Raw genomic sequence first — 57671 nt, 5'->3', positions numbered from 1 at the left:
CCTGGCACTTCGATACCAACGAATTCATCGTCAGCATGATGACCCAGAAGCCCGAGGCCGGCGGCCTGTTCGAGTACGCGCCGATGATTCGCTCGCGCACCCAGGAGAACCTCGGCGCCGTCGGCAAGGTGGTGCGTGGCGAGGACCGTTCGCGGGTGCAGGAACTGGAGCTGAATCCCGGCGATTTGCAGATATTCAAAGGGCGTTTTTCGGTGCACCGGGTGACCCGCGTGGAAGGCGCCACCGAGCGCAACACGGCGATCTTCGCCTACTCCGAAAAGCCCGGAATCATTGGCCGTGCCCAGCGCACCAAGCAGCTTTACGGACGCCTGTCCGAAGCCCATCTGCAAGCCGAACGCAACCTGGTCCGCAGCGACCAGTTGCTCGACTGATTCACACCTAAGAAACCTTGAAACCGTATTTGCCCTGCGAGGAACACCCTATGAGTCTGTCCGGCCCCAACCGCAACCCCGCTGACTGCGAACCTACCCATGACGAGATCCAGCAGATCCAGTTGGACCGTCTGCAACGGGTACGCAACGAGCTGAAAAAACGCGACTACGCCGCCTGCGTACTGTTCGACCCTACCCACATGCGCTACGCCACCGGCTCACGCAACATGCAGGTGTACTCGGCGCGCAACCCGGCCCGCTATGCGTTTATCCCGGCAGAAGGCCCGGTGGTGGTGTTCGAGTTCGGCGGCTGCCTGCACCTGGCCGAAACCCTCAACACCGTCGATGAAGTGCGCCCGGCCAAAGCCATCTCCTATTACTTCTGCGAAAGTTTCCTGGGCAATGTCACCGCCGACTGGGCCGCGGAAATCGATGAGCTGGTGCGCAAATGCGGCGGCGGCAAACGCATCGCCATTGAAAGCGCCACCTCCGCCGCAGCCTTCGAACTGCAAAAGCTCGGCTACCAGATTTTCGACGCCCAGGAACCGCTGGAACGTGCGCGCTGCATCAAGGTGCCGAACGAACTCAAGATGATCCGCGCCAGCCTGCGCGCTACCGAGGCCGGGGTGCGCCTGATGGAAAGCAAACTCACCCCCGGCATCAGCGAGAACGAGCTGTGGTCGCACCTGCACCAGCATGTGATCGCCACCGACGGTGATTACGTCGAGACCCGCCTGCTGTCCTCCGGCCCACGCACCAACCCGTGGTTCCAGGAGTGCAGCACCCGGCCCATCGAAGCCGGCGACCTGGTAGCGCTGGACACTGACGTGGTCGGGCGTTTCGGCTACTACGCCGACTTCTCGCGGACCTTCCTGTGCGGGGAACAAGCCGCCACCGCCAAGCAGCAGGAGCTGTACAAACTGGCCTACGAGCAAGTGCAGACCAACATGGAAATGCTCAAGGCCGGGCGTAGTTTCAAGGAGTACGCGGAACTGGCCTGGAAGATTCCCGAGCATTACAAAAACAACCGTTACTTCGCCCTGGTGCACGGGGTTGGCATGACCGGTGAATACCCCTACGTGGTGCATCGCGAAGACATTGACGCCCTGGGCTACGACGGTGTGTTCGAAGCCGGCATGACCATCTGCGTGGAAAGCTACATCGGCCACGACGACGGCGGCGAAGGGGTCAAGCTCGAAGAGCAGATCTACATCCACGAACAGGGCATCGAGTTGCTCTCCGACTACCCGTTCGACCCGCGCTTGTTGAGGTACTGATCGTTCCTACGCTCTGCGTGGGAATGCATCCCGTGACGCTCTGCGTCACCGTTTCGCAGAGGGGACGCGGAACGTCCGGGGCGGCATTCCCACGCAGAGCGTGGGAACGATCGGTCGGTGGGGAGCGACATGTAACATGCGTTTATAGAACGTTCCAACGCAGAATTTGTCGTTTGTCGATCTTTGCGCAAATGACAAAACTGCGGGCATCTCTAATAAAAACAACATGAGAGCTGCCCTATGTCCTGTCCCATTGCCACCCTCCCGACTTCGTTGCGCCTTGTTCTTCTGCCGGCTTCACAGCGGTCACGGTCGCGCCTTCGCGGCGCTTGCCATTGACCCTTGCGGTTCAACAAAAAAACGCATATTCGCAAGTACCGGAGAGGCTTATGAAAGAGTTGACTACCCTGGACGGCGCCGCGCCGCATCCAGCCGTAAATGATCTGTGTGCCCAAGTGCAAAGCGGCGAAATCAACCGTCGCCAATTCCTGCGCACGGCCGCGCTGCTGGGCATCACCGTCGCCAGTGCCAGCACCTTTCTCGGTTCCGCACTGCTGGGCAATCACGCCCAGGCCGCCGAGCCACGCCAGGGCGGCAGCCTGCGGTTTGCCTGCGCGATCCAGGAAATCCAGGACCCGATGCTGATCACCTGGATCGAAGCCTCGAACCTGCTGCGCAACTCGGTGGAATACCTGACCTGGGTCGACGCCGACAACATCACCCACCCTTACCTCGCCGAGAGCTGGAGCCCGTCGGAAGACCTCGCTACCTGGACCTTCAACCTGCGCCAGAACGTGAAGTGGAGCAACGGCGACACCTTCAACGTCGACGACGTGCAGCACAATATCGAACGCTGGATCGCCGCCGATTCCAAGTCGGTGAACCGCACCGCGTTCCAGGACATCAAGGCCTTCGAAAAAGTCAGCGAGTTCCAGTTCCGCCTGGTGCTCAAGCGGCCGATCCTGGCGATCCCGGAGATGCTCAACGCCTTCACCTGCGCCATCGTGCACCGCAGCTTCAAGGCCGGTGACGACTGGGCGAAAAACCCGCTGGGCACCGGGCCGTTCAAGCTGGTTTCATTCGCCGTGAACAAGCAGGCGACCTTCGCCAAGCGCGCCGATTACTGGGGCAAACCAGCCAACCTTGACGAGTTGCGCTACATCGACATGGGCACCGACGTGTCCACCCACCTCGCCGCCCTGCAAGCCGGACAAGTCGACGTGCTGTACCGCGTGACGGTGGCTGAACTGGACCTGGCCAAGCGCTTGCCCGGGGCCCAGTTGCTGACCTGCAAGTCGGCGCAAACCGTGGTGATGCGCATGGCCTGCGACCAGAAGCCGTTCACCGACCTGCGGATCCGCAAGGCGGTGGTGCTGTGCGCCGATAACGCGCAGATGCTGAAGATCGCCTATCGCGGCATGGGCACCCTCGGCGAAGACCATCATGTGGCGCCTTCCCACCCCGAATATTTCCCGCTGCCCAAGCGCAACCGCGACGTGGCGGCGGCCAAGAAGCTGCTGGCCGAAGCCGGCTTACCCAACGGCATCGACATTGACCTGATCGTCGGCAACACCCAGGGCCGCTATGAACAGGACTGCGCGCAGATCCTGCAACAGAACTGCCTGGAAGCCGGGATCCGCATCAACCTCAAGGTGATCCCTGCTGCACAGTACTGGCCGATCTGGGACAAGGCTGCTTTCAGCCTGACCTACTGGGCCCACCGCCCGCTGGGCGTAATGTCCCTGGAACTGGCCTACCGTGGCGGTGGTGCCTGGAACGAAAGCCATTACAGCGACCCGGCGTTCGATGCCGCGCTGGACAAGGCCATGGGCATCATCGACCCGAAACAGCGCGCCGTGGCGATGGAAAATGTCGAACGCATCCTGCAGGACGCCTGCGTGATCGTGCAGCCGTTCTGGGGCGACAAGTTCACCGCCGTGAGCAAAAAGGTCCAGGGCTTCCAGGTGCACCCTTCCGACTTCTACCCGATGGACAGTGTGTGGATGAGCGCTTGATTTAGCGCACGCCCTCCTCCCTGCCCGCACACGGGCAGGCATCCCTTGAACAGTCGGAGCATGCACCCATGGCTCATTTTCTGATGCGCAAGTTATTGGCGCTGGTGGCGACCCTGCTGTCGGTGTCATTGATCGTGTTCCTGGCCCTGGAACTGAATATAGAAGACGTGGCGATCAACGTCCTCGGCCCCTACTCCGCGGCCGACCAGCGCGCCGCGTGGCTGGTGGAACATGGCTATAACCAACCCTTTGTGTGGCGCTACCTGGTGTGGCTCAAGGACTTTGTCAGCGGCGACTGGGGCACCTCGGTGTACTTTCGCGAATCAGTGATCAAGCTGCTGCTGCCGAACCTTGCGCAAACCCTGACCCTGGCCGGCCTGGCCTTGCTGGTGATGGTGCCGGTGGCGTTGACCCTCGGCATTCTGGCCGGGATTCGCCAGGGCTCGGCGCTGGACCGCCTGGTGTCGTTCCTGTCGATCGTCACCACCTCGATTCCCGACTTCGCCAGCGCGGTGTTCGTCTCCGCGATCTTTGTGTTCTGGCTTAACTGGCTGCCCGGTGTGAGCAGCATGAGCGAGGGCTTCAGCGTCGTGCAATTGGTGCTGCCACTGATGGTGCTGTGCCTGTTCGGCATCGGTTACCTGGCGCGCATCACCCGGGCCTCGATGATGGAAGTGATGCAGGCGCCGTACATCCGCACGGCGCGGCTCAAGGGGGCGTCGACCTCACGCATTGTGCTGCGGCATGCCCTGCGCAATGTGCTGATCGCGCCGGTCACGGTGATCATGCTGTACATCCCGTGGCTGCTGTCGAACGTGATCGTGGTGGAGGTGTTCTTCGCCTACAAGGGCTTCGGCTCGCTGCTGTACACCGCCTCGCTGAACCATGACGTGTACCTGATCGAAGCCTGCGCGATGGTCAGTGCCGTGGTGGTGGGCATCACCAAGATTTTCTCGGACCTGGCCTACACCTGGCTCAACCCGCGCATCACCCTGCGCAGCCTCGGCGGAGGTGCCCAATGAACCTCCTGCACTCGTTCAAACATCCCTTGGCATTGCTCGGCCTGCTGCTGGTGGGCGGCTGGGTGGTGATCGCGCTGTTCGCACCGTGGATCGCGCCCCATGATCCGCTGGAAAGCTTCACGCCCTTACTGACGCCAATGACCGTCGGCGACAACGGCCAGAGCTTCCTGCTGGGCACCGATATGATTGGCCGCGACATTCTCTCGCGGCTGATCTGGGGCACCCGTACCGTGCTGTTCTGGTCGATCCTCGCCACGCTCACCGCGTTTGCCGTGGGCATCGCCATGGGCCTGTGCGCCGGCTACTTCAACGGCTGGGTCGACAGCGTGCTGTCGTATGTGGCCGACACGGTGCTGTCGTTCCCGGTGCTGGTGCTGTACATCGTGATCATCATCGCCCTCGGTGCTTCGGCGCTGAATATCCTGATTGCGGTGACCTTCACCAGCGCGCCGGCGATCTTCCGGATCATGCGCGCCCTGACCATCGATATTCGCTCGCGAGACTACGTGCTCAGCGCCATCACCCAGGGCGAGGGCTCGCTGCGGATCATGCTGGTGGAAATCCTGCCCAACTGCGGCGGGCCGCTGATTGTCGATTTTTGCCTGCGCATCGGCTACACCGCGATCATGATCGGCGCCCTCGGCTTCCTGGGCCTCGGGCTGCCGCCGCCCACACCGGACTGGGGCGGCATGATCAATGACGGCCGCGCCATGGCCATCGCCTTCCCGCACCTGGTGATCTTCCCGTGCATCGCCATCTCCACCCTGATGCTGGGCCTGAGCCTGTTGGCGGACGGCCTGGATGAACACGCCCAGAAAGGCGCAAGGAGTTGAGCATGAACCACACGCAAGTACTGCGGGTGCAGAACCTGTCCATCGAATTGCCCGCCGGCGCCGACCGCAGCCACGCGGTGCAAGGCATCAGCCTGGAAGTGCGCAAGGGCGAAATCCTCTGCGTGATCGGCGAGTCCGGCTCCGGCAAGTCCGTGCTGTCGGCGGCGATCATGGGCGACTACGCCAAGGGTTTGCGGCATACCGAAGGCGTGATCGACTTCCTCGGCGATGACATTTGCACCCTCGACGAGGAGCGTTTGCGCCAGCTGCGGGGCAACCGTATTGCGATGATTTTCCAGGAGCCCATGGCGGCGCTGAACCCGGCGATTCGCATTGGCAAGCAAGTGGAAGAGATCTTCGATATTCACGCACCGCAGATGCCTGGCGCTGAACGCCGCGAGCGCATGCTGGCGCTGCTGGAGTCGACGCAACTGCCGGACCCGCCACGCATCGCCAACAGCTTTCCCCATCAACTGTCTGGCGGGCAATGCCAGCGGGTGGTGATTGCCATGGCGCTGGCGATGAACCCGGACCTGCTGATCGCCGACGAACCCACCACGGCGCTGGACGTGACCACCCAGGCGCAAGTGCTGAAGCTGGTGCGCGAGCTGCGCGGCCGCGGGCAACACGGCATTCTGTTTATCACCCATGACTTCGGCGTGGTGGCGCAGATTGCCGACCGTATCGCGGTGATGGAAGGCGGCCGGCTGGTGGAAATCGGCGAGCGCGACCAGGTGCTGAATGCCCCGGCCCACGCCTACACCCGCAAGCTGATTGCGGCCGTGCCGGCGCTGCACCCGGAGCTGCACAAGCCGAGTGCCGACGGCGAGCTGGCATTGCGCATCGAGCACCTGACCAAGACCTACACCGTCGGCGGCAGCTCGGTGGCGGCCTTGCGCAATGTCTCGCTGCAACTGCCACGGGGCAAGACCCTGGCGATTGTCGGCGAGTCCGGTTCGGGCAAAAGCACGTTGGTGAAAGCCGCGATCCGCCTGGTGGACAGCGACAGCGGCCACGTATGGGTCGGTGACACCGACTTCCTGGCCCTGCGCGGCTCGGCGCTGGCGGCGAATCGTCGGCGCATCCAGATGATTTTCCAGGACCCGTATGGCTCGCTCAATCCTCGGCACCGGGTGGGCGACATCATCGCCCGCGCCGCGCAATTGCGCGGGTTGTCGGCCAAGGATGCGTGGGCTGAAGCCGGAGATTTGCTGGAACAGGTGGGCCTCAAGCGCGACGCCCTCAAGCGCAAGCCCCGGCAGTTCTCCGGCGGCCAGCGCCAGCGCATCGGCATCGCCCGCGCCCTGGCGATGCGCCCGGAAGTGTTGATCGCCGATGAGAGCGTGTCAGCCCTGGATGTCTCGGTGCAGAAACAGGTGCTGGAACTGCTGGCCGAACTGCAGCAGCGCCTGAACCTGAGCATCCTGTTCATCACCCACGACCTGCGGGTGGCGGCGCAGATCAGCGACTACATCGCGGTGATGCGCCAGGGCGAAGTCGTGGAATACGGCACTGCCGAGCAAGTGTTGCTGCGACCTCAGAACACTTACACCCAGACCTTGCTCGCCGCCGCCCCCGGCGCCTCGGAGCTGCCCACGGCAGGCCCGCCGTTGCGGCTGATTCGCCCGCAAGCGCACTGAGTCAACCCTTTACCCCGCGTCGCAGCGTTCGTTGCGGCAAGGGGCTGCTGTTGCCAAAAAATAACCAATAACGAGAGCAAAACCATGCGACCAACCTTCCGTTACATCGCTCTGGTCCCTGTGCTTGGCGCCCTTGCGGCACCGGCCATGGCCATTCAAGTCACCGACAACCTCGACCTCGGCGGCGCCGTGCGCGCCCGTTGGGACTACGACCCGGATCGCGACATCCAGAAGTTCGGCCTCGACACCGCGTACCTCAGCGCCAAGTACAACTCCGACACCTGGATCGGCGAAGCGCAGTACCGCTTCTACGGGCGCTCCTACCCGTACCAGTACACCAAGAACTACGGCGATATCCAGTTCGCCAAGTTCGCCTGGGTGGGCTACAAGTTCAACCCCGACCAGCAGGTGCAAGTGGGTTTGAACACCGTGCCGTTTGGCTTGCAGCCGTACTTCGGCAGCACCTTCTACGAAACCCTGGGCAACGTGATCGGCCTGGAAGATGTGCAGCAGGTCGGCGCCAAGTACATCCAGCAAAGCGGTGACTGGAACATCCAGGCCGGTTACTACCTGCGCCCGGCGTGGCAGGGCAAAGGCACGAGCAAGGGCGTGACCTACTCCAGCGTGATCTCCGAGGCCGACAGCTACGTGGGCGACGGCAGCAACAACCAGGAACGCAATACCGTGGTGGTGCGGGTAGCCAAGGCCATGGACCTGGGCGGGTGGAAATCGGAAGTCGGGCTGTCCGGCCTGACCTCCACCCTGGAGAACAAGGACACCAATGACGATGGCCGACGCAACGCGGTGGCGATCCACTACCTGGGCAAGAACGGCCCGTGGGGCGTGCAATTGCAGGCGGCACGCCAGCAGATGTCGCCGCGCAACCCGGGCACCGACAGCGTGGTGACCCTGGGCGGGTATGACGGCACGTTCAACGTGGCCAGCCGCGGCAATCTTTATGTGGCGGATTTGAGCTACGACGTGGGTGGCAAGTACCTGTTTGACCAGGTCAGCGGCGTTAAGCTGTATGCCAACTACAGTGCGTTTGACAAGTCCGAGGATCAGTTCAAGACCTCGCAGCGGGTGATCCTGGGCACGTCGTTTTCGGTGAGTAAACTGTGGGTGGCCACGGAGTGGTTGATCGGCAAGAACGATCCGTATATTGGTGGGAGCAGCTATACCGAGAGCTTGGGAGCTGGGGGGAGTAACCAGTGGGAGAATCAGTTGTATATGAACATTGGCTACTACTTCTAAAATAGGCGGCGTCTTCACTGACGCCTTCGCGAGCAAGCCCGCTCCCACATTTTGACCGCGGCGCCGATCAAATGTGGGAGCGGGCTTGCTCGCGAAGAGGCCGCCAAAAACACCATAAAAACAACAGGTGTGGAATCCATTTCATGCGCCAACTGCCCTCCCTCAACATGCTCCGTGTCTTCGAAGAAGTCGCCCGCCACCGCAGCTTCAGCCAGGCCGCCGTGGGCCTCAACGTCACCCAGGGCGCCGTCAGCCGCCAGATCAAACAACTGGAAGACTACCTCGGCGTTGCCCTCTTCATCCGCACGCCCCAGGGCCTGTCCCTGACCGAAGCCGGCTTCGCCCTCTCCCCGCACCTGAGCGACGCCTTCGACCATATCGAGCGCGCCCTGCACGCCGTGCGCGTGCCCAACCTGCGCCAGCGCCTGCGCATCGTCGCGCCACCCACCTGGGCCACCCGCTGGCTGTCCGCCCACCTGCGCCGGTTTTGCGAGCGTTACCCGGACATCAACCTCAGCGTCACCCACCAGAACACCCACGCGAGCCTGGCGGAAATCGACTGCCAGGTCCGCTTCGGCCTGGAAGCGGCCACGCAGTGCAGCAGTGAACTGCTGGTGATGGAACGCCACATCGCCGTCGCCAGCCCGGAACTGTTCAGCGACGGTCAGCCACCCGACCTGCGGCGCTTTCCGCTGCTGCACATCCTGCACGACGGCAAGCGTTTGCAGGTCTGGGAGAACTGGCTGGCGGCCATGGGCCGGGAAGATATCGATGCAGGCCAGGGCCTGGAATTCAGCACCCTGGACCAGGTGATCCACACCGCCCTGGCCGGCGGTGGGCTGGCGGTGATCGACCGGCAGATGATCGAGCGCGAACTGGCGAATGGCAGCCTGCTGCCGATCACCCCGGTGGAGGTGATCGGCCCGTATGGCTATTGGCTGGATGTGGCAAGTGACAAGCAGGGTTTATCCAAGGTTCGGTTGTTTACGCAGTGGTTGAACCGGGTGAGCAATCCCTGACACCGCAGGCTCGGCCTTGCACGCCTGGCTCAAGGTCAACGCCTTGGTTTCCGGCGCCCAGGCCCAGGAGATGATCGCCCCCAGCACCAGGATCGCGGCGAGGATGCCCATGGTCGGGCTCAGGCCGATCCCCGCTACGCTCACCGGCAACAGGAAGGTACTCACCGCCGAACCCAGGCGGCTGACGGCTGTGGCAAGGCCGATGCCGCTGGCCCGCACTTCGGTCGGGAAGCTCTCCGCCGGGAATACGCCCACCAGGTTGCTCACCGCCGACAGCACCAGGGTGAAGACGCCGAACGTCAGCACCATCAACCACGCCATGCTGCCCGGCAATACCGCCAGCAGAAACAGCGCCGCCGCCAGGATGATGAACGAGTTGATCAGAAAGCCCCGCCGGGAGAATTTCACGGTGCACCAGATGCCGATCAAGGCGCCGATGATCAGCAGCAGGTTGAGCATCAGCTCGGTGCCAAAACCTTCGGCCAGGCCCATCTTCTGCAGGATCGACGGCAGGAAGGTGTAGATGGCGAAGTACGGCATCACGATGCACACGAAGAACAGGCAGTTGAACGCGGTGCGCTTGCGGTATTCACGGCTGAACAGCACGCCGTAGCCGGAACGGGTTTGCGTCGACGGTTCTTCATCGAGGACCACGTGTTCGCCGAGGTGTTTCTTGACGATGGCTCGGGCCTCGGCAATCCGGCCCTGGTTGATCAGCCAGCGCGGCGATTCGGGCGTGCCGATGCGCGCGATCAGGATCAGCCCGGCAGGAATTGCCGACGATGCGAGCATCCAGCGCCAGGCATCATCGCCGAGGCTGAGCATGGCGGTGCCGACGAAAGTCGCGGCCACGTAACCAACCGTCCACACCACGCTGAAGGAGCCCAGCAGTACCCCGCGATGTTTCCTGGGCGAGAACTCGGCGAGCATCGCGTGGCCGACGCTGAAGTCGCCGCCCAGGCCGATACCGATCAACACCCGGCAGAGGAACAGGCCCATGGCGGTTTCGGCGTAGAACTGCATCACCGAGGCAACGGTGATCAGGACGAAGCTGACCAGGAAGATTTTCTGCCGGCCGAGGGTGTCGGAGATCCAGCCAAAGAACAGGCTGCCCATAAACAGGCCGATCAGGGCCGAGGCGCCGATCAGGCCTTGCCAGAAGGCGTCCAGTTGCATCTGTGGGCTGAGCAAGGTGAAGGCAATGCCGATCAGGCCGAGGATGTAGCCGTCGGTGAAGTGGGCGCCGAAGGTCAGGCCGGCGATTTTAAGGTGGAAGCGACCGATGGGCAGGTCGTCGATTTTGATGGGTTGGGTGGACATGGTGTTCTCCATATTTTTGTTCTTGACGGAGTAACAGCGGGCAAGCCCATTTCCCTGTGGGAGCGGGCTTGCTCGCGAAGGCGGTGTGTCAGTCAATGCATGTGGTGGCAGGCCCACCGCTTTCGCGAGCAAGCCCGCTCCCACATTGGATCGGTGTTGTTTGGGAGAGTGGGGTCAGAGACCGCCCATCAACAGGTATTTGATCTCCAGGTAATCCTCCAGGCCGTACCTGGAACCTTCACGACCCAGGCCCGACTCCTTGATCCCGCCAAACGGTGCGACTTCGGTGGAGATGATCCCTTCGTTGATCCCGACCATGCCCGCTTCCAGGCCTTCGGCCATGCGCCATACGCGGCCGATGTCGCGGCTGTAGAAGTAGGCGGACAAGCCGAACGGCGTGTCATTCGCCCGTTGCAGCACTTCGGCTTCGTCCTTGAAGCGGAAGCAGGCCGCCACCGGGCCGAAGGTTTCTTCCTGGGCAATCAGCATCTCGCCGTGGGCTTCGGTGAGGATGGTCGGTTCGAAGAACGTCCCGCCCAAGGCATGGCGACGGCCGCCGCACAGCAGCTTGGCGCCTTTCTCCAGGGCGTCGCCGACGTGGGCTTCAACCTTGGCCAACGCGGCCGCATTGATCAGCGGGCCTTGTTCGGTTTCTCCCTCGAGGGCGCTGCCGACGCGCATCGCAGAGACCGCTTCGGCCAGCTTGCGGGTGAACGCATCGTACACAGCGTCCTGGATGAAGAAGCGGTTGACGCAGACGCAGGTCTGCCCGGTATTGCGAAACTTGGAAGCCATGGCGCCTTTGACGGCAGCGTCCAGGTCGGCATCGTCAAACACGATAAAGGGTGCGTTGCCGCCCAGTTCCAGGGAGACCTTTTTCAGGGTGTCGGCGGCCTGGCGCATCAGCAGCTTGCCGGTGCGGGTGGAGCCGGTGAAGGACAGCTTGCGCACAATGCTGGAGGCTTGCAGTGCGCCACCGATGGCCACGGCATCGCCGGACACGATGTTGAACACGCCCGCCGGAATCCCGGCCTGTTCTGCCAACACCGCCAGGGCGAAAGCCGACAGCGGGGTTTCTTCCGACGGTTTGAGAATCATCGTGCAACCCGCCGCCAGCGCCGGGCCGACCTTGCGGGTGACCATGGCCAGGGGGAAATTCCATGGGGTGATCGCTGCGACCACGCCGATGGCTTCCTTGGTCACGATGATCCGCGCGTCGGCCTTGTGGCTCGGGATCACGTCGCCATAGGCACGCTTGGCTTCTTCGGCAAACCATTCGAGGAAGCTCGCCGCGTAGACCACTTCGCCCATGGCTTCGGCCAGCGGCTTGCCCTGTTCCAGGCTGAGCAGGTGGGCCAGGTCCTTCTGGTTGCTCAGCATCAACTCGCTCCAGCGCTTGAGGCGCTGGCTGCGTTCCTTGGCGGTGAGCTTGCGCCAGGCTGGCAACGCGCGGTTGGCGGCGGCAATGGCCAGGTCGGTTTCTTCAGCCCCGGCGCGTTGTACTTCGGCGATCTGCGCACCATTGGCCGGGTTGAGCACCGGGTAGACCGGCCCACCGCTGGACCATTGGCCATCAATGAAATTGCCTGTGCGAATCAGCGGGTTCATGCCACGGCCTCTATCAGGTTAAAACGGTCCAGGCCCGGACGGGCGCTGCGCAGGATGCGTTTGCCGGCGGTGTAGTCGTTGATCACATCGCACGGCGTGTAGTTGCGTTCCAGCTCGTGCAGTTCTTCGGCATCCAGTTGGGTGTCGAGGGCTGCAAGCGCGCTATCAAATTGTGCGGTGGTGTCGGCGCCCACCAGCATCACGTCCACACCCGGATGGTTGGCCACCCAGGCCTGGGCGATCTGCGCGTTGGACACGCCACGGGCACGGGCCACACGTTGTACCGAGTGGGCGATGTCGAACGATGCCTGGTCGCTGTACATCTGCTGGGTGAAGAAGTCGGTCTGGTTGCGGGTCGACTGCACTTCGCCGGTGAGCAAGCCACGGGCCAGCGGGCTGAACACCGACACGCCCAGGCCCTGGTCGCGGCAGAACGGGATCATCTCGCGCTCTTCCTCGCGGTAGGCGCAGTTCAGTTGCAGCTGCATGTTGATCGGCTTGACCCAGCCATTGCGCTCGCAGGCCATGAGAATTTTTGCCAGTTGCCCGGTGAGCATGGTCGACACGCCGATGTAGCGCGCCTTGCCGGAACGCACGATGTCGTTGAGGGCGCCCATGGTTTCTTCCACCGGGGTGTTCACGTCGAAGTAATGCAGCATGAACACGTCGACGTAATCCATGCCAAGGCGGCTCAGGGAGGCGTCGATGCTGTCCATGATGTGCTTGCGCGAATGGCCGCTGGCATTGATGCCGCTGCGGGTGCCGTAGCCGACCTTGGTGGTGACCACGATGTCTTCACGGCGCGCAACGCGCTTGAGGATGCGCCCGACCACTTCCTCGCCGACGCCTGCGGAGTAGAAGTCCGCCAGGTCGATGAAGTTGACACCGTTGGCCAGGGCATGGGCAACGATGGGTTCGCTTTGTTTCTCGTCGAAGATCCACGGTTTCCAGTCCGGGGTACCCATGTTCATGGTGCCCAGGCACAGGCGCGAGACTTGCAGGCCGGAGTTGCCCAAACGGATGTATTGCATGGGAATGTCCTCAGGCTTTTGGCGTGTAGAAAGGGTTGCTGATGTGGTTGACCACATCCGCCAGTTGCGCGGTGTGCGGCAAGCCTGTGAGGGCGGCGCGGATCGCGGTGCGGCAGGCGTTGTAGTTGTTCAGGTAGACCGCATCCAGGTCATCGCAGGCCGGGTTGACCCAGTTGGCGGTGACAATCGCCCACTCGTCCTCGGCTTCCGGCGGCAGGGTGCCGTCGAGCAGGGCTTCGAGCACCGCCTTGGCGATCCCGGCCTGGGACGCGCCCCAGGTGGCATTGCCGTGCAGGTCGCTGCCGATGGCGGCCTTGTTGACGTAGAGGGTCATGGGTTTGACCGGGATGTTCGGCTGGGCAATCACCATGAACGGGCAATGGCCCTGGCTTGGCGACGCCAAACTGTTGGCAAACGCCTGGCCGGCCGGACCGTTGCGCGGGCCGATGAGGATGTTGATGTGGGCAGCATTGACGCCTGGGCCTTCGAAGCCTTCGCCGATGTACAGATCAAGTGCTTTCATTTCGCAAACGCTCTTTTTTGTTATGGGGAGCTGGTTGGCGAATTTTTAGCACTGGCCCGGGTAGCGGCCGTAACCATTAAAAGTCATGGGGCTGTGAGTTTTAGTCATGGCCCTGCGACCATCGGCCTGGTCTTGTGCGTTGACCATCGTTGCCACACCCCATATAGTGTGCCCACAAACACAGACAACCACTACATAGTGTGCAAGAACGCTGAACACCGACCACACTATGCGCCGTATTTCAATGCCTTGAAGCCTGCAAAACGCACATTTTTGAACACGCTGGGTGAATCGAAGCCCACGCCGTCAGACGGACCACGAAGGAGCAATTCAATGCTGAGTTGGGATGAAGCAGATCAACCAGACACCGGTGACATAGTCATCCGGGGCGCCAACGCCGGCCACGCCACCGAAGCCAACATGGACCGCCTCGACGGTGCCGGCGCTGCCGCCGCCCTTGAAGCCCGCAACGTGACCGCCAGCGACTCCGCCGCGATCATCCGGGCCAAGGCCGCCCTCGACAAACTCGACGTCGCCGAAGGCCTCGCCGAACTCGAAGGCTCCGCCGCCCGCGTCGCCGTTGACGAAAAGCGCATGATCAACTGCCGCGCCGACCTCAACCAACTCGTACCTTTCAAGTACGACTGGGCCTGGCAGAAGTACCTCGACGGCTGCGCCAACCACTGGATGCCGCAAGAGGTCAACATGACCGCCGACATCGCCCTGTGGAAAAATCCGGAAGGCCTGACCGACGACGAGCGTCGCATCGTGATGCGCAACCTCGGCTTCTTCTCCACTGCGGATTCGTTGGTCGCGAACAACCTGGTACTGGCTGTGTACCGCCTGATCACCAACCCGGAGTGCCGCCAGTACATCCTGCGCCAGGCCTTCGAAGAAGCGATCCACACCCACGCCTACCAGTACTGCATCGAATCGCTGGCCATGGATGAAGGCGAGATCTTCAACATGTACCACGAGATTCCATCGGTCGCGAAGAAAGCGGCTTGGGGCTTGAAGTACACCCGTTCGATCTCCGATCCGAAGTTCGAAACCGGCACCGTCGAGACCGACAAAGAACTGCTGCGCAACCTGGTGGCGTACTACTGCGTTCTGGAAGGCATCTTCTTCTACTGCGGCTTCACCCAGATTTTGTCCATGGGCCGTCGGAACAAGATGACCGGCGTGGCCGAGCAGTTCCAGTACATCCTGCGGGATGAGTCGATGCACCTGAACTTCGGTATCGATGTGATCAACCAGATCAAAATCGAAAACCCGCACTTGTGGGATGCCGAGATGAAGGAAGAAGCGACCCAGATGATCCTGCAAGGGACTCAGCTGGAGATTGAATACGCGCGTGACACCATGCCACGCGGTGTACTCGGCATGAACGCCGCGATGATGGAGGACTACCTCAAGTTCATCGCGAACCGTCGTCTGTCGCAGATTGGGTTGAAGGAAGAGTATCCAGGGACGACTAACCCATTCCCGTGGATGAGCGAGATCATGGACTTGAAGAAAGAGAAGAACTTCTTCGAGACCCGTGTGATCGAGTACCAGACTGGCGGCGCGCTGAGCTGGGATTGATTTAAAGCGGCCCCTTCGGGGGCCGTGTTGTTTCACCTGTCGATGTTTTTTTATGCCCAATCAAACCATCAAGACACCCTGCGTCGGCCTGTGCTCCACCGTCTACGGAGACCTGGTGTGCCGGGGTTGCAAGCGTTATCACCATGAAGTGATTCAGTGGAACGGCTACAACGCCGAGGAGAAACAGGCGGTGTGGCTGCGCCTGGAACAACTGCTGGTGCAGGTGATGACCAGCAAGCTGCAGGTGCTGGACCCGCAGCGCCTGCGCCAGCAACTGGAAGACCGCAAGATTCGCTTTGTGCCCCACCAGTCGCCGTATTGCTGGGCGTACCAGTTGATTGCCCGGGGCGCGCGGGTGATTTCGAAGCTGGATGCGTATGGGTTGGCGCTGTTGCCGGAGTTTCGCGAGCGCAATCTGGCAGATTTGCGGGATGCGATTGACCGGGAGTTTTTCCTGTTGTCCGAGGCACATTACGAGCGGTATATCGCGCCGGGGTTTCTGCGGGAATCGTTTGGGGCGCCGTTGATAGCCAGTATTTAGACAACCACACAGAACCAGTGTGGGAGCGGGCTTGCTCGCGAAAGCGGTGTATCAGTTGCCGGATATATTGACTGACACACCGCATTCGCAAGCAAGCCCGCTCCCACATTTAGATCTTTGTCGCTCAGGAGGTCCAGGACGGCTCGCGATCGGTCTGCACCCCATAACGCTCTATCGCCTGCTGGCAAATCTGCCTGTCCAGACTCCCCTGCTCTACTAACGCCGTCAGCGCAGCCAGCACGATGTGATGGCGGTCCACCTCAAAGAAATCCCGCAACGCCGCCCGGGTATCGCTGCGACCAAAGCCATCCGTCCCCAGCACGGTGTAAGCCGAATCCACGTACGACCCAAGCATCTGCGGCACCGCCCTTACATAGTCAGATACGGCCACCACCGGCGCGCCCTTGGGCAAACACTCCGCCAGGTGGCTGCGCCGCGCCGGCTGTTGCGGATGCAGGCGGTTCCAGCGTTCCACGTCACGGGCGTCCCGGGCCAGTTCGCTGAAGCTGGTGACACTGAACACTTCAGCGTCAACCTGCCAATCCTCCGCCAACAATTGCGCCGCTGCCTGGGCTTCGCGCACCAGCGTGCCGGAGCCGAGCAACCGGACCATGCCGCCAGGCTGCCCGCTCAGACGGTACATGCCTTTGATGATCGCCGCTTCGACGCCTTCCGGCAGGCTCGGCTGCGGGTAGTTTTCGTTCATCAGGGTCACGTAGTAGAACTCGTCCACATCGTGCTCCAGCATCTGGCGCATGCCATGGTCGAGGATCACCGCAAACTCGCCGGCAAACGCCGGGTCGTAGGCACGGCAATTGGGCACGGTGGCGGCCATCAGGTGGCTGCTGCCGTCCTGGTGCTGCAAGCCTTCGCCACCCAGGGTGGTGCGCCCGGCAGTGGCGCCCAGCAGGAAACCTCGGGCACGCTGGTCGGCGGCGGCCCAGATGAGGTCCCCCACGCGCTGGAAACCGAACATCGAGTAATAGATATAGAACGGCAGCATCCGCAGGCCATGCACCGAATAACTGGTGGCGGCCGCGACCCAGGAACTGATGGCGCTGGCTTCGCTGATGCCTTCTTCAAGGATCTGCCCGTCGGTGGCTTCGCGGTAGCTGAGGATCGAGCCGATGTCTTCGGGCTCGTAGCGCTGGCCGACGCTGGAATAGATGCCGATCTGCTTGAACAGGTTGGCCATGCCGAAGGTGCGCGCTTCGTCGGCGACGATGGGCACGATGCGCGGGCCGAGGGCCTTGTCCTTGAGCAGATTGGTCAGCATGCGCACAAAGGCCATGGTGGTGGACATTTCCTTGCCCTCCGCCAGGGTGGCAAACGCGCCGTAGCCCGACACCGGCGGCACGCTCACGGTGGGCGCCTGCTGGCCACGGCTCGGCACATACCCGCCGAGGGTGGCGCGGCGCTGGTGCAAGTAGCGCATTTCGAGGCTGTCTTCAGCCGGTTTGTAGAAGCTCAGGGATTCGGCCTGTTCATCCGACAGCGGCAACTGGAAGCGATTGCGGAAGGCGATCAAGGCCTCGCGGTCGAGCTTCTTCTGCTGGTGGGTGGTCATCTTGCCCTGCCCGGCCTCGCCCATGCCAAAGCCCTTTTTGGTCTGGGCCAGGATCACCGTGGGTTTGCCGGCTACCCGGCGCGCCGCGTGATAGGCCGCGTGGATCTTGACCATGTCATGGCCGCCACGCTTGAGCCGGTCGATCTGCTCGTCGCTCAGGCCCTCGACCAGTTTGGACAGCGCCTCGCTCTGGCCGAAGAAATGTTCGCGGTTATAGGCGCCGTCCTTGGCGGCGAAGGTCTGGAATTGTCCGTCCACCGTCTGCGACAGGGTGCGCGCCAGCTCGCCGTCGGTGTCCTTGGCCAGCAAGGCGTCCCAGTCCGAGCCCCAGACCAGCTTGATCACGTTCCAGCCGGCACCGGCGAACAACGCCTCCAGCTCGTCGATAATTCGCCCGTTGCCACGCACCGGGCCGTCGAGCCGTTGCAGGTTGCAGTTGACCACCCAGGTCAGGTTGTCCAGGCCTTCACGGGCGGCCAGGGTCAGGGCCGACATGCTTTCCGGTTCGTCCATCTCGCCGTCGCCGAATACGCCCCATACGTGGCGGTCGGTGGTGTCCTGCAAGCCGCGGTGTTGCAGGTAGCGCATGAACCGCGCCTGGAAAATCGAGCTGATGGGGCCAATGCCCATGGACCCGGTGGGAAATTGCCAGAAGTCCGGCATCAACCACGGATGGGGATAGCTGGACAAACCTCGGGCACCCGCCTTGCCGGCACCGATTTCCTGGCGATAGTGGGCCAGGTCGGCCTCCCTCAGGCGCCCTTCAAGGAAGGCGCGAGCATAGATGCCGGGGGCGGAATGCGGCTGGTAGAACACCAGGTCGCCGCCAAAACTGTCGCTTCGGGCCCGGAAAAAGTGGTTGAAGCCCACCTCGAACAAATCCGCCGCGCTGGCGTAGCTGGCGATATGCCCGCCCAGTTCGCCATAGGCCTGGTTGGCGCGCACTACCATGGCCAGGGCGTTCCAGCGCACCACTGAGGCCAAGCGTTCTTCGGTGGCCAGGTCGCCGGGAAACGGCGGTTGCTGCTCTACGGCGATGCTATTGATGTAGGGCGTGCCATGCCGGGGTTTCCAGGCGATGTGCGGCGCGCCGCCGGCATCCGCCAGCATGTCGAGGATCTCCCGTGCGCGCGCCGCGCCGGCGTTGGCCACCAGGGAGGCCAGGGCATCGCGCCATTCGGCCAGTTCTTCCTGGTCCATCGCTGTCTGACTCACTGCACTCGCGAAACCGTTCATGGGCACCTCCGGGCTTTTTTTCCAGTTTATGTCGGTGCCAAGGGATTTTTTGACTGTTGTGCGCCGCCTCTCGGGGTCTTTTGAGCATAAATCACTGCCAATCAGCAAATTCAGAGCACGTTGTGCTTCAACTCCCGAACACCCCGCAATTGTGTTTAAAATGCCGCCCGCTCAATGACCGACGTTGCCCGATGAACCCAGACGCACTCGCCACCCTGCACACCCATTTGCTGAACGCCCTGCAAACCGTCCCCGCCGAGACCCGGCGCCTGTTTCACGGGCGTGGCCGCTGCTGGCCGGGCCTGGAGCAACTGACAGTGGACTGGCTGCAAGGCGTGGTGCTGGTCTCGCTGTTCAAGGAGCCTGAAGCCGCGGAGCTTGAGGCCTTGAAGCAGATGCTGGTGCAGATCGACTGGCGGTCATTCGGCGCCCATACCGTGGCGCTGCAACACCGCTACCTGCCGCAAAGCACCACCGAATGGCTGCTGGGCGAGGTGGTCGACGAACTGACCATCACCGAAGGCGGCCTGCGCTACCTGATCGACCTGGGCAAAAAGCAGAACAGTGGGCTGTTCCTCGACATGCGTTACGGCCGCAACTGGGTACGCGAACAGGCTCATGGCCTGCGGGTGCTGAACCTGTTCGCCTACACCTGTGGTTTCTCCGTGGCGGCCATCGAAGGCGGCGCCGAGCATGTGGTGAACCTGGACATGGCCCGAGGCGCCCTGAGCCGTGGTCGTGACAATCACCGCCTGAACGGCCACGACCTGAGCAAGGTGACGTTCCTCGGCCACGACCTGTTCAAGTCGTGGGCCAAGGTCACCAACAGCGGCCCGTACGACCTGGTGATCATCGACCCGCCCTCGTTCCAGAAAGGCAGTTTCCTTTTGACCAAGGACTACCAGCGGGTGCTGCGTCGCCTGCCGGATTTGCTCACGGCCCAGGGTACGGTGCTGGCGTGCATGAACGACCCGGCGTTCGGCGAAGACTTCCTGATCGACGGCGTAACCCGCGAAGCGCCTGGCCTGCGCTTTGACCAGCGGCTGGAAAACCCGCCGGAATTCCCCGATATCGACCCGCAAAGCGGATTAAAGGCACTGGTGTTTCGCCAAGGCTGATGCCGAAACGTCCTGCGCTTGCTACGCTTAACCTACGCCGGGTGGTGAACCTTATCCCACCCTTCCCGGTCGATACCTGCACACTCTGGCCAGATTCGACGGTGCTACCCCGTCGGCTGCCCTGTTTCACCTTTTGGAGAACGCCCCTGTGATATCGACCCTGCATGTAGCCCGTCTCAAGGCCTGGGGCGCCCATGGTTTTACCGCCACCGGCGTGGTGCTGGCCTTCCTGGCCACCCTGGCACTGCTCGACAACCAGCCCAAGGCTTGCCTGCTGTGGCTGGGCCTGGCCTTGATCGTCGATGGGGTCGACGGCTCTCTCGCGCGACGGGTGAATGTGCAAACAGTGCTGCCAAGCTTCGATGGCTCGGTATTGGACCTGGTGATTGATTACCTGACGTACGTGTTTATTCCGGCGCTGTTTATCTATCGCTATATCGCCCTGCCGGACTTCACCCCGTTGTTTACGGTGTCGGTGATTCTGGTGTCGTCGCTGTTCTGCTTCTGCAACGTCAACATGAAGAGCAAGGACAACTACTTCGTCGGCTTCCCCGCCGCATGGAACGTGGTGGCGCTGTGCGTCTATATCATCCAGCCGGAAGCCTGGGTCACCTTGCTCACCGTGATCGGTCTGGCGTTGCTGACCGTGACGCCGATGAAGTTCCTGCACCCGTTCCGGGTCAAGCGCTTCATGCCGATCAATATTGCCGTGACCACCATCTGGTTGCTGTGCAGCCTGCTGCTGGTGATTGACTTCCCGTACACCAATCGCCTGACCCTGGGCCTGTGGTTGCTGATGTCGGCGTACTTCCTGGGGATCTGCATCTGGCGGACCGCACTGGAGTGGGTCGAAACACATAAATAGCCAAGCGGGCACGGTTGAAATGTGGGAGCGGGCTTGCTCGCGAAGGCGGTGGATCAGCCACTCTATCCAGTGACTGACACTGCGCATTCGCGAGCAAGCCCGCTCCCACATTGGGCATGCATCCCGTGACGCTCTGCGTCACCCTTGCGGCAGCAGGACGCGGAGCGTCCAAGGCGGCATTCCCACGCAGAGCGTGGGAACGATCATAGTCGCAGGCCCCCACGCTAATCGGTAAGATACCGGCCTTTCGCGCAGCCCTTGCTGCGCCCTGCCGACTAAGTCTTGCCCATGCCTTTCGAACTCAGCGTTGACCTCACCACCTTGGCGATCCTCGCCGTGGTTGCCTTTATCGCCGGTTTCATCGACGCCATCGCCGGCGGTGGCGGCCTGCTCACCACGCCCGCCCTGCTGACCGCCGGCATGCCGCCCCACCTGGTGCTGGGCACCAACAAGCTCAGTTCCACCTTCGGCTCGGCCACTGCCAGCTTTACCTTCTACCGGCGCAAGCTGTTTCATCCGCGCCAGTGGGTGCACGCCATCCTCGGCACCCTGGTCGGTGCACTCACCGGCGCGGTCGTGGCCCATTACCTGCCGGCAGAAACCCTGAACAAGATGCTCCCGGTGATTGTGTTCGGCTGCGGTTTGTATTTGCTGTTCGGCGGCACGCCCAAGGCGGCGCTGGACAACGACGCACCGATCAAGAAGAAATGGCAGTCCACCCAGGGCTTTGGCCTGGGTTTCTACGACGGCGTCGCCGGCCCGGGCACCGGGGCGTTCTGGACCGTGAGTACCATGCTGTTGCACCCCATCGACCTGGTAAAGGCCAGCGGCGTGGCGCGCAGCATGAACTTCGTCAGCAACGCGGCGGCGCTGACGGTGTTCATTTTCAATGGCTCGGTAGACTGGATTGTCGGCCTGTGCATGGGCGTGTCGGTGATGTGCGGCGCTTTTTTTGGCGCACGCAGCGCCATCAGCGGCGGCGCCAAGTTCATTCGCCCGGTGTTCATCACCGTGGTGCTCGGCCTGACGGTGCGCCTAGCCTGGCAGCACTGGTTCAGCGTGACCTAGGCGACGAGCCAGGTAGAGGTCGATCAGGTAGCGCGCAATCGAGCGCGACGCCGGCAACGGCGGCAGTTCATGGATGTTGAACCACTGCGCGTCTTCGATCTCGTCAGCCTGGGGCACAATGTCGCCGCCGGCGTACTCGGCGTGAAAGCCCAGCATCATCGAGTGCGGGAACGGCCAGCACTGGCTGCCCATGTACTGGATGTTCTTGACCTCCACCTGCACTTCTTCACGCACTTCGCGAATCAGGCAGTCCTCGGCCGACTCGCCCGGCTCGGCAAACCCCGCCAGGGTGCTGTAGACCCCCGTGACAAAGCGCGGCGAACGGGCCAGCAGGATCTCGTCGCCACGGGTCACCAACACGATCATGCTCGGCGAGATCCGCGGGTAGCTGCGCAGGTCACAGGCCTGGCAGAACATCGCCCGCTCCCGCGGCACCTGCACCATCGCCTGGCCGCAACTGCCGCAAAAACGATGCTCCCGGGCCCAGGTGCCGATTTGCGCGGCGTAGCCCAGGACTTTGTACAGCATGTGATCGCCCTGCAGCATGAATGCCCGCAGGCCCTGCCAGCCGCAGCCCGGCACGTCGGCGGGGCTATTGAGTTCCAGCAGGTACACCGGCTCGCCGTCCAGGTGGCCGATGCCATGCTCGGCGAACACCGAGAGGTCCTGGCGCTTGAGCCATTCCCGGGGAAACAGCGGGCCGTTCTGGTCGTGTAAAAAGCCTTCACGGCTGCGGGCCACGGCCCAGCCGCCCGGGGCGTCATTGTCCAGCAGCGTTGTGGTAATCCAGCCTGGGGTCATGTTCAGTCAATCCACGAAGTCGGGTTTCTGCTTGCTCATATGGGCCGCGATGGCCACGCGCAGGTCGTTGGATTGCAACATAGCTGAGTTCCAGGTGGCAACGTATTCCAAACCGTCATTGATCGTGTGGTCACGCATGTAGCTGATCATCGCCTTGGTGCCGGTGACCGCGATCGGCGATTTGGCGGCGATTTCCCGGGCGATTTCCAGCACGCCGGCCAGCAGGCTCTGGTGATCGCTGTACACCCGATTCACCAGGCCGATGCTGCGCGCCTCTTCGGCACCGAACTGGCGGCCGGTGTAGGCCAGCTCGCGCAGCATGCCGTCGCCGACGATGCGCGGCAGGCGTTGCAGGGTGCCGACGTCGGCGGCCATGCCGATGTCGATTTCCTTGATGGAGAATTGCGCATCTTCGGCGGCGTAGCGCATGTCACAGGCGCTGATCAGGTCGATGGCGCCGCCGATGCAGTAGCCATGGATCGCCGCGAGTACCGGCTTGCGGCAGTTGTCGACGGCGTTGAAGGAAGCTTGCAGTTCGAGGATCTTGCGCCGCAGCAGGCGCGCGTTGCGGCCCACGTCCTTGCCGAACTCGTTGGCGACCGAGGCCAGCATCATCAGGTCGATGCCGGAGGAGAAATGCTTGCCGGCGCCGCTGATGACTACGGCACGCACCGCGTCGGTGTCTTCGACCCATTGGAAGATGTCGATGATCTCGGTCCAGAACGCCGCGTTCATCGCGTTGATCTTTTCCGGGCGATTGAGCTGCACATGGGCGACGTTGCCGCTGAGTTCGACGACAAAGGCTTGGTATTCGGACATGGCAGTGATCCTTGACTGGCGGCTGGAATAGGGGCCGAACTATAACAAGGCACCGCGTGAGGTGGTAAGGCTGTGCAAATGCCAAATTCGGGACTGAAGAACGATGAAGATCAAATGTGGGAGCTGGCTTGCCTGCGATGGCGGTGTATCAGTTAGCAAAGATGCAAGCTGACCCACCGCCATCGCAGGCAAGCCAGCTCCCACAATGGTTTTGTGGTGTTCTTTAACTCGGCAGCCAGAGGCGGAAGCGTGCACCACCCAATGGCGAAGCCTGGGCCGTCAATGTTCCGCCCTGCGCCTCCAGCGCCCGCCGGCTGATGGCCAATCCCAGGCCAAAACCGCCAGTGGCTCGATCCCGGCTGCGATCCAGCCGGTAGAACGGCTCGAAAATCCGCTCCCGCTGGTCAACCGGAATGCCAATACCGTCATCATCCACGCAAATCTCGCACCCCCTGGGACACACCTTCACCCCCACCTGAATTCGCCGCTCGCAATACCGCATGGCGTTGCGCAGCAGGTTTTGCAGGGCCCGGGCGGTCAGGCGCGGGTCCAGGGTGAAGCGTTCCACGGCGCAGTCCAGCACCACGTCCATCACGATATCCGGGTTTTCCAGTTCGTCGTCGACGCTGCCCAGGATGCTGTCGATGAACTCATCCAGCACCACTTCCACCCGCTCGGGTGTTTGCGCCGGGTTTTGCAAACGGCTGTAGGAGAGCAGCTCCAGCACCAGCTCATCCAGCTCGCGAATGTGCGCCACCAACCCTTGCAGCCGCTCACGGCTGGCCGCCGGGAGGTCGTCGGACAGCGCCAGGGCCAGGCCGAAGTCCAGGCGCGTCAGCGGCGTACGCAGTTCATGGGAGACGGCATTGAGCAAGTCGCGTTGCTGGTTGAGCAGCTGTTCGATGTCGTTGGCCATGGTGTCGAACACCGCCGCCAGGCTGCCGATGTTGGAGCTGGGCGGGATTTTTGTGCGGGCCGCAAGGTTGCCCTGGCCGAGTTGCGCGGCGGTGCTTTTCAGGCGCTCCAGGTCGCGCCAGTGGGGCCGCAGCCAGAACAGCAGGCATGCCAGCAGCGCCGCGCCGATCAGCACGTTCATGCTCCAGTACAGCAGGTTCATGTCCAGCGGGTCCGGCGGTACCGAGACCTTGACCACCAACTGGTCGTCCAGGGCCGAGCTGACGTCGTCCGCCCAGCCCCACTCGCCCAGGCGAATCACCATCTGGTCTTTTTCCAGCAGGCGCTGTTCTTCAGGGGTGTAGCTGGCGTCCTGGATACGCAGCAGTTGCACCTTCAGCGGCGCGAAATCCGCCGACAGTCGCACGGTGACATTGGCCCACTGCTCCATCGGCACCCGTCGATACTCCTTGACGATCAGGCTCTGCATGCCTCGGGACTGCTCGATGTTGTAGTTCATGTAACGGTGTTCAAACAGCTGGATCACCGCCCGGGGCACCAGGTAAATCGCGGCGGCGAAGGTGACGATGGTGATCAGGTACAGCCGAATCAGGACGCGAAACATGGCTCAGCATTCCCACTCGGAACGGCTGAACAGGTAGCCCTTGCCCCACACCGTCTTGATCTTGCGCGCCTCGCCCGCGTGGTCGTCGAACTTGCGCCGCAGCTTGGAAATCGCCACGTCCACCGAACGGTCGGTGCCGTTGAACTCGATGCCGCGCAGGCGTTGCAGGATCTGGTCGCGGCTGAGCACTTCGCCGGCGTGCCGGGCCAGCACCACCAGCAGGTTGTATTCACCGCTGGACAGCTCAACCGGCTGGCCGCGCCAGGTCACGGTGCGTTCCGACAGGTCGATGCACAGGTTGCCCATCAGGATCTGGTCGTTGGCCACCTGGGGTTCGGTGAGGCTGCTGCGGCGCAGCAAGGTTCGCACCCGCGCCAGCAATACCCGCGGCTCGCAGGGTTTGGTGACGTAGTCGTCGGCGCCCATTTCCAGGCCCAACACCTGGTCGTGGCTGTCGTCGCGGGCGGTCAGCATCAGGATCGGCAGCGTGGCCGAGTCGGCCCGCAGCAACCGGCAGACCTGCAGGCCGTCGAGGCCCGGCAGCATCAGGTCGAGGATCACCAGGTCCGGCGGGTTGAGCCGCGCACGCTCACGCACGTGGTCGCCACGGCTGAGCACGCTGACGTGATAGCCGTTGCGTTCCAGGTAACTGGCGATCAATTCGGAGAGCGCGGCGTCGTCTTCCACCAGAAGAATGTTGGGCATGGTATTTCCAAATAATACAATTTCTGAGTAGTACGCAAATCCAATGTGGGAGCGGGCTTGCTCGCGAAAGCGGTGTTTCAGTTAACGCACACGGCGACTGACACACCGCCTTCGCGAGCAAGCCCGCTCCCACATTTGATCTTCGGTATCAGGAAGATCGTGTAAGGTTCGGCGGTTATGAAGGATATACGCCCGCGTGCATCTGTGGGTCGCACCTTACATTTCTTCACACACCACCTACAGAGCTTCACAGCACTGTGGCGGGGGGCGCCCGTAGGATGCGCCAGTCAATATTGGGATATGAGCATGTCGAAGAATCTGTTTGCGCCGTTTTGCCTGTTGGCCCTGACACTGGCGTTGAGCGCGTGTGGCAAGTCGGCGGACGACGCCGCCGAGGCGCCGCTGGCCAAGGTGCGGATCGAAACCCTGGAAGCCAAGCCCCTGTCCATCACCAGCGAGTTGAGCGGACGGATTGCCGCGCCACGCATCGCCGAAGTGCGCGCCCGGGTGGCCGGCGTGGTGTTGCAACGGGTGTTCAAGGAAGGCCATGACGTCAAACAGGGCGATGTGCTGTTCCGGATTGACCCGGCGCCGTTCAAGGCCGACCTCGACAGCGCCCAGGCCAGCCTGCGCAAGGCCGAGGCCAATGCATTCCAGGCGCGCCTGCAAGAGCAGCGCTACAGCCAACTGGTGGAAGGCAACGCCATCAGCGGCCAGGAATACGACAACGCCCGCGCCGCCGCCCGGCAAACCGCCGCCGATGTGGCCGCCAACCAGGCCGCCGTGCAGCGCGCCAAATTGAACCTGGGTTATGCCACCGTGACTGCGCCGATTTCCGGTCGGATTGGCCGTGCGCTGGTGACCGAAGGTGCGCTGGTGGGCCAGAACGAAGCCACACCGATGGCGCTGATCCAGCAACTGGACCCGATCCACGCCGACCTGACCCAATCCACCCGCGAGCTGAACGACCTGCGCCGGGCCTTTCGCGCCGGGCACTTGAAGCAAGTCGGCCAGGACCAGGCCAAGGCCACGCTGATCCAGGATGACGGCAGCCTGTATCCGCTGCCGGGCAAGTTGCTGTTCGCCGAGATCAGCGTCGACCCGGGCACCGGGCAGATCATCTTGCGCAGCGAGTTCCCCAACCCGGACCTCGACCTGCTGCCCGGCAGCTTTATCCGCGTGCGCCTGGAGCAAGCCGTCGACCAGCAAGGCATCAGCGTGCCGCAACGGGCGATCACCCGCGACAGCGCCGGGATCCCGATGGTGTTGCTGCTGGACGCCGAGCAAACCGTGAGCCAGCAGCCGGTAGAACTGGGTTCGGTGGTCAATGACCGCTGGGTGGTGACCCGCGGCCTGAAGGCCGGTGACCGTATCGTCGTCGAAGGCCTGCAACACGCCCGCCCTGGCGAGAAAGTCCAGGTCGACGACAGCCCCGCGCCCATCGCCCAGGCATCCGGCCAATAAGGATCGTTAAACATGCCGCAGTTCTTTATTGACCGCCCGATCTTCGCTTGGGTGGTCGCCCTGTTTATCCTGCTGGCCGGCGCCCTCGCCATCCCGCAGTTGCCAGTCGCGCAGTACCCCAACGTCGCGCCGCCAAAAGTCGAGATCTATGCGGTGTACCCGGGTGCCTCCGCGCAAACCCTGGACGAAAGCGTGGTCAGCCTGATCGAGCAGGAGCTTAACGGCGCCGATCACCTGCTGTATTTCGAATCCCAGAGCAGCCTCGGTTCGGCCACCATCACCGCCACCTTTCAGCCGGGCACCGACCCGGAGATGGCCCAGGTTGACGTGCAAAACCGCCTCAAGGCGGTGGAGCCGCGCCTGCCCCAAGCCGTGACGCAGCAAGGCTTGCAGGTGGAGAAAGTCTCCGCCGGCTTCCTGCTGCTGGTGACCCTGACCTCCAGTGACGGCAAGCTCGATGACGTGGCGCTCAGCGATTACCTGGCGCGCAACGTGATGAACGAACTCAAGCGCCTGGACGGTGTGGGCAAGGCCCAGCTGTACGGCGCCGAACGCGCAATGCGCATCTGGATCGACCCGCAGAAGCTGATCGGCTTCAACCTGACCCCGGCCGACGTCAACGCGGCGATTGCGGCGCAGAACGCCCAAGTGTCGGCCGGCAGCATCGGCGATTTGCCGGGCACCAAGACCCAGGAAATCACCGCGTCGATCCTGGTGAAAGGCCAACTGTCGACCCCGGCCGAATTTGCCGACATCGTGCTCAAGGCCAACCCGGACGGTTCCACCGTGCGCGTCGGTGACGTGGCGCGGGTGGAAATCGGCAGCCAGGAATACCAGTTCTCCACCCGCCTGAACGGCAAGCCGTCCACCGCCGTCAGCGTGCAGCTGTCACCGGGCGCCAACGCCTTGAGCACCGCAACCCTGGTGCGGGCGAAGATGGACGAACTGGCGCGCTACTTCCCGGCCAACGTCGAATACAAAATTCCGTACGACACCTCGCCGTTCGTGAAGGTCTCGATCACCAAGGTGGTGTACACCCTGGGCGAAGCGATGTTGCTGGTGTTTGCGGTGATGTTCCTGTTCCTGCAAAACATCCGCTACACATTGATCCCGACGCTGGTAGTGCCCATCGCGCTGATGGGCACCTTTGCGACGATGCTGTTGCTGGGTTTCTCGATCAACGTGCTGACCATGTTCGGCATGGTGCTGGCCATCGGCATTTTGGTGGACGATGCGATTGTGGTGGTGGAGAACGTCGAGCGGATCATGGTCACCGAGGGCCTGTCGCCCAAGGAGGCCACGCGCAAGGCCATGGGCCAGATTACCGGGGCAATTGTCGGTATCACCCTGGTGCTGGTGGCGGTGTTCCTGCCGATGGCGTTCATGCCGGGTTCGGTGGGCGTGATCTATCAGCAATTCTCGTTGTCGATGGCCACCTCGATCCTGTTCTCGGCATTCCTCGCCCTGACCTTGACCCCGGCCCTGTGCGCGACCTTGCTCAAGCCGATTGCCAAGGGCGAGCACCATGAGAAAGGCGGGTTCTTCGGCTGGTTCAACCGGCGCTTCGAGCAGTTCACCGACCGCTATGAAGGCTGGGTGGCCTACGCCCTCAAGCGCAGCGGGCGTTACCTGTTGATCTATCTGGTGCTGGTGGTGGGGCTTGGGGTGCTGTTCGCCCGCCTGCCCTCGTCCTTCCTGCCGGTGGAAGACCAAGGCTACACCATCACCGATATCCAGCTGCCGCCGGGTGCCAGCAAAAACCGCACGGTGCAGGTCGCAGAGCAGATCGAGGCACACAACGCCGGCGAGCCAGGCGTGGGCGATACCACGATGATCATGGGTTTCAGCTTCTCCGGTTCGGGGCAGAACGCCGCGCTGGCGTTTACCACGCTCAAGGACTGGTCGGAGCGCAGCAGCAAGGATTCCGCCGCGGCCATTGCGGACCGTGCCAACGCGGCTTTCAGTGAGCTGAAGGACGCGATTGCCTATGCAATCCTGCCACCGCCGGTGGATGGCCTTGGCACCTCCAGTGGTTTCGAGTTCCGCCTGCAGGACCGTGGTGGCGTCGGCCATGCCGCGTTGATGGAGGCCCGCACCGAACTGCTGGCCGCTGCCGAGAAAAGCCCGATCCTGGCCAACGTGCGTGAAAGCGCCCTGGCCGAAGCTCCGCAAGTACAGCTTGAGGTGGACCGCAAGCAAGCCAATGCCCTGGGCATCTCCTTTGCCGATATCGGCAATGTGCTGTCCTCGGCCATCGGTTCGGCCTATATCAACGACTTCCCCAACCAGGGCCGCATGCAGCGGGTGGTGGTGCAGGCCGAAGGTGATCAGCGCAGCCAGGTGGCCGACCTGATGAAGATCCATGTGCGCAACAATGCCGGGAAGATGGTGCCGCTGTCGGCCTTCGTCGAGGCGCGCTGGATTCAGGGCCCCGCCCAGTTGACCCGCTACAACGGCTACCCGGCCATCGCGATTTCCGGTGAATCGGCACCGGGCCACAGTACCGGCGAGGCGATGGAGGAAATCCAGCGCCTGGTCAGCCAACTGCCCGCCGGCCTGGGCCAGGAATGGACTGGCCTGTCGTTGCAGGAACGCTTGTCCGGCTCCCAGGCACCGCTGCTGCTCGGTTTGTCGCTGCTGATCGTGTTCCTGTGCCTGGCGGCGCTGTATGAGAGCTGGTCGATTCCGACCTCGGTGCTGCTGGTGGTGCCCCTCGGCGTGCTCGGCGCGGTATTGGCCGTAAGCTTGCGCGGGATGCCCAACGATGTGTTCTTCAAGGTCGGCCTGATTACCATCATTGGGCTGTCGGCGAAGAACGCGATCCTGATCATCGAGTTTGCCAAGGACCTGTATGACCAGGGTGAAGACCTGATCGACGCCACGTTGAAAGCCGCACGCCTGCGCCTGCGGCCGATCATCATGACGTCCCTGGCGTTCATCCTCGGCGTGGTGCCGTTGGCGATTGCCACGGGCGCCAGCTCGGCCAGCCAGCAGGCCATCGGTACCGGGGTGATCGGCGGGATGATTACCGCGACGCTGGCGGTGGTGTTTGTGCCGGTGTTCTTCGTCGTGGTCATGAAGCTGGTGCGCAAGCGCCACACGTAATAAATGCGCTATGGTGCTTACACATCCCTGATTTGTGAGCGCCATGCCCTTCCTCGCACGCACCCACCCTCGCCTGTCCTCCGCCGCCGTCCTGGGCCTGGCGGTGGGGCTCCTGGCTCCCGCCGACACGATCATCAGCAAAATCCTCATCGGCTGGAACGCCGGGGTCTGGACCTACCTGGTGCTGATGCTGTGGCTCACCAGCCATTCCCGGGCCGACGACGTAAAACGCATCGCCGAGATCGAGGACGAAAACGCCGGCCTGGTGTTGTTCATGGTGTGCATTGCGGCGATTGCCAGCCTGGCGACCATCACCCTGAACCTGGTGGGCACCAAGGACCTGAGCGATAGCCAGCGCCTGTTGCATTACGGCTTCACCGGCCTGACGGTGGTTGGCTCATGGCTGCTGATCGGGGTGATTTTCAGCGTGCACTATGCGCGCCTGTATTACACCTGGGACGGCCCCGAGCCGGCACTGCGCTTTGCCGAGGATTTACGCACGCCCAATTACTGGGACTTCCTGTACTTCTCGTTCACCATCGGCGTGGCGGTGCAAACGGCGGATGTCGGGGTTGCCACGCGTACCATGCGCAAGGTGGTGCTGGGGCAATCGTTGATCGGGTTTCTGTTCAACACGGCGATCCTGGGGTTCTCGATCAACATCGCCGCCGGATTGTTTGGATGAAGCTGCACAAACCTTCTAGACGCTAAGCCCCTGCAGGAGCGAGCTTGTTCGCTCTTGCAGTGTTCCACCCCATAGGTATTTTATGGCCGCCCACAACTGGATCGACCTGGCTCAGGACGCCGACACCGGCATCGAGACCCTGCGCGCGCATTTCGAGGGCCACGCCTACGACCCGCACTGGCACGACAGCTACCTGGTGGGCGTCACGGAACAAGGTGTGCAGCAGTTCAACTGCCGGCGCACCCGCCATAACAGCGTGCCCGGCCAGGTGTTCCTGGTGGAGCCCGGCGAGCTGCACGACGGCGACGCGCCCACGGCGGACGGTTTTACCTACCACATGCTTTACCTCGACCCGCAGTGGTTGGCGCGGGAAGTCAGCGCAGTGTTCGAAGAAGCGCCGCTCGACAGCCAGCTGGGGTTTGCCAGTACCCTGGCCAGCGACCCGCGCCTGGCCCTGGCCACCAGCCGGGCCTTCCAGACCTTGCACGGAGGTGAACTGCGCATCGTGCGGCAACAGGCGATGGACCAACTGCTCGAACGCCTCACTGCGCAACTGCACTGGCGCACCCGCTACCATGAAGACCCTCGCCTGCCACGGGTGGCGCACAAGGCCCGGGAATACCTGCATGCGCACCTGCAGCAAGATGTGGGCATGGATGAACTGGCGCGGGCCTGCGGCGTCGATCGCTTTCGCCTTACCCGCGCCTTCAAGAGCGCCTTCGGCCTGCCGCCCCATGCCTACCTGGTGCAACTGCGCCTGGCCCGCGCCCGGCATTGGCTGGCCAACGGCAAGCAACCCGCCGACGTAGCGATTGCCCTGGGCTTTGCCGACCAGAGTCACCTGGGGCGCTGGTTCGTGAGGGCGTATGGCCTGACGCCGGCGGCGTATCGCAAGCGGTGTTCAAGCGTTTTGCAGCGCTAGCTGCGCCACCACCACTCGTCGGCACTGTCAATTCTCACAGGTTCGCCACGCCCCCCGATAGGTGTTTGATCTTCTTGTCAGCAGTCGGCCACTCAGGGCCGCGCCTCATTCAAGGAAGCCTGTCCATGCCCAATTTTCCCATAGCCCCGGATAATGCGCCGCTGGGCGACAACAACCCGCCCGGCAACGCCCTCGTGCTGCATAACCCATCGTCAGGCCTGGCGTCGCGCCGCGTCGAAGACCTCGACCCACCCAAGTCAGCCTATCCGTCGGTCCCGCTGGATGCCACGCTGTATCCTGAAAGAGGGGTCTACGGCCTGGGCATCCGCCACGTGCGCCCCTTTGCCCAGTGGACCTTCGAACGCTGGTTCAACTTCAATTACGACTTCTACGCCCTCTACCTCAACGACCTGGTCAATGCAGTCGCCGCCGATATTGCGCTTGAAGACCGGGACCGTTACGACTTGTTCGTCCCCGAAGAATTCATCCCCGAAGGCGACGTCCAGATATACGGCCGCGTAGTGCGGGCCGGCAGCGGCCAGGAGAGTACGTCGCCGCTGCAAACCATCCTGATCAAGACCACCCGCCCCGGTGGCCGCGATAACGACCCCGGCAGCAAATGGCACCCGGGCCTGGTGATGACGGTGGAAGGCCTGCCTGAGGGCTCCACCGTTAATATAGATAATGCCAACAGCGGGGTCTGGTGCCTGATCCAGCGCTATGAAAACCTGCGCCAGAATGACCAGATCGAGCTGTCGTGGGATGGGGTTTTAGTCACGCATATCGTCAGCCCGGCCGAAGTCGCGGGTTCAGGGCCGATTCGCGTCTTTGTCTCCAGGGACATCATTTTGCAGGGGGGGCATTTCGGCAAGCTGACCCTGCGGTTCCGGGTCTCGGACGTGGTGCAAAACTTCTCCGGGGATAAATACCAGTATTCCAAACCCTACTTCCTGGACAGCGAGCTGGATCCGAACCTGCTTTCTGCACCGATCTTCCTGGTGGATGGCGAAGAGGCGACCCAGATCGACTTCGATACCCAGAGCGAGGCAACCTTCGAAGTGCTGGTGACGGTGCCTCGGCAAACCCCGGCGCCCCTGCCGCGGCACCAATTGGCGGTGACCTTGTTCGGTACCCTGGGCGACGGTTCGACCCAGGTGTTCCCCTTGGCCCCGGTGGTGGACAGAAACCTCAGCGTTGAATTTGTCACCGTCGACCGCGAGATTATCGAACAACTGGTGGGCGGGTCCTTCCGGGTCTCGTTCCAGTGGCTGAAAAACGACGGCCGCGTGGAGCAATCCGGCAGTACCTCCGTCAGCGTGGTGGGCACGCCGGTGGCGATGCCGGCAGTGACGGTCGCACCGATCGAGGTGGGGCTGATCGAGCCCGATCAGGACATCACCGTGCAGATCCCCTTCTACGAACCCCACAACCCGGACTGGCTGGAAACCCTGGTGATTGAACATATCCGCCCGGGCGGCGGCGGCGAAGACTACGAGGAAGAACAACTGGCGGGCGCCCAGGGCGGCACGCGCTACGTCAGCAAAGAGCACCTGAAACAGTTTGAAGGCGTGGGCGACATCGCATTTTATTACCTGGTCAACGATGGCGCCGGACACGTCCTGGACGGCAACGCATTGACCATTCGCAAGTCTCGCGAGCTGTTCGCCCACGTGGGTGAGCGCATCGGCAACATGCCGACTGCACACCTGGAAGGCGCCCTGGGCAACAACATCGACCCCAGCCATGTGACCACGCCCACCTTGCTGCTGACCCTGCCCCTGACCTTGCCCGCCCCGCACGGGCAGACCGAAGAAGGTGACCTGATCCACTGGAACGCCATCGGCTCCGGCCTTGACGGCTCGGCCAGTGGCGTTGTGCGCATCAACGGCGGCACGGCAGGCAAGCCCCTGGTTTTCCCGGTGAGCCGGGCGATCCTCGACAACAACAATAATGGCAGCCTGCGCATTACCTATAGCCTCGAACGCAGCGGCCCGCCACGCCTGGTATTGCGCTCCGAGGTGCTCAACCTGACCGTGGGCCGCGGCGTGCAACTGGACCGTCCGGTTATCGACGGCGCCACCCTGTTCCCCGACGCACTCAACCCCCTGGCCGCATTGAGCGGCGCCAAGGTCATCGTGAGATACCGGCCGATGCAGGCCACCGACCAGATCAAGGTCGACTGGTTGAGCCGCGACGGGCTGGGCAGTGCCACCGAGTACACCCTGGGCAACCCGTCCACCAACGAAGTATTCGTGACCATCCCGGCGCGCACCATCGCCAGGGGTATTCGCCCCGGTGGCAACCAGATCAGCGTGCAATACCACTTCAACCGTGGCGCCTTTCCGTACCCTTCGGACACTGTCGACCTGCACCTGCTTCCCCTTACCGGGCTGCCCACACCGACGATCGACGGCATTGGCGACAGCACCCTGCTCGACCTGTCGAAACTCAATGACCAGGCCCGCGCCCGTGTATCCGTCTGGCCGTTTATCGATGCCGGGCAGTTTATGTGGATGAGTTGGGAGGGCACGTTTGCCGACGGCAGCCCGTACCGCGAGGACACCTACACCGCCAACCTGGTCACCGAAAACGGTGCCGCCAACGGTATCTCGCCACCCGCGCCAGTGGACAAACTGCAGCGCTTGATGGATGGCTCGCACCTGACCATCCGCTTCTGGGTCAGCCTGGCAGAAAGCCCCGACAAGAACACCGCCGTGCTGTTTGGCGTGCGTGAACACCGTGTGCAAACCCTGCCCGCCGTGCTGCCGCACCCACGGTTCAACGACCAGCCCGGGGCAACGCTGACCATTCAGCCGCTGGACCACGTAGACAACGCCAGTGTCACGGTGGCGTATGGCGGCATGAATCCAAGCCATTCCATCCGGTTGCAATGGATTTTCCCGGATGGCGGTGTTGCGGATATTGGCGCCAAGGACGGCCTGGACGGCGGTCGTGTGGATTTCGTCATTACCAATGAAGTGCTGGCAGACAGCGTCGGCAAAACCATTGAGTTGCGCTATGTCGCCACCATCAATGGCAGCCCGGTGCCTTCAGAAACGCAGGTATTGACAGTGGCCAGGATCCCGGCGGGAAGACCGCCACAACCGCGAATCAATAACATGAACAGCGGCACGACCCTGGACCTCCAGGCGTTCACCGGGGATGCACACGCCTCTGTAGCCAAATGGGAATTGAGCAAGCAAGGTCAACGTGTATGGATCACGCTGGAGGCGGCAGGTGTAGAACCTTTGTCGGTGCTGAGGGCACACGCCGTTACTGCTGCTCAAGCGGCCAACGGCATCACCAACCAAGCTGTCTCCCGCAGCTGGCTGGCAAGCCTGGGGAAAAACACTACGTTCACGGTGACCTGCAAAGTGACCTATGACGGCAGTGACGATGAGTCAAAAGCCATCCCGCTCCTGCAAAGTACCTATACCGTGACATGGCTAGCGGAGGTCAAATTTATTCCTACCCTCCTTCACTCATCAAGGGGGGTCGTCGTCAGCCCTGACGGGCGCCGCGTTTATGTCGCTGTTGGCGGGGGTGGTAGAACTGCGATTTACGTTATCGACACAGCAACGGACGCCATTATTCACTCGGCTTCGTATGACATTCAGTCCAGTGGGCACCTTGCAATTCACCCGGACGGATCAAGACTCTACCTGGATCTGGTCCACACCGGCATAGCGGTAATCAGTACAACCTCCTTTGCCAGAGTTGCGACCTATGCCACCGAAAATGCACAGGACTTGGCGATCAATACTGCAGGCACTCGGCTATATGTTACTTCGAGGACCGGTGCTTATACTTACGACGCCGCCACCGGCAATCGGATAGCTCAAATAGCGGGTCAGTCTTACTTCATCGCCCGCTCACCTAATAATACGCGTGCCTATCTTACGACCTATGGCGGCGGTTTCAACGCGGTTGATACGACTGTTATCAATACTGCAAACAATAGTGTTGTAACTGTCATTCAGGGAGTGATTGGGCCCATGGCTTTAAGTACCAACACCCCTCGCCTCTATTTGGCGAGAGCTGATGGCTTGGCGATAATAAACACCAACACCAACAGTTTGGTGACCGTGATTGGGGCGGGATGGGGAAGGTCGGTTGCAGTCAACCCGGTACTTCCTCATGCCTATACGGCAGGGTACAGGGTCTTCAACATATTTGACACAAATACGGACAGGCTTATAGCGACTGTACCCGTGGACATTGAGTTTGGATCTGGCAATATTGCAGTACTACCAAACGGTTCAAAAGCTTATTTCACCGACAGTGACTCGCAAGGACTCTACGTCATGCGTTATTGATTAACTAACCGAGGTATAACCGGGACAGGTCCATCTAAATCATGGACTTGTCCCTTTTTTTGTCCCCTATAACTCTCCCGCTACTATCCCCTCCCGTGTCCGCACGCCCCTGCTCAAACCTTCCAGACACGCCACCACGCCCCTGCAACCATCGACTCCATCGCCCCACCTACGGAGTCGCCCCACCATGTTCCCTACCCTGTTGCCCTTCCTTTTATTCGCTTTTGTAGCCTCCATTACCCCTGGCCCCACCAATATCCTGGTGCTGAGTAACAGCGCACGGTATGGCTTCAAAGCCGCACTGCCTATCGTGCTGGGCGCATGCGCGGGGGCGGCGGGGATTGTGCTGCTGGTAGGCTCCGGCGTTGGCCAGTCGCTGGCGCACTGGCCCCGGGTGCAGGCAGCGATGCAATGGCTGGGGGTCGCCTGGCTCAGCTACCTTTCCTGGCAGATTTTCAGCGCCCCCGCCGAGTCAATCGACCCGGCTGCCGTGCAAAAACCCTTGGGCCTGGCCGGCGCCGCCAGCCTGCAACTGGTCAACCCCAAGACCTGGATGATGGCCCTGGCGGTGGTGAGCGTGTTTGCCGGCAATGGCGATGAACGCCAGAGCCATGTGCTGTACCTGTCGCTGGCGTTCTTTGTGATCGCCTTGCCGTGCCTCGGCGCGTGGGCATTGCTGGGGGTTGGAAGCAGCCGGGTGTTTCGCTCGCCCAAGGCCATGCAACGGTTCAACCGCTGCATGGCGGTGTTGTTGCTGGTCTCAAGCTGGCTGAGCGTCTGGGTGTAGACACAACCGTTCGTCGGCACTGTCAGTTTTCACAGCTATCCGCTATCGGGGCTGCGGGTGTTTGATTTCCCTTGCCTATATGCACAGCCAGCGCTGTGCGTGACTTCCAGCAAGGAGTGGTCAGCATGCCCAACCAACCGATCGACCCCGATGACAATGCCTCGGTCATTGAAGACCCAGGTGTACCTGTTTCCGACAGCCCCCTGGCCCTCCTTGAGCCCGCGCTCCTGCCGGTGATCACGGCTGAAGACCTGGCCCCGCCCTATTCGGCGTTCCCGCCGGTCTCGCTTGACCGGTATCCCGATGAACCTTACGCCTATGGCCTGGGCATTCGGCATGTTCAGCCCTATGCGTATTTCGTCCTGGAAAAATGGCACACCTGGGCCATCTTCGACGCCTTTGAGTTGTACCTCAATAACGATCTTCAGGCATCTGGTGTCGTCGAGATGGACCAGGATCGTTATGGCATGTACGTCATCGCCGAACGCATGCCTGAAGGTGAAGTGCAAGTGCGCGCGCGGGTAGTGCGCGCAGGCAGCGGCCAGGAAAGCACCTCGCCGCCGCAAAGCATATTGATCAAGACCACCCGTCCCGGCGGGATTGAGAACAATGGTGACGACAAATGGCACAGTAAACTCAGCCTGAGTGTCGACGGCTTGCCCGAAAGCAGCACGATCAACATGGACACGATCAGTCGCGGGTTATACGCCGTGATTGCGCCCTATCCGAACGTGCGCAAGAACGACACCATTGAGTTCTATTGGGACGGAATTGAGATCAGGCACCTGGTCACGGCCGCCGAGGCTGGCGGTATCCAGCCGATCAGGGTATTTATCAGCAAGGAAAATATTCTCAAGGGCGGCCTCAACGGCGCACTCACCCTGCGCTTCAGGGTGTTCGATGTGGTTCAGAATTACTCAGGGGAAAAATACCAGTACTCCAAGCCGTATGGACTGGTCGCCGAACTGGATCCCAGCTTGATGAGCGCGCCGTTTTTCCTGGTGGATGACGCGGAAAGCCGGCAAATCGATTACGACACGCAAAGTAATTCACTGTTCGAAATCCTGTTGCAGACCCCACGGGTGACACCGGCCCCGCTGCCCCCAAACCAGGTCACGATTACCCTGACGGCCACACTGGCGGACGGCACGATCGAAGAACTGGTGCTTGATCCTGTCGAAGTCAGGAACGGTCGGGAAGAGATCTTCCCGGTGGACCGCGATTTGATCGAGCGCGTCATCGGCGGCTCGTTCAGGGCTTCATTCGTCTGGCACACCGCCACCGGTGGGCACCTCGGGCAGTCTGGCAGTGTCACCGTGACGGTGGTGGGTACACCGACCTCGATGCCGGCAGTGACCGTGACCCCGAGCGAGTTGGGCCTGATCAACCCGGACGATGATGCGTTTATCAGCATCCCGTCCTACCAGCCCCACGCCTACGACTCGCTGGAAACCCTGGTCATCGAGCAAATTGTTCCAGGGGGCGGTGGAATTCGCTATTCCGACCCGCAACTGGCCGGAGACCAGGGCGGCACTCGCCGCGTGCCCAGTGAAGCGCTTCAACAATTCAAGGGGCTGGGTGACGTCGCAGTGTATTACCTTGTCGACGACGGCGCGGATGCCCAGTTGCATGCCTACGGTGCGCTGATTGAACGCAAATCACGGGTGCTGACAGTACGCATCGACGAACGCCTCGAAACCATGCCTGCCCCCACCCTGCAGGGCGCGATTGACGACAACGTTGACCCGGTTGACGTAGTGGGCGACAGCGTGCTGCTGACGCTACCCTATACGGCAACCAGGAGCCGCGACCATATCCAATGGAACATTGTGGGCACGGGCACAGGCGGTTCCGCCAGCGGTTCGGTGACGATCAACGGTGCGACACAGGGCCAGCCACTGGTACTGCAGGTCAGCCGTGCAGTGCTGGATAACAACTTCGATGGCCAACTGCGCATCACCTACAGCTTGGAACGCGAAACCCCGCTGCCGAAACTCACCTTGCGCTCGTTTACAACCCTCCTGACCGTGGGTCGTGGCGTGGAACTGGATGCGCCTGAAGTCGTGGAAGCCGAGCAGTACCCTGACCGGCTTGACCCGCTGGCGGCTCAATCGGGTGCAACGGTGCTGGTGAAATACCGGCGCATGCGCGAGAGCGAATCGTTTTCAGTGAAATGGGTGACGGCCGATCTGCTGGGCAGCACCGTCGAAACGGGTTGGGGCAACCCCGACACCAATGAAGTGGGTGTGCCGATAGAGGCCCGTACCATTGCCAAGGGCATTCGCAACGAGCGTAACCGCATCAGTGTGCAATACAGTTTTACCCGCAGCGGGTTTCTCCATGAGTCGGATACTCTGAACCTGGACCTGCTGCCGTTGAGTGGCTTACCCACACCAACCATCGACGGGGTCGGCAACAGCGTGATCCTGCCGACGAACGAGCTCGTCGCTCAAGCCCGCATCCGTGTGGCGGCCTGGCCTTTGGCCTTTGAAGAGCAGTTCATGTGGCTGCAATACACGGGTACCAACACCGACGGCAGTGCGTTCAACCTGGACACTTTTATCGCCGCCCCCGTTGGAGAAAGCGCCACCCTGGGTGTCTCGCAACCCATACCGTTGGCGGAGCTGCAAGGCCTCAGGAACGAGTCGCACCTGACCATTCGCTTCTGGGTCAGCCTGGCCGAAAGCACTGATAAAAACACCGCAGTATTGTTTGGTGTACGCGAGCATATTATCCAGTCGATCCCCGCCACATTGCCGCGCCCGGCCTTTGCCAACCTGCAAGGCGCCACCTTGACCATCGACCCACAGGACTGGCAGAACAACGCCTATGTGGCGGTGGCCTATAACGAAATGACCGCGGCCCACCGCATCGCCCTCGAGTGGATTTACCCGAACGGCACCATGGCGACCATCCCGGCGCAGAACGGTAACACCAATAAGCGCGTCGACTTTCAGATCAGCCGGGACATCCTCGCCAACAGCGCGGGCAAATTGATCGAGCTCCGTTATATGGCGACGATAGGGACGACTACTGTCCCGTCAGAAACACAGAAGCTGACCGTCAACCGTGTTCCGTCCTCGGCGCTGCCTCGGCCGCTGATCAATGGTGTCCCTGCAGGCGGTGAGTTGAACCTCAATAACTTCAGCACCAATGCCACCTTGAGTGTTGCCCCTTGGCCTTTGGCCGCAACGGGCCAGAAGGTCTGGGTGCAACTGACCAGGGCGGGCAGCGCGCCGTTGAATGTGCTGACAAACTACAGCCTGCTGGCGGGAGAAGTATCGACCGGCTTGGTGAACAAGGCGGTACTGCGCACATGGCTGGACGGGCTGCCTAACAACAGCATCATCACCGTAACGTGCAAGGTAACGTTTGATGGCAGCAGCGTTGAATCCACGGCCATTACGTTCCCCACTGCGACCTATACGGTAATCACTTCGCTGAGGATTGATCAGAGTCAAATGAACTTGAACGGTACAAGGGTGCTCACCAACTGGCCCGCAACCGGAAGGGATTGGGCGGGCAATACGCAGACACGAGTAGCCAGCGGAGGGGTTGGTTCTTATTCCTATGCGTCCAGCGCACCTACTATTGCTTCGGTACACTCAACCACGGGAAAAGTAACAGGCAATCGTAATGGTACGGCCACGATCACCGCGAGAGACAGAAATAATATTTCGCGGTCCTATACGGTCGTTGTCTCTAACATCTTCCAACTACAAGTCAATGAAACACACCAGTCTCCTACTGCTGCTATTAACTGGATGAACTCAATAGGAGGACGCCCACTTGTAATAGGCAACAGCGGAAATGGATCGATAATTTACGCGTTAAGCTCTATATACAACCCTCCTCCAAGACTCAGAGAGTATGGACTTTGTTCATTCAACGGTGATTGGTATAACTACATAACGATGGGAACCGGACCGCTACGCTGGGTAGCCGTTCGCGGGCATTACAACATGTCAGTGTGGTGTATGACTCCCTATTAAAAAATCAAGATACGTAACCCCACAAAAAAAGGAAGCCTCGGCTTCCTTTTTTCTTTATCCCTGTTTCCTAGAAATCGTAACGCACTCCCACATTAACCCCCCACGGCTGATCCACCTTCTTGCCTTGGGCATGTTCAATATCAGCGTGCAGCTTGACGTTCTTCGACACCGACATCGCCACGCCCGCTGCCACTTCGATACGCGAACCGAACACATCGTTGTTGAAGCGCTGGTCGTTCACCTTGACCTTGTTGCTGTGGTTGAACTCATGGGCCAACGCTGTACGCAGGTAGGGCTGCAGCACCCCGCCGCTCTCCAGCTGGATATTCTTGCCGCCTGTCACGCCGAGCTTGCCCACCACGGAGGCGGTGCGATCACCCTTGGCCTGCAGGCCATTGTCCAGCTCGTAACTTTGCGCCTGGATAATCGCTGTGCTCAGTTGCGAGTACGGTTCTACAAAGTAACCATCGTCGAGCTTGATATGCCGGCCGACTTCCGCCGATGCGCTCACGGCATTCTGCGTGTAGTTGCCCTTGGCACGCTTGCCGTCGCTCATGGTCACGTTGACCTCGTTGTGCAAGCGGTTGAGCTTGACCACGCCGTCGAAGTACAGCCCGCTCTCGTCGTCGATCCAGGTGGCATACCCCCCCAGGTAGTAGCTGTTGACCTTGCCGCTGCCGGAAGTGTTGGCGCTGATGTCGGACGTGCTGTGACCCGCCATGACACCGGCCATCCACTGGCCATCTCCGCCCGACAATGGCGCATCGGCCCCCAGGCTCAGGCCACGCTGGTTTTGCGTGTAGCCACCACCGTCCTTGTTCCCGGCTACCTCGTATTTGTTGCCGTAGCCACGCATCCAGAACCCGTTGCTCTGGCCGTCGCTGAAGCGCAGTTCACCCATGCGGGTACGCAGCAGGGACATCTCGCCGTACAGCACGGTGGGGGCCGTGTTGAACAACGCCATCACGGTTTTGGTGCTGTTGCTGGTGCCACGACGGTTAGGATCGAGGTACCAGTCGGTGTCTTCCTTCTTCAGCCCGTAGGAATAGGCGCCCACATCCACGGTGTCGCCGTCCAGCGAGAAGTGCGCATCGCCACCTTCGGTGTGCACCACACGAATCGGCAAGGCACTCGCCAACTCGGAGCCGGTCGCCGCCAACAGCAGGCTGTGGTTGCCCGTGGCAACCCCGTTGACGTTGAGCAAGTCGGTCTGGCCGGTGCTGAAGTCGGTGTGCATCACATAGCTGCCGTCACCCGACAGGCTGTTGACGTCCAACTGGAAGAACTCATCGGCGCCGCCAAAGTGCACGGTGCCGCCGCCCATGATCAGGTCGCCGACTGAACTGTCATCCACCAGCATCCAGTGGGACGCTGAATTGACGCTCAACTCGGCGACGTTCTGCAGTTTGCCGGTGAGCCAGGAGCCATTGTTGAGCTGCAACCTGGCGGTGCTGCCGTCTTCGACCACCACGTCACCGACCAGGAAGCTGCGGTCGACGTTCATGTTGGCGGTGGCGCCGTTCATGACTTCCAGCAGCACACCGTTTGCGCCGGTCAGCGTGGAGCCATTGAGTACATGAATATCAGCAAGGGTGGATTCCCCGGGCCGGAACGAGCCGACCTGAATCGCCGAACCGGTCTTGCCCTCGACGCTCGAGCGGTCGAGGATCAGGCTGCTGGCCAAAGTCGGGTCGTTATCCACGCCCATCTTCACGCCAATGTCTCCACCAACGATGCTGGTATTGAACGCACGGGCCTGGCCATTGAACAGTTCGATACCCACGCCATCATCTGCGGTCGCCTCGACACGCGAATCGGTCAGGTCCAGCACACTGTGGGCACTGGCCGAGGCACCGCGGGTGCTGCCGGTGATGTGACTGTTGACGACCGTGACGCTGGAACCATTGGTGGCGCCCAGGGAACGGGCCGCTGCCAGCCCGGTTCCGTTGTTGTGGGTAACGTTGCTGTTGGTGATCAGCACGTTGCTGCCCGTGACATGAACCCCGGCCCTTCCCGAATCCCGCGCAATGACGTCCGAACCATCGATGCGGATGTCGGAGTTGATTGCGGCAATGTCCCGGGTGCTGCTGCCGGCATTGACAATCAGGGTTGCGGAATTGGCAGTGATTTGCAGGGTGGGCACTCCCAGAACCGTCAGGCGGGAACCTGCACGCAATTCAAAAGTGTCAGGGCGCGGGCCAGGCCCCACCATTTCATCCGGGCCGGTCACGACACGCGCTTCGGACAGCTGCGCCATGAGCATCAGCAGTGTGACGGCCTTGGCCTTGAAGGCAAGGCTTAAGGGAGTTGGTTTGAAATTGAATGGAGCTGACATCTTTACGGACCTCTGGGTTGGCGTTCCTTTACGGAAAAAAAACTGGCCGGTTCCGAAAAGCGTGTGGACCCTGCCAATCAAGCGGCGCCCAAGGTACCCAGAGCTGTTCCCAACATCTGTAGGACTAATCCCAAGGTGCTGTGCTGAAAGTGAATGCAGTTTGTAGTCGACCCAACGGCAATAATGCCAAAGAGGAGCAAGGCTCCTCTTTGGCATTAGGGCTCAAACAAGAATCAAGGAAGCGGGACGGCAGTACCGTCGCAGAAAAAGCCATTCGTTCCACCTATCCGAACCCCGCGAACAAGAGGATGCGCTTCATCGGAAGGTAATGGTCCTTCAGGCAGGTTGATGGTGTACCAGATCCGCGCGGAGCCGGCCAGCCTTGCACCCGAGTTGGGCTGGATGGGTTTGTAGATGGTCTCATAGGGCCCCAGGAGCAACTCGAACCCAGAATTGATCATGGCTTGCGTGAGCGGTATGGAGTCCACACGACCCACTGCTGCCGGGACCGCTACCATTCCTGCATTGTCGCTGTAGCCCTGCCAGTGCAGCGTAACCACCATCCTCAGTTCAAAGTGCTCCGAAGGCGGGATAAACACCACAACGTTTCCGGGAGGATTTTCAGGCCTGAACGTAGTGCAGTTGATCGCCCCTCCGTCCGACAGATGTCGTACCACCGGCGGGGCAAGCTCTTTGAAGTTGGCATTCACCGTCACCGTCGTGTCAGGGGAAAACTGGCGGTTGGTGCTGGCCCCTTGGGCAATGGTGTAGAACACCGTCTTGCGGCCATTGCCATGACGCTCAATGAAGCTCCACGGGATTGAGAGCGGAATCACCTGGCCAGCCGAGGCGCCGGTCACCGGTTGGGTAGCAACGAGTTCGCCCGAATAGTAAAGGCGGATCGTAAAGTCGCTGGCATCCGGTGTGGGTGCCGTACTCCATAACGTTACCCGAGCAATTGCAGGCCGGTTGGCGTGGTCGCGCTCCAGTTCGTCGTCGGGGCCCTCGGTACCGGTTGCGTCCACCCCGTTCACGACTACGGGCAGCAGGTCATCGTTGATCGGGTCCGGGCCAATGGGAGTGGGGCCGACAACAAACAGGTCCAGGTTGACGGTGGTGGTCGGTGTCGCCGGGTTGTTGACAGACCGCCGCCGCACCACATAGGAAACCGTCAACGGCAATAGCCCTCGAGTGGCCCCATACAGGATTTCCAGCACCCTGTACGGAACGTAAACCTCCGCCGGGAAACGGCTGTTGCCCAGTGGCTGGGCGTCCAAGGGAACGGTGGTGATGCTTGTCCTCAATGTGACGAGGAATTCATCTCCATCGACGCCGCGCAGAAAGTTCGTATATTCAGGAATACGCACGATCATGCCGCCGTCCAGCGCAACGTCCGCCCGATCAATCAATACATCGCCGGGGGGTGAGGTTCGGTCAACCAGGGGGGCCAGCAGGTTCTCGGGCGCTGGAAACAGGCCCACGTCCATCTCGTAGGCAGTCGAAAGCCGCGCCCAATTCCCTGCCGCGTCGAACAACTCATACCGCAAATTGCGCAGGCCATCCGGATTGGCGTCAACCACGGATAATGGCAATGGAAAGCTCAGGTCCGCAGGCAGATTCCAGCGTGGCGAAGGATCGGGCGGGTTGGGTGCATAGGGCGTATCGGAGCCATTATAGTAAAGATACGCCCAATCGCCGTCTGCCCGACCATGCGCCACATAATCCGGGATCGTAAACACTGCAGACTCATTGGGCTTGCTTTCAAAGTAGTCGCGGTCGGCAGGTGTCGGCAGGTCGGCAGGCGGAATCGGCGCCGGCGGTGCATCGGGGGAAATGGCATACGGTGGTGTCAGGTCAACGACAATGGTCTGCGGATCTGATTGGGAACGGTTGTCAACGCCACGTACGTAAATTTCGTACTTGATTTGGTACCGCCCCGCGGGCCGCCGACCTTGAGCAATGTTCACCACTGTCTCAGGCCCTGGGGCAGCAACGGTGAACCTATAAATGGGCTCGCCCCACTCGGTGTCATCGAAATTTTTCCACCAAACACTGACAAGATCGTCAAAAATCGGATGGGTATCGGCGTCAGGCCATAGTGGAATAGAGAAATTCAAATTCTCACGCAGGTTGTACTCCCGTGAAAGCAATCCAGGGTAGCCAGGCACCTCACCTTCAAGAATACCATCAGGCAAGGCGCCAGTCGTATTGGCACTTCGATTCTTTGCATAGTTACGGATAAAGTCGAGCGTGTCCTTTTTCATTACGTGTCTCCAGATATTAAGACGAATTACATCTCACCCACACTTCCCTACCATTGACGTAGCCGTTCGCGTCGCGAGACAAAGCGCTTGCACGCCTATCACACGCCGACTATTCCCTGCACAACAACAAATACACCCAGTCCTTTAATCTTTGACCAACGTTGCCTTTCCATCACTGGTGCAACTAATGACATCCCCGGGTTTACAAAACCCACCCGTTGGAAAGGTCAGGTCGACACGGATATGTCCGCTCCCCTTGACGTCTGGCCGGGAGTCACCCACCTTGCCCAGGTTGCGCCACACTTCGAAACTGGCGACAGCTGAACCGTATTCGCGCATAGGCTCCAAGGTCCGGTCGAACGGTTCCACCACAACTTTAATACCGTTATCAATATGGGGTTGCAGCACTTGGATGGTTTCTTCGTATTCAGTGCCAGCAATAGGATCAACCCAGTTATTACGCGCATAGCCTTGCCAGTGAAAACGCACCTCGTCGTTAAGTTGCAGGCCGATATTGCCCGGAATCAACCAATGCACGCCATATAAAGGCGAAGGCGAAGAACAACAGGTCACATACTCGCTAGTGAGGGTGTGCTGAACTTGCGGAGGAGTAAAATCAATCAGCGCCGTCACATCGACATTCACAAAAGTTGGCGGCGACTGTTGTTCGTTGACCCCATTACTGGTGAGGTAATGGACCGGCAGACGTGGATTGACCGTCCCCTCGATCAGATTCCAGGGAATATCGGTAAACCACACCAACTGCCCTCCTACCTCCCCCAACTGCACGGGATGGCTGGCCACCGGGCCAACACCGTTCCAGAACAGACTGAGCAATTGACCCGCAACCGGATCTGCAAACAAAGGAACATATGCCTGGGCAGCCAGCCCACGATCCAGATGATTGAGCTGATTGGGAGTCTTGGAGCCGCGCCCTATCACCGTGACGCTGGCCAGGGTCGGGTTAAGCAATGCGGGCGCATTGGGATGGTCCTGGCCGGCAATCGTCAGGTCGACATTGAACCGTTCCGATAAGGAACGAAATGGAGGCAGGGCTCCGCGAATGATTTCGTAGCGCACCACCGCCGCTTCGGGAACCAGTACAGGCGCAGGCCCCCTGAGGGTCAGCCATGGAATTTCCACATCACAAGGAAAGCTCAGTACCGGCTGCGGGACTGTCGGACGGGCATTCCAATAGGCGATTACCTGGTCCCCCGGCGCCCAATCGTCGTAGGCGGGGTCAATGCGCATGAACACGCCACGACGTGCATCATCGCGCTTGATCAGGCCGTCGTCGTATGCCGGTGGCCGAATTTGCGGACGCGGCAAGTTGCTCGGCAACGGCGTCAGTGCCAGCTGAAACAGCAGTCCGGCACTCTGGCTGCTGAAATTGCCTGCCTCGTCAAAAATGCGGTAGAAAATATAAGCGTCACCGTTGTTCAACCTGCGAAAAATATCGGGGTCCACGTAAGCAACCAGCGGGTCTGAGGCTAACGCGATCACGTACTCGGCGTCCGCCGCGCTTAGCGGCGGGTTATCCCGGTTGGACAGGTAGAATTCAATCCGGTCCCTGTCCGCGCGCACGGTGTAGAACGGAATATTGAACGCCACCGGCACGTTATCGAGCAGGTATTGCTCATCGACGTTCGGGGTCGGGGCAACTACAAAATCCACAGTATCCAGAGGGTTCAGTAACTCAGGCGAATCCAGATCGATGGTGAGTGTTCTCCTGGGATTCAACACACTGACGCCGCCAAAGGAGTCCTGAACCGTGTAGTAGAGTTGCGCGGTGCCGGAGCCCTCATCAGTCAATCGTGACAGGGGCACCTCCAGTGAGATCACCGCTGGCAAAGGGGGTGGCGGGCCAAACACCTGCCGCGAATCAACCTCCTCATCGACACCCGCCCACACCCAGCGGAGGCGCACGGTGTGCGGCTCATCCAGCGCCTCGGGGCGCGGGTTCCACATCGGGATGTTGACCTGCAGCGGGCCCTGCAGGCGCGAGCGCGGGATCAGGCCCCGGGGGTCACCACTGTCGACGCCGGGTATGTCCATCGGGTCCAGCAACACAGTGCCCCCGTCGTCCGCGCCCAAGGGTTTGATCAGGTAAGTGGATTCAGAGACGTCAGACATGGGTTTAATCCTCAACACGGTGGACAGTGGCCTGCCGGCAGGCGGCGTGTGTATACCAAGTGGCGTTGAGAGAATTAAGCGCCCGATTCCTCCGGCCGGATACTGTCAGAATTAACAGGTAGCCCCCTCCATTCGTCGCTTTTTGCTCGGCCTTGCTGCCAGGGCGGTTACTGAGCAGCGCTTGACGAAATTTCCTACTTGGTGTTTCCTGAAACCGGTTTCAGCAATTGGTTTCGCCTTGGAACCCAGATAAATCCAATAAGAAAGGCCGCCGCCGTGACTACTTTTTCCGCCGCCCAACGCAGCCGCGTGACCATGCTGGACGTCGCCGAGCGCGCCGGTGTATCCAAGGCCAGCGTGTCGCGCTTTATCGGCGACGACCGTGCCCTGCTCTCCGATGCCATCGCCCTGCGCATCGAGCAGGCCATCGATGAGCTGGGCTATCGCCCCAACCAGATGGCCCGCGGCCTGAAACGCGGGCGCACCCGCCTGATCGGCATGCTGGTAGCCGATATCCGCAACCCCTATTCGATTGCCGTGATGCATGGCGTGGAAACCGCCTGCCGCCAGCACGGCTACAGCCTGGTGGTGTGCAACACCGACCGCGATGACGAGCAGGAGCGCCAGCACCTGTCGGCCCTGCGTGCCTACAACATCGAAGGGCTGATCGTGAATACCCTCGGCCATCACCTGGACCAATTGCTGGAACTGCAACGGGAAATGCCCCTGGTGCTGGTGGACCGCAAGGTCGAACCGCTGCACAGCGACCTGGTAGGGCTGGACAACCCGGTGGCGGTGCGCATGGCCGTGGAGCATCTGGAACAACAAGGCTATCGCGACCTGCTGTTGGTGACTGAAGCCACCGACGGCACCAGCTCGCGGCTTGAGCGCCTAGACAGTTTCAAGGCGGAGATGACCAACCGTCCGACGTTGACCGGCGCCGTACTCGAGTTGGACGGCGAACTGGAACAGCGTCTGCAAAAGTTTCTAGGCAAATCCGGCCCCAAGGCGTTGTTCTGCGCCAACGGAATCGCGGCACTGGCGTGTACCCGTGCGTTGAAAAATCTAGGCTGCGACCTGTTTGATGACGTGGGCCTGATCGCCCTGGATGACCTCGACTGGTACCCGCTGGTGGGCAACGGCATCACCGCCCTCGCCCAGCCCACCGAGGCCATCGGCGCCAGTGCGTTTGACTGTTTACTCAAGCGCTTGCGCGGCGATAGCCAGCCCCCACGCACCCTGGACTTCTTGCCACAACTGATTATCCGGGGCTCGACCCAATCCCTTGTGGGNNGGCAAGCCAGCTCCCACACGTTTATTTTGCGAATAAAAATGAAACCGGTTTCAGAGGTCCACAACAATGCATAAATACCCCGTCTCCATCAGCCTTTCCAGTTACGGCGCCGACCTGGTCCGCCAGCAAGGCCAGTTGAGTTTCGTCGAGGTGCTGGCTGCCGCCGGCGCGCAACGCATCGAATGGCGCGAAGAGCTGCTGACCACCGAACAACCCCATGAGCTGGCGCAAGCTGCAGCCGATCAAGGCCTGGAGTGCGTGTTCTCATCGCCCCTGGAACTCTGGGTGGCCGGTCGCTCACAGCCCAATGCCGAACTGGCCGTCACCCTCGACCGCGCCCAGGCATTCGGCGCCCGCTGGCTGAAAGTCTCCCTGGGCTATTTCACCGACACCAACGACCTCGACAGCTTGAGCGCCCTGCTCAACCGGCATCCGGTCAAGCTGCTGGTGGAAAACGACCAGACCCTGCACGGCGGGCGCATCGAGCCGATGCAGCGCTTTTTCAACGAAATCGAGCGGTTGGCGGTGCCGGTGAAAATGACCTTCGATATCGGTAACTGGCAATGGCAGGACCAGTCGGCGACCACCGCTGCACGCCTGCTGGGCCGCCACGTGGATTACCTGCACTGCAAGGCCGTGGCCCGCCGCGCCGACGGCAAGCTGGTGGCTTTGCCGCCGGGCGCCGCCGACCTGCATCTGTGGGAACAACTGCTCAAGCACATGACTCAAGGTATTACCCGGGCCGTGGAATTTCCGCTGCAAGGCAATGACCTGGTGCCGGTCACCGCCCAGCAGGTCGCCACCCTCGCCGTCCTCGGCCAGCCCCGCGTGGAGAACGCACATGTCTGAGATCGATATCCTGTCGTTTGGTGAAACCATGGCGATGTTTGTCGCCGAACAGACCGGCGACCTGGCCCAGGTTGCCCAGTTTCACAAGCGTATTGCCGGCGCCGACAGCAACGTCGCCATCGGCCTGTCACGCCTGGGCTTCAACGTCGCATGGCTGAGCCGCGTGGGTGCCGATTCCCTCGGGCGCTTCGTGGTGGACACCTTGCAGAACGAAGGCCTGGACTGCACCCATGTGGCGGTGGACCCGCTGCACCCCACGGGTTTTCAACTCAAGTCCCGCGAGGAAGCCGGCGATGATCCGCAGGTGGAGTACTTCCGCCGTGGCTCGGCCGCCAGCCATCTGTCGGTCGAGGCGATCAAGCCTGAGCTGTTGCAAGCCCGGCACCTGCACGCCACCGGCATTCCGCCGGCGCTGTCGGACGCCACCCGCGACCTGTCGCGCCAGTTGATGACGCAAATGCGCGAGGCCGGGCGCAGCGTGTCCTTCGACCCGAACCTGCGCCCGTCCCTGTGGGCGAACGAGCAACGCATGATCAGCGAAATCAACGCCCTCGCCTGCCTGGCTGACTGGGTGTTGCCGGGCTTGGGCGAAGGCCGCTTGCTCACCGGTTTTGAAGACCCGGCCGACATCGCCGCGTTTTACCTGGACCAGGGCGTGGAAGCCGTGGCCATCAAGCTCGGGCCCCACGGCGCGTATTACCGCACCCAGCTGGACCAGGGGTTTGTCGCCGCCGTGCCAGTGGCCAAGGTGGTCGACACGGTCGGCGCCGGCGATGGGTTTGCCGTGGGCATGATCAGCGCGCTCCTGGAAAACCTGAGCTTCAGCGAAGCCGTGCAGCGCGGCAACTGGATCGGCAGCCGCGCGGTGCAGAGCCGTGGCGACATGGAAGGCTTGCCGTTCAGGACCGATCTGCCCCACACCCAGAAAGCCGGTTAATCAGCATCACCGAGTTACCTGTTGCCACAACTACAACAAGCTCAGGAGCAACCTTATGGAACCGTTGAAACTCGCCACCCGCCGTTGGTGGTACATCATGCCCATCGTGTTTATCACCTACAGCCTGGCGTACCTGGACCGCGCCAACTACGGCTTTGCCGCCGCCTCCGGGATGGCCGAAGACCTGATGATCACCCCGGGCATGTCGTCATTGCTCGGCGCGCTGTTCTTCCTTGGCTACTTTTTCTTCCAGGTGCCCGGTGCGATCTACGCGCAGAAACGCAGCGTGAAGAAGCTGATTTTCGTCAGCCTGATCCTGTGGGGCGGCCTGGCCACCCTGACCGGCATGGTGTCCAACGCCTACATGCTGATCGTGATCCGCTTCATGCTCGGGGTGGTCGAAGCCGCCGTGATGCCGGCGATGCTGGTGTACCTGTGCCACTGGTTCACCCGCGCGGAACGCTCGCGGGCCAACACCTTCCTGATCCTCGGCAACCCGGTGACCATGATGTGGATGTCGGTGGTCTCGGGCTACCTGGTGCAGCATTTCAGCTGGCGCTGGATGTTTATCATCGAAGGTTTGCCGGCGGTGCTGTGGGCGTTTATCTGGTGGAAGCTGGCGGATGAAAAACCCGCAGACGCCAAATGGCTGAGCGCCCAGCATAAAAAAGACCTGGAAACCGCCCTCGCCGAAGAACAAGTGGGCATCAAGGCGGTAAAGAACTACGCCGAGGCCTTTCGCTCACCCAAGGTGATCATCCTGGCGCTGCAGTTTTTCTGCTGGAGCATTGGCGTGTATGGCTTCGTGCTGTGGCTGCCGTCGATTCTCAAGGCCGGCCTGAAAATGGACATGGTCGAGGCCGGCTGGCTGTCGGCGCTGCCGTACCTGGCGGCGGTGATCGGCATGCTGGCGGTGTCCTGGGGCTCGGACAAACTGCAAAAACGTAAACGTTTTGTGTGGCCACCGTTGCTGATCGCCTCCATCGCGTTTTATGCGTCCTACGTGCTCGGCGCCGAACACTTCTGGTGGTCGTACACCCTGCTGGTGATCGCCGGGGCCTGTATGTATGCGCCTTACGGGCCGTTTTTTGCGATCGTCCCGGAAATCCTTCCGGCCAACGTCGCCGGCGGCGCCATGGCGCTGATCAACAGCATGGGCGCCCTCGGTTCGTTCGGCGGTTCGTACCTGGTGGGCTACCTCAACAGCAGCACCGGTTCCCCCGGCGCTTCGTACCTGCTGATGAGCGGTGCGTTGCTGGTGTCGGTGGTGTTGACGATCTTTCTCAAGCCCGGCGCCAGTGACCGCGAACGCGCCCCGCTGCAATCCCTTGAATTGAAGGTAAAGACCTGATGAAAAAGTCTGTCGTGCTCTACAAGAAACTCTCAGCACCGCTGATGGCCCGCCTGCATGAACAGGCCCAGGTCACGCTTATTGAATCGCTGGATGAAAGCGGCCTGGCCAAACTGCGTGAAGCCTTGCCGACCGCTCAGGGCTTGCTCGGTGCCAGCCTGCGCCTGGATGCCAAACTGCTGGATCTGGCGCCAAACCTTGAGGCCGTGGCCAGCGTGTCGGTCGGTGTCGACAACTACGACATCGACTACCTGACCGAGCGCGGCATCCTGCTCAGCAATACCCCCGACGTACTGACCGAAACCACCGCGGATACCGGCTTCGCCCTGATCCTGGCGACCGCCCGGCGAGTGGTGGAGCTGGCCAATATGGTGCGCGCCGGCAACTGGAACCAGAACATCGGCCCGCTGCATTTCGGCAGCGATGTACACGGCAAGACGCTTGGCATTATCGGCATGGGCCGAATTGGCGAAGCCTTGGCCCAGCGTGGGCACTTCGGGTTCGGCATGCCGGTGATCTACCACAGCCACTCGCCAAAACCTGCAGTGGAGCAACGTTTTGACGCGCAATACCGCAGCCTGCCGGACCTGCTCCGGGAAGCCGACTTTGTGTGCCTGACCTTGCCGCTGACGGCTGAAACCGAAGGTTTGATTGGCGCTGAAGAGTTCGCGTTGATGGGCCCGGAGACGATCTTTATCAACATCTCCCGAGGCAAGGTGGTGGACGAGCCGGCGCTGATTGAGGCGTTGCAACAGCGCACGATTCGTGCGGCGGGGCTGGATGTGTTTGTGCGCGAGCCACTGCAGCATGACTCGCCGTTGTTGCGTTTGAACAATGTGGTGGCGACGCCGCATATCGGTTCAGCGACTCATGAGACGCGGGAGGCGATGGCCAAGTGTGCGGTGGACAATCTGCTGGCGGCGCTGGCCGGTGAAAAGCCGAAGAACCTGGTGAACCCAGCCGCCTGGAAACACTGATTCCTGAAGCACCACAGAAGCCAATGTGGGAGCGGGCTTGCTCGCGAAGGCGGTGTGTCAGCCACCGAATGCATCAACTGACACACCGCTTTCGCGAGCAAGCCCGCTCCCACATTTTTGATCGTATTTCAGGTCAGATGACGAAGCGCGCCACCATCCCGTTCAAATCCACTGCCAGGCGCGACAGTTCGTGACTGGCGGCTGAGGTCTGGTTGGCACCCGCCGCCGACTGCGTCGCCAGGTCGCGGATGTTCACCAGGTTGCGATCCACTTCGCGGGACACCTGAGCCTGTTCTTCCGACGCACTGGCGATCACCAGGTTGCGCTCGTTGATCAGACTGATGGACTGGGTGATCTGCTCCAGGGCCACACCGGCAGCCCGCGCCATTTCCAGGGTGCTTTGGGTGCGCTGGTTGCTCTGCTGCATGGACTGCACCGCCTCACCCGTACCGCTCTGGATGCCGGCGACCATTTTCTCGATTTCCTGGGTCGACTGCGCCGTGCGATGGGCCAGGGCCCGCACTTCGTCCGCCACCACCGCAAAACCACGCCCGGCTTCACCGGCACGCGCCGCTTCAATCGCCGCGTTGAGGGCCAGCAGGTTGGTCTGCTCGGCAATCGCGCGAATCACATCCAGTACCTTGCCAATATCACGGCCCTGGGTGGCCAGGCCTTCGATCAGCACCGAGGTGTTTTGCACGTCCTGGGTCATGGTCTGGATCGCGCCGACGGTTTCCACCACTCGGTCGCGCCCTTCCCGCGCAGCCTGGTTGGACTGGCTGGACGCCTCGGAGGTGGACACCGCGTTGCGCGCCACTTCTTCCACGGCGGCCGTCATTTCGTTGACCGCGGTGGCGGCCTGGTCGATTTCGTTGTTTTGCTGTTGCAGGCCTTTGGAGGCTTCTTCGGTGACGGCGCTGAGCTCTTCAGCGGCGGAGGCCAACTGCGTGGCTGAGCCGGCGATGTGCTGGATGGTCTGGCGCAGGTTGTTCTGCATCGCGGCCAAGGCGCCGATCAGGCGGGCCGGTTCGTCCTTGCCGTCGTCTTCGATCGCTTTGCTCAGGTTACCGCCAGCGATGGTTTCAGCAACCTCCAGCGCTTTGCGCAAGGGCGTCACGATACTGCGCGTCAGCAGCCAGGCCAGCAGTACGGTCATCAACGCAGCAATCACGGAGACTGCGATGATGCCAGTGATTGCATCCTGATAACTTTGCCCGGCCTCGGTGTCGGCCTGCTTCGCGTCAGCAGCGTTGATGGCGATCAGTTTATTCAACTGCTCGCCCATCTGGTCGGTGCCGTCCTTGATACGGCTATTGATCAAGGCACGCATCTCTTCGACCTTGTTCTGCTGTGAAAGGGCAACCATCTCGGCCTGGGCCTTCAGATAATTGTCGAGCGTGAGGGAGAACGTTTTGTACAGCGCCGCTTCTTCGTTCCCGGCTGGCATGCCTGCATAAGCGGCCTGTGCCGTCTTGACCTTGTCCACCAGCACACCCATGCGGGTTTGAGCCTCATCCAGAGCCGCCGGCTCACGGTTTACCAGCACACGAAAAGAGAGAATCCGCAGGCGCAGGACGTTTTCGGTCATGGTCGCCAGATACCCGACGCTGGGCAGTTGGTTGGAGCCCATGTCGACCGATGCCTGACGAATCAGGGTCATGCGGTTCGCCGCAAACCCCCCAAGAATAACGACAAGCAACGCGATGAAGGCGAAACCGAGAAAAGCTCGAGGTGCGATATTCAGGTTACGAAGGGACATAGGGGGCGCTCTTAGAAGTAGTGGCTGCGAGCATCCCTGCCGCGACACGGTCAGTGGGCGTCAACGCGCCGCTCTGACCGGCTGGCGCCACTGTTGTAATAGGTATGTGGGCCTATAAACGGTATCGGCCGGCTTGAGGATTTAATGGGGGATGTTTCGAAATATTTTTTCACACTTCTGACAACTGGCACTTTCTGGCATCCTGCGCCTCCTTTTTCCTACCCGGGCCCGTATTTTGTCTGACACTCAAACCCCTCGCCCCCGTTATAAATCCGATCTGATCTACGGCCTCGACGACCGTCCGCACTTCAGCGCGGCGATATTTGCCGCCCTGCAGCACGTGCTGGCCAGCTTTGTCGGGATCATCACCCCGACGCTGATCGTCGGCGGCGTGCTGGGCCTGGAAAGCGAAGTGCCGTACCTGGTCAGCATGGCGTTGTTTGTGTCCGGGCTCGGCACCTTTGTGCAGGCCCGCAAGTTCGGCCCGGTGGGTTCGGGCCTGCTGTGCCTGCAAGGCACCAGTTTTTCGTTTATCAGCGTGATCCTCAGTGCCGGCTTCATGGTCAAGGCCCGGGGCGGCGGCACCGATGAGATCCTGTCGACGATCTTCGGCATCTGCTTCTTCGCGGCGTTTATCGAAGTGGTGCTCAGCCAGTTCATCGGCAAGCTGCGCAAGCTGATCACCCCGGTGGTCACCGGCACCATCATTACCTTGATGGGTTTGTCGCTGATCAAGGTGGCCGTCACCGACATGGCCGGCGGTTATGGCGCCAGCGACCTGGGCGCCGCCGGCAACATGGGCCTGGCGGCCCTGGTGTTGCTGACCATCGTGGTGCTCAACCGCTTCAACAACGCGTTCCTGCGCCTGGGTTCGATCGTGATCGGCCTGACCCTGGGTTTTGTGGTGGCCTGGTGGATGGGCCGCGTCGACCTGGGCGCCCTGCCCCAGTTGCCGCTGATCAGCGTACCGGTGCCGTTCAAGTACGGTTTTTCGTTCGACTGGGTGGCGTTTATCCCGGTGGCGGTGATCTTCCTGATTTCGCCCCTGGAAGCCGCCGGTGACCTGACCGCCAACTCGATGATCTCGCAACAGCCGGTCAAGGGCCCGCTGTACATCAAGCGCATCAAGTCCGGCCTGCTGGCCGACGGCCTCAACTCGGTGATGGCGGCCACCTTCAACAGCTTGCCGATGGTGACCTTCGCCCAGAACAACGGGGTGATCCAGTTGACCGGCGTGGCCAGCCGTTATGTGGCGTACTTCATTGCCGGGCTGCTGGTGCTGCTGGGGCTGTTCCCGATGATCGGCGCGGTGTTGCAACTGATGCCCAAGCCGGTACTCGGTGGCGCCACGCTGATCATGTTCGGCACCGTGGCCGTGGCCGGGATCAAGATCCTCGCCGAAGCCGGGCTGCACCGGCGCAATGTGCTGATCGTGGCGATCTCCCTGGGCATGGGCCTGGGTGTGGCGGCGGTGCCGGAAGTACTGCGCGAGCTGCCCAAGGCACTGCACAACATCTTCGAGTCGCCGATCACCGTGGGGGCGTTCTGCGCTATCGTGCTGAACATCTTCCTGCCTGAGGAGTTCATAGAACTGGAAGAAGATGAATTTGATCCGGAAGCCTCCACCCTCAAAGTGATGCAGGACCCGGACGTCACGAAATAGGAGAACCCGTTTTATGCGCAAGCTCATGGTTTTGTCACTGCTGCTACTCACCCTGAGCGCGTGCGCGCTGTTCCCCAACCGCGACCCGGTGAACATCAACGTGGTGGGCATCGAGCCGCTGCAGAGCCAGGACCTGGAAGTGCGTTTCGCGGTGAAGCTGCGGATACAAAATCCGAATGAAACCGCGATCGACTACAGCGGCGTGGCCCTGGACCTGGAGGTCAATGGCCGGCCGCTGGCGTCCGGGGTGAGTGACCAGGGTGGCTCGATCCCACGCTTTTCGGAGACGGTGCTGACGGTGCCGGTGAGCGTTTCGGCGTTTTCCGTGTTGCGCCAGACCCTTGGCTTGAGCCAGACCCAGAGTTTGAATAACCTGCCGTACGTGTTGCGCGGGAAACTCGCAGGTGGCCTGTTCGGCACCATGCGCTTTGTGGATCGCGGGACCCTGGACTTTCCCAACACTGCCACTTGGTAACGACATGGATGCGCAACCTACGCTGTATACCGAACGGCTGATCCTGCGGCCGTTGACGCTGGAGGATGCCGAGGGTGTCCAGCAGCAATTTCCGCACTGGGAAGTGGTGCGTTACCTGAATGCCCTGGTGCCCTGGCCGTACCCGGCGGATGGTGCGCGCAGCTATCTGGAGCATGTTGCATTGCCGGCGATGGCCCGGGGTGAGGAGTGGCATTGGTCGATCCGCCTGAAAAGCGCGCCTGGGGTGTTGATTGGTAATGTCAGCCTGATGGATGAGGTGGACAACAACCGCGGCTTTTGGCTGGCGCCGCAGTGGCAGGGCCAGGGGTTGATGGCCGAGGCCAGTGCGGCGGTGACTGAGTATTGGTTTGAGGTGCTGGAGCGGCCTGTGATGCGCGTGCCCAAGGCGGCGCCGAACGTGGCGTCTCGCAGGATTTCCGAGCGGACGGGGATGCGGTTGGTCAGGACGGATGAAGGGCAGTTTGTCGCGGGGAGTTTGCCCAAGGATATCTGGGAGATTACCCGGGAGGAATGGCTGGGGAGTCGGCGGGGCTGAGGTGGGTTTTGGGTGTATATCCGTTATTTGGGTAACGGCTGATATGTGTT

General features: G+C 61.5%; 41 protein-coding genes (1 of these 41 running past the window's edge). 28 read left to right on the top strand and 13 right to left on the bottom strand.

Annotated elements, in window-relative coordinates; genetic code table 11:
- The 8 genes from HX873_RS14095 to HX873_RS14060 all read left to right on the top strand — a co-directional run.
- Positions 1 to 392 carry the final stretch of a hypothetical protein gene (locus HX873_RS14095; protein ID WP_177122822.1) on the top strand. It extends 490 nt beyond the left edge of the window, so 392 of the gene's 882 nt are visible here — the last part of the coding sequence; its start codon lies off the left edge, out of view; its stop codon occupies positions 390 to 392.
- Positions 393 to 442: 50 nt separating this feature from the next.
- Positions 443 to 1669: a Xaa-Pro peptidase family protein gene (locus HX873_RS14090; RefSeq protein WP_177122821.1), complete on the top strand. Its 1227-nt coding sequence runs from the start codon at positions 443 to 445 to the stop codon at positions 1667 to 1669.
- A gap of 389 nt (positions 1670 to 2058) precedes the next feature.
- Positions 2059 to 3684: an ABC transporter substrate-binding protein gene (locus tag HX873_RS14085; RefSeq protein ID WP_177122820.1), complete on the top strand. Its 1626-nt coding sequence runs from the start codon at positions 2059 to 2061 to the stop codon at positions 3682 to 3684.
- 68 nt (positions 3685 to 3752) lie between these two features.
- Positions 3753 to 4706, top strand: a complete 954-nt coding sequence (locus tag HX873_RS14080) for an ABC transporter permease (protein WP_177122819.1) — start codon at positions 3753 to 3755, stop codon at positions 4704 to 4706.
- A complete protein-coding gene (locus HX873_RS14075) occupies positions 4703 to 5539 on the top strand; it encodes an ABC transporter permease (protein ID WP_003218574.1) in 837 nt (278 codons plus the stop codon). The genes HX873_RS14080 and HX873_RS14075 overlap by 4 nt, the downstream gene beginning before the upstream one ends.
- Before the next feature lie 2 nt (positions 5540 to 5541).
- Positions 5542 to 7179 carry an ABC transporter ATP-binding protein gene (locus HX873_RS14070; RefSeq protein WP_177070546.1) on the top strand — a complete coding sequence of 546 codons (1638 nt, stop codon included), beginning with the start codon at positions 5542 to 5544 and terminating at the stop codon, positions 7177 to 7179.
- Between the two features lie 84 nt (positions 7180 to 7263).
- The gene (locus HX873_RS14065; protein ID WP_003218578.1) at positions 7264 to 8433 is read left to right on the top strand and encodes a hypothetical protein; all 1170 of its coding nucleotides are present in this window, start codon (positions 7264 to 7266) and stop codon (positions 8431 to 8433) included.
- Between the two features lie 143 nt (positions 8434 to 8576).
- Positions 8577 to 9452, top strand: coding sequence for a LysR substrate-binding domain-containing protein (locus HX873_RS14060; protein WP_177021275.1), 876 nt, complete (start codon positions 8577 to 8579; stop codon positions 9450 to 9452).
- Here HX873_RS14060 and HX873_RS14055 read toward each other — a convergent pair.
- From HX873_RS14055 to fae, 4 genes are all read right to left on the bottom strand, one after another.
- A complete protein-coding gene (locus tag HX873_RS14055; RefSeq protein WP_177021276.1) occupies positions 9399 to 10772 on the bottom strand; it encodes an MFS transporter in 1374 nt (457 codons plus the stop codon). The genes HX873_RS14060 and HX873_RS14055 overlap by 54 nt on opposite strands.
- Positions 10773 to 10946: 174 nt before the next feature.
- Positions 10947 to 12380: an NAD-dependent succinate-semialdehyde dehydrogenase gene (locus tag HX873_RS14050; RefSeq protein ID WP_177040190.1), complete on the bottom strand. Its 1434-nt coding sequence runs from the start codon at positions 12378 to 12380 to the stop codon at positions 10947 to 10949.
- Positions 12377 to 13411 (bottom strand): aldo/keto reductase, encoded by a 1035-nt coding sequence (locus HX873_RS14045; RefSeq protein WP_102606526.1) that lies wholly within the window; start codon positions 13409 to 13411, stop codon positions 12377 to 12379. The genes HX873_RS14050 and HX873_RS14045 overlap by 4 nt, the downstream gene beginning before the upstream one ends.
- 10 nt (positions 13412 to 13421) lie before the next feature.
- The gene (gene fae / locus HX873_RS14040; RefSeq protein WP_003212394.1) at positions 13422 to 13934 is read right to left on the bottom strand and encodes a formaldehyde-activating enzyme; all 513 of its coding nucleotides are present in this window, start codon (positions 13932 to 13934) and stop codon (positions 13422 to 13424) included.
- A 333-nt stretch (positions 13935 to 14267) separates the two neighbouring features.
- Here fae and HX873_RS14035 point away from each other — a divergent pair, with 333 nt between their 5' ends.
- Both HX873_RS14035 and HX873_RS14030 read left to right on the top strand, forming a co-directional pair.
- A complete protein-coding gene (locus HX873_RS14035) occupies positions 14268 to 15518 on the top strand; it encodes a ribonucleotide-diphosphate reductase subunit beta (RefSeq protein ID WP_177122818.1) in 1251 nt (416 codons plus the stop codon).
- 52 nt (positions 15519 to 15570) lie between these two features.
- On the top strand, positions 15571 to 16059 hold the full coding sequence (locus HX873_RS14030) for a DUF1289 domain-containing protein (RefSeq protein ID WP_003208512.1): 489 nt from the start codon (positions 15571 to 15573) through the stop codon (positions 16057 to 16059).
- A 124-nt stretch (positions 16060 to 16183) separates the two neighbouring features.
- On the opposite strand, the gene mdeB is transcribed toward HX873_RS14030, so the two are convergent.
- Positions 16184 to 18862 carry an alpha-ketoglutarate dehydrogenase gene (gene mdeB / locus HX873_RS14025; RefSeq protein WP_177122817.1) on the bottom strand — a complete coding sequence of 893 codons (2679 nt, stop codon included), beginning with the start codon at positions 18860 to 18862 and terminating at the stop codon, positions 16184 to 16186.
- Positions 18863 to 19053: 191 nt separating this feature from the next.
- On the opposite strand from mdeB, the gene HX873_RS14020 reads away from it, so the two are divergent.
- The 3 genes from HX873_RS14020 to HX873_RS14010 all read left to right on the top strand — a co-directional run bounded on the left by HX873_RS14020 (position 19054) and on the right by HX873_RS14010 (position 21913).
- Positions 19054 to 19980 (top strand): class I SAM-dependent methyltransferase, encoded by a 927-nt coding sequence (locus HX873_RS14020; RefSeq protein ID WP_102369233.1) that lies wholly within the window; start codon positions 19054 to 19056, stop codon positions 19978 to 19980.
- 148 nt (positions 19981 to 20128) lie between these two features.
- Positions 20129 to 20845, top strand: coding sequence for a phosphatidylcholine synthase (gene pcsA, locus HX873_RS14015; RefSeq protein WP_003208507.1), 717 nt, complete (start codon positions 20129 to 20131; stop codon positions 20843 to 20845).
- 288 nt (positions 20846 to 21133) lie between these two features.
- The gene (locus HX873_RS14010) at positions 21134 to 21913 is read left to right on the top strand and encodes a TSUP family transporter (RefSeq protein ID WP_177122816.1); all 780 of its coding nucleotides are present in this window, start codon (positions 21134 to 21136) and stop codon (positions 21911 to 21913) included.
- Here the strand turns inward: HX873_RS14010 and nudC are convergent.
- The 4 genes from nudC to HX873_RS13990 all read right to left on the bottom strand — a co-directional run bounded on the left by nudC (position 21881) and on the right by HX873_RS13990 (position 25757).
- Positions 21881 to 22714, bottom strand: coding sequence for an NAD(+) diphosphatase (gene nudC, locus HX873_RS14005; RefSeq protein ID WP_177122815.1), 834 nt, complete (start codon positions 22712 to 22714; stop codon positions 21881 to 21883). The genes HX873_RS14010 and nudC overlap by 33 nt on opposite strands.
- Positions 22715 to 22720: 6 nt before the next feature.
- The gene (locus tag HX873_RS14000) at positions 22721 to 23533 is read right to left on the bottom strand and encodes a crotonase/enoyl-CoA hydratase family protein (protein ID WP_177039755.1); all 813 of its coding nucleotides are present in this window, start codon (positions 23531 to 23533) and stop codon (positions 22721 to 22723) included.
- Between the two features lie 223 nt (positions 23534 to 23756).
- Positions 23757 to 25052, bottom strand: coding sequence for an ATP-binding protein (locus HX873_RS13995; protein WP_003214046.1), 1296 nt, complete (start codon positions 25050 to 25052; stop codon positions 23757 to 23759).
- A 3-nt stretch (positions 25053 to 25055) separates the two neighbouring features.
- Complete coding sequence (locus HX873_RS13990) at positions 25056 to 25757, bottom strand: response regulator transcription factor (RefSeq protein ID WP_008430287.1); 702 nt, start codon at positions 25755 to 25757, stop codon at positions 25056 to 25058.
- 306 nt (positions 25758 to 26063) lie between these two features.
- Between HX873_RS13990 and HX873_RS13985 the strand changes: the two genes are divergently transcribed.
- The 7 genes from HX873_RS13985 to HX873_RS13955 all read left to right on the top strand — a co-directional run bounded on the left by HX873_RS13985 (position 26064) and on the right by HX873_RS13955 (position 41028).
- Entirely contained in the window at positions 26064 to 27221 is a 1158-nt protein-coding gene (locus tag HX873_RS13985) for an efflux RND transporter periplasmic adaptor subunit (protein ID WP_023658897.1), read from the top strand.
- A gap of 12 nt (positions 27222 to 27233) precedes the next feature.
- Positions 27234 to 30326: an efflux RND transporter permease subunit gene (locus HX873_RS13980; protein ID WP_003214052.1), complete on the top strand. Its 3093-nt coding sequence runs from the start codon at positions 27234 to 27236 to the stop codon at positions 30324 to 30326.
- Between the two features lie 43 nt (positions 30327 to 30369).
- Positions 30370 to 31011: a DUF1345 domain-containing protein gene (locus tag HX873_RS13975; protein ID WP_003214055.1), complete on the top strand. Its 642-nt coding sequence runs from the start codon at positions 30370 to 30372 to the stop codon at positions 31009 to 31011.
- Between the two features lie 82 nt (positions 31012 to 31093).
- On the top strand, positions 31094 to 31933 hold the full coding sequence (locus HX873_RS13970; RefSeq protein WP_102369235.1) for an AraC family transcriptional regulator: 840 nt from the start codon (positions 31094 to 31096) through the stop codon (positions 31931 to 31933).
- Positions 31934 to 32058: 125 nt separating this feature from the next.
- Complete coding sequence (locus tag HX873_RS13965; protein ID WP_177122814.1) at positions 32059 to 36249, top strand: YncE family protein; 4191 nt, start codon at positions 32059 to 32061, stop codon at positions 36247 to 36249.
- Between the two features lie 187 nt (positions 36250 to 36436).
- Positions 36437 to 37036, top strand: coding sequence for a LysE family translocator (locus tag HX873_RS13960; protein ID WP_177021201.1), 600 nt, complete (start codon positions 36437 to 36439; stop codon positions 37034 to 37036).
- Positions 37037 to 37161: 125 nt separating this feature from the next.
- On the top strand, positions 37162 to 41028 hold the full coding sequence (locus HX873_RS13955) for an Ig-like domain-containing protein (protein ID WP_177122813.1): 3867 nt from the start codon (positions 37162 to 37164) through the stop codon (positions 41026 to 41028).
- Between the two features lie 67 nt (positions 41029 to 41095).
- Here HX873_RS13955 and HX873_RS13950 read toward each other — a convergent pair whose 3' ends face one another.
- The 3 genes from HX873_RS13950 to HX873_RS13940 all read right to left on the bottom strand — a co-directional run bounded on the left by HX873_RS13950 (position 41096) and on the right by HX873_RS13940 (position 47760).
- Entirely contained in the window at positions 41096 to 43363 is a 2268-nt protein-coding gene (locus HX873_RS13950; RefSeq protein WP_177122812.1) for an autotransporter outer membrane beta-barrel domain-containing protein, read from the bottom strand.
- A gap of 233 nt (positions 43364 to 43596) precedes the next feature.
- Complete coding sequence (locus HX873_RS13945) at positions 43597 to 45627, bottom strand: hypothetical protein (protein ID WP_177122811.1); 2031 nt, start codon at positions 45625 to 45627, stop codon at positions 43597 to 43599.
- 144 nt (positions 45628 to 45771) lie between these two features.
- A complete protein-coding gene (locus HX873_RS13940) occupies positions 45772 to 47760 on the bottom strand; it encodes a hypothetical protein (protein ID WP_177122810.1) in 1989 nt (662 codons plus the stop codon).
- A 276-nt stretch (positions 47761 to 48036) separates the two neighbouring features.
- Here HX873_RS13940 and HX873_RS13935 point away from each other — a divergent pair, with 276 nt between their 5' ends.
- The 5 genes from HX873_RS13935 to HX873_RS13915 are packed head-to-tail and all read left to right on the top strand — an operon-like array spanning position 48037 to position 53168.
- Positions 48037 to 49128: a LacI family DNA-binding transcriptional regulator gene (locus HX873_RS13935; RefSeq protein ID WP_371318396.1), complete on the top strand. Its 1092-nt coding sequence runs from the start codon at positions 48037 to 48039 to the stop codon at positions 49126 to 49128.
- Positions 49121 to 49903 carry a sugar phosphate isomerase/epimerase gene (locus HX873_RS13930; RefSeq protein ID WP_177009633.1) on the top strand — a complete coding sequence of 261 codons (783 nt, stop codon included), beginning with the start codon at positions 49121 to 49123 and terminating at the stop codon, positions 49901 to 49903. The genes HX873_RS13935 and HX873_RS13930 overlap by 8 nt, the downstream gene beginning before the upstream one ends.
- Positions 49896 to 50840 (top strand): sugar kinase, encoded by a 945-nt coding sequence (locus HX873_RS13925; RefSeq protein WP_003214077.1) that lies wholly within the window; start codon positions 49896 to 49898, stop codon positions 50838 to 50840. The genes HX873_RS13930 and HX873_RS13925 overlap by 8 nt, the downstream gene beginning before the upstream one ends.
- 55 nt (positions 50841 to 50895) lie before the next feature.
- On the top strand, positions 50896 to 52191 hold the full coding sequence (locus HX873_RS13920; protein ID WP_003214078.1) for an MFS transporter: 1296 nt from the start codon (positions 50896 to 50898) through the stop codon (positions 52189 to 52191).
- Complete coding sequence (locus HX873_RS13915; protein WP_177122809.1) at positions 52191 to 53168, top strand: NAD(P)-dependent oxidoreductase; 978 nt, start codon at positions 52191 to 52193, stop codon at positions 53166 to 53168. The genes HX873_RS13920 and HX873_RS13915 overlap by 1 nt, the downstream gene beginning before the upstream one ends.
- 133 nt (positions 53169 to 53301) lie before the next feature.
- On the opposite strand, the gene HX873_RS13910 is transcribed toward HX873_RS13915, so the two are convergent.
- On the bottom strand, positions 53302 to 54927 hold the full coding sequence (locus tag HX873_RS13910; protein WP_177122808.1) for a methyl-accepting chemotaxis protein: 1626 nt from the start codon (positions 54925 to 54927) through the stop codon (positions 53302 to 53304).
- A 235-nt stretch (positions 54928 to 55162) separates the two neighbouring features.
- On the opposite strand from HX873_RS13910, the gene HX873_RS13905 reads away from it, so the two are divergent.
- From HX873_RS13905 to HX873_RS13895, 3 genes are read left to right on the top strand one after another with little or no spacing between them, the layout of a single operon-like run.
- Positions 55163 to 56590, top strand: a complete 1428-nt coding sequence (locus tag HX873_RS13905) for a nucleobase:cation symporter-2 family protein (RefSeq protein ID WP_003214084.1) — start codon at positions 55163 to 55165, stop codon at positions 56588 to 56590.
- A 13-nt stretch (positions 56591 to 56603) separates the two neighbouring features.
- The gene (locus tag HX873_RS13900) at positions 56604 to 57065 is read left to right on the top strand and encodes an LEA type 2 family protein (RefSeq protein ID WP_003214086.1); all 462 of its coding nucleotides are present in this window, start codon (positions 56604 to 56606) and stop codon (positions 57063 to 57065) included.
- A gap of 4 nt (positions 57066 to 57069) precedes the next feature.
- Positions 57070 to 57621 (top strand): GNAT family N-acetyltransferase, encoded by a 552-nt coding sequence (locus HX873_RS13895; RefSeq protein WP_003214088.1) that lies wholly within the window; start codon positions 57070 to 57072, stop codon positions 57619 to 57621.
- Positions 57622 to 57671 lie beyond the last annotated feature (50 nt).

Origin of the sequence: Pseudomonas sp. P7758 (genome assembly GCF_013386485.1) — a bacterium.
Taxonomy (GTDB): Bacteria; Pseudomonadota; Gammaproteobacteria; order Pseudomonadales; family Pseudomonadaceae; genus Aquipseudomonas.
Note: the sequence above shows the minus strand (reverse complement) of the source record. Positions and strands in the feature narration are given on the sequence as shown.

Bases quoted from the DNA above. Each gene is read 5' to 3' on its own strand.
- HX873_RS14090 (WP_177122821.1), top strand. From the start codon at position 443: ATGAGTCTGTCCGGCCCCAACCGCAACCCCGCTGACTGCGAACCTACC.
- HX873_RS14085 (WP_177122820.1), top strand. From the start codon at position 2,059: ATGAAAGAGTTGACTACCCTGGACGGCGCCGCGCCGCATCCAGCCGTA.
- HX873_RS14080 (WP_177122819.1), top strand. From the start codon at position 3,753: ATGGCTCATTTTCTGATGCGCAAGTTATTGGCGCTGGTGGCGACCCTG.
- HX873_RS14075 (WP_003218574.1), top strand. From the start codon at position 4,703: ATGAACCTCCTGCACTCGTTCAAACATCCCTTGGCATTGCTCGGCCTG.
- HX873_RS14070 (WP_177070546.1), top strand. From the start codon at position 5,542: ATGAACCACACGCAAGTACTGCGGGTGCAGAACCTGTCCATCGAATTG.
- HX873_RS14065 (WP_003218578.1), top strand. From the start codon at position 7,264: ATGCGACCAACCTTCCGTTACATCGCTCTGGTCCCTGTGCTTGGCGCC.
- HX873_RS14060 (WP_177021275.1), top strand. From the start codon at position 8,577: ATGCGCCAACTGCCCTCCCTCAACATGCTCCGTGTCTTCGAAGAAGTC.
- HX873_RS14055 (WP_177021276.1), bottom strand. From the start codon at position 10,772: ATGTCCACCCAACCCATCAAAATCGACGACCTGCCCATCGGTCGCTTC.
- HX873_RS14050 (WP_177040190.1), bottom strand. From the start codon at position 12,380: ATGAACCCGCTGATTCGCACAGGCAATTTCATTGATGGCCAATGGTCC.
- HX873_RS14045 (WP_102606526.1), bottom strand. From the start codon at position 13,411: ATGCAATACATCCGTTTGGGCAACTCCGGCCTGCAAGTCTCGCGCCTG.
- fae (WP_003212394.1), bottom strand. From the start codon at position 13,934: ATGAAAGCACTTGATCTGTACATCGGCGAAGGCTTCGAAGGCCCAGGC.
- HX873_RS14035 (WP_177122818.1), top strand. From the start codon at position 14,268: ATGCTGAGTTGGGATGAAGCAGATCAACCAGACACCGGTGACATAGTC.
- HX873_RS14030 (WP_003208512.1), top strand. From the start codon at position 15,571: ATGCCCAATCAAACCATCAAGACACCCTGCGTCGGCCTGTGCTCCACC.
- mdeB (WP_177122817.1), bottom strand. From the start codon at position 18,862: ATGAACGGTTTCGCGAGTGCAGTGAGTCAGACAGCGATGGACCAGGAA.
- HX873_RS14020 (WP_102369233.1), top strand. From the start codon at position 19,054: ATGAACCCAGACGCACTCGCCACCCTGCACACCCATTTGCTGAACGCC.
- HX873_RS14010 (WP_177122816.1), top strand. From the start codon at position 21,134: ATGCCTTTCGAACTCAGCGTTGACCTCACCACCTTGGCGATCCTCGCC.
- nudC (WP_177122815.1), bottom strand. From the start codon at position 22,714: ATGACCCCAGGCTGGATTACCACAACGCTGCTGGACAATGACGCCCCG.
- HX873_RS14000 (WP_177039755.1), bottom strand. From the start codon at position 23,533: ATGTCCGAATACCAAGCCTTTGTCGTCGAACTCAGCGGCAACGTCGCC.
- HX873_RS13995 (WP_003214046.1), bottom strand. From the start codon at position 25,052: ATGTTTCGCGTCCTGATTCGGCTGTACCTGATCACCATCGTCACCTTC.
- HX873_RS13990 (WP_008430287.1), bottom strand. From the start codon at position 25,757: ATGCCCAACATTCTTCTGGTGGAAGACGACGCCGCGCTCTCCGAATTG.
- HX873_RS13985 (WP_023658897.1), top strand. From the start codon at position 26,064: ATGTCGAAGAATCTGTTTGCGCCGTTTTGCCTGTTGGCCCTGACACTG.
- HX873_RS13980 (WP_003214052.1), top strand. From the start codon at position 27,234: ATGCCGCAGTTCTTTATTGACCGCCCGATCTTCGCTTGGGTGGTCGCC.
- HX873_RS13975 (WP_003214055.1), top strand. From the start codon at position 30,370: ATGCCCTTCCTCGCACGCACCCACCCTCGCCTGTCCTCCGCCGCCGTC.
- HX873_RS13970 (WP_102369235.1), top strand. From the start codon at position 31,094: ATGGCCGCCCACAACTGGATCGACCTGGCTCAGGACGCCGACACCGGC.
- HX873_RS13965 (WP_177122814.1), top strand. From the start codon at position 32,059: ATGCCCAATTTTCCCATAGCCCCGGATAATGCGCCGCTGGGCGACAAC.
- HX873_RS13960 (WP_177021201.1), top strand. From the start codon at position 36,437: ATGTTCCCTACCCTGTTGCCCTTCCTTTTATTCGCTTTTGTAGCCTCC.
- HX873_RS13955 (WP_177122813.1), top strand. From the start codon at position 37,162: ATGCCCAACCAACCGATCGACCCCGATGACAATGCCTCGGTCATTGAA.
- HX873_RS13950 (WP_177122812.1), bottom strand. From the start codon at position 43,363: ATGTCAGCTCCATTCAATTTCAAACCAACTCCCTTAAGCCTTGCCTTC.
- HX873_RS13945 (WP_177122811.1), bottom strand. From the start codon at position 45,627: ATGAAAAAGGACACGCTCGACTTTATCCGTAACTATGCAAAGAATCGA.
- HX873_RS13940 (WP_177122810.1), bottom strand. From the start codon at position 47,760: ATGTCTGACGTCTCTGAATCCACTTACCTGATCAAACCCTTGGGCGCG.
- HX873_RS13930 (WP_177009633.1), top strand. From the start codon at position 49,121: ATGCATAAATACCCCGTCTCCATCAGCCTTTCCAGTTACGGCGCCGAC.
- HX873_RS13925 (WP_003214077.1), top strand. From the start codon at position 49,896: ATGTCTGAGATCGATATCCTGTCGTTTGGTGAAACCATGGCGATGTTT.
- HX873_RS13920 (WP_003214078.1), top strand. From the start codon at position 50,896: ATGGAACCGTTGAAACTCGCCACCCGCCGTTGGTGGTACATCATGCCC.
- HX873_RS13915 (WP_177122809.1), top strand. From the start codon at position 52,191: ATGAAAAAGTCTGTCGTGCTCTACAAGAAACTCTCAGCACCGCTGATG.
- HX873_RS13910 (WP_177122808.1), bottom strand. From the start codon at position 54,927: ATGTCCCTTCGTAACCTGAATATCGCACCTCGAGCTTTTCTCGGTTTC.
- HX873_RS13900 (WP_003214086.1), top strand. From the start codon at position 56,604: ATGCGCAAGCTCATGGTTTTGTCACTGCTGCTACTCACCCTGAGCGCG.
- HX873_RS13895 (WP_003214088.1), top strand. From the start codon at position 57,070: ATGGATGCGCAACCTACGCTGTATACCGAACGGCTGATCCTGCGGCCG.